The 44463-nt window shown below is 74.6% G+C and carries 44 protein-coding genes and 1 pseudogene; 24 read left to right on the top strand and 21 right to left on the bottom strand.

Annotated features, from left to right (window positions below):
- Positions 1-229 precede the first annotated feature (229 nt).
- A complete protein-coding gene (locus ACFVHB_RS25735) occupies positions 230-1009 on the bottom strand; it encodes a VOC family protein (RefSeq protein ID WP_380326782.1) in 780 nt (259 codons plus the stop codon).
- A 164-nt stretch (positions 1010-1173) separates the two neighbouring features.
- Positions 1174-1737 (bottom strand): DUF6328 family protein, encoded by a 564-nt coding sequence (locus tag ACFVHB_RS25730; protein ID WP_380326779.1) that lies wholly within the window; start codon positions 1735-1737, stop codon positions 1174-1176.
- Between the two features lie 43 nt (positions 1738-1780).
- Between ACFVHB_RS25730 and ACFVHB_RS25725 the strand changes: the two genes are divergently transcribed.
- The gene (locus ACFVHB_RS25725) at positions 1781-2077 is read left to right on the top strand and encodes a hypothetical protein (RefSeq protein ID WP_380326776.1); all 297 of its coding nucleotides are present in this window, start codon (positions 1781-1783) and stop codon (positions 2075-2077) included.
- Here the strand turns inward: ACFVHB_RS25725 and ACFVHB_RS25720 are convergent.
- Positions 2044-2544, bottom strand: a complete 501-nt coding sequence (locus ACFVHB_RS25720; RefSeq protein ID WP_380326773.1) for a dihydrofolate reductase — start codon at positions 2542-2544, stop codon at positions 2044-2046. The two genes, ACFVHB_RS25725 and ACFVHB_RS25720, sit on opposite strands and share 34 nt — an antisense overlap.
- Entirely contained in the window at positions 2541-3338 is a 798-nt protein-coding gene (locus tag ACFVHB_RS25715) for a thymidylate synthase (RefSeq protein WP_380326770.1), read from the bottom strand. Before ACFVHB_RS25715 ends, ACFVHB_RS25720 begins: the two co-directional genes overlap by 4 nt.
- Before the next feature lie 339 nt (positions 3339-3677).
- Here ACFVHB_RS25715 and ACFVHB_RS25710 point away from each other — a divergent pair, with 339 nt between their 5' ends.
- Complete coding sequence (locus ACFVHB_RS25710; RefSeq protein ID WP_380326767.1) at positions 3678-4760, top strand: Ku protein; 1083 nt, start codon at positions 3678-3680, stop codon at positions 4758-4760.
- A gap of 137 nt (positions 4761-4897) precedes the next feature.
- Entirely contained in the window at positions 4898-5965 is a 1068-nt protein-coding gene (locus ACFVHB_RS25705) for a hypothetical protein (protein WP_380326764.1), read from the top strand.
- Positions 5966-6140: 175 nt separating this feature from the next.
- On the opposite strand, the gene ACFVHB_RS25700 is transcribed toward ACFVHB_RS25705, so the two are convergent.
- Positions 6141-6296, bottom strand: a complete 156-nt coding sequence (locus tag ACFVHB_RS25700; protein ID WP_380326761.1) for a DUF6131 family protein — start codon at positions 6294-6296, stop codon at positions 6141-6143.
- Between the two features lie 467 nt (positions 6297-6763).
- On the opposite strand from ACFVHB_RS25700, the gene ACFVHB_RS25695 reads away from it, so the two are divergent.
- Positions 6764-7204 carry a hypothetical protein gene (locus ACFVHB_RS25695; RefSeq protein ID WP_380326759.1) on the top strand — a complete coding sequence of 147 codons (441 nt, stop codon included), beginning with the start codon at positions 6764-6766 and terminating at the stop codon, positions 7202-7204.
- Between the two features lie 59 nt (positions 7205-7263).
- Here ACFVHB_RS25695 and ACFVHB_RS25690 read toward each other — a convergent pair whose 3' ends face one another.
- Positions 7264-7863 (bottom strand): cysteine hydrolase family protein, encoded by a 600-nt coding sequence (locus tag ACFVHB_RS25690; RefSeq protein WP_380326756.1) that lies wholly within the window; start codon positions 7861-7863, stop codon positions 7264-7266.
- Positions 7864-8050: 187 nt separating this feature from the next.
- A complete protein-coding gene (locus ACFVHB_RS25685; protein WP_380326753.1) occupies positions 8051-9295 on the bottom strand; it encodes an MFS transporter in 1245 nt (414 codons plus the stop codon).
- A gap of 138 nt (positions 9296-9433) precedes the next feature.
- On the opposite strand from ACFVHB_RS25685, the gene ACFVHB_RS25680 reads away from it, so the two are divergent.
- The 4 genes from ACFVHB_RS25680 (at position 9434) to ACFVHB_RS25665 (ending at position 14425) form a co-directional block, all read left to right on the top strand.
- Positions 9434-10369, top strand: a complete 936-nt coding sequence (locus ACFVHB_RS25680; RefSeq protein ID WP_380326750.1) for a LysR family transcriptional regulator — start codon at positions 9434-9436, stop codon at positions 10367-10369.
- Between the two features lie 722 nt (positions 10370-11091).
- On the top strand, positions 11092-11787 hold the full coding sequence (locus ACFVHB_RS25675) for a DUF1062 domain-containing protein (RefSeq protein ID WP_380326747.1): 696 nt from the start codon (positions 11092-11094) through the stop codon (positions 11785-11787).
- 212 nt (positions 11788-11999) lie between these two features.
- The gene (locus ACFVHB_RS25670; RefSeq protein ID WP_380326744.1) at positions 12000-13145 is read left to right on the top strand and encodes a hypothetical protein; all 1146 of its coding nucleotides are present in this window, start codon (positions 12000-12002) and stop codon (positions 13143-13145) included.
- Positions 13146-13465: 320 nt separating this feature from the next.
- Positions 13466-14425 carry an FAD-dependent oxidoreductase gene (locus ACFVHB_RS25665; protein ID WP_380326741.1) on the top strand — a complete coding sequence of 320 codons (960 nt, stop codon included), beginning with the start codon at positions 13466-13468 and terminating at the stop codon, positions 14423-14425.
- A 236-nt stretch (positions 14426-14661) separates the two neighbouring features.
- Here ACFVHB_RS25665 and lpdA read toward each other — a convergent pair whose 3' ends face one another.
- Together lpdA and ACFVHB_RS25655 are read right to left on the bottom strand one after the other, a co-directional pair.
- Positions 14662-16074, bottom strand: a complete 1413-nt coding sequence (lpdA, locus tag ACFVHB_RS25660) for a dihydrolipoyl dehydrogenase (RefSeq protein ID WP_380326738.1) — start codon at positions 16072-16074, stop codon at positions 14662-14664.
- Between the two features lie 211 nt (positions 16075-16285).
- Positions 16286-17791, bottom strand: a complete 1506-nt coding sequence (locus tag ACFVHB_RS25655) for a M28 family metallopeptidase (protein ID WP_380326810.1) — start codon at positions 17789-17791, stop codon at positions 16286-16288.
- 229 nt (positions 17792-18020) lie between these two features.
- Between ACFVHB_RS25655 and ACFVHB_RS25650 the strand changes: the two genes are divergently transcribed.
- The 3 genes from ACFVHB_RS25650 (at position 18021) to ACFVHB_RS25640 (ending at position 20731) form a co-directional block, all read left to right on the top strand.
- Positions 18021-18197, top strand: coding sequence for an antitoxin (locus tag ACFVHB_RS25650; RefSeq protein ID WP_380326735.1), 177 nt, complete (start codon positions 18021-18023; stop codon positions 18195-18197).
- A 549-nt stretch (positions 18198-18746) separates the two neighbouring features.
- Positions 18747-19331 (top strand): TetR/AcrR family transcriptional regulator, encoded by a 585-nt coding sequence (locus tag ACFVHB_RS25645; RefSeq protein ID WP_380326733.1) that lies wholly within the window; start codon positions 18747-18749, stop codon positions 19329-19331.
- Between the two features lie 2 nt (positions 19332-19333).
- Positions 19334-20731 carry an MFS transporter gene (locus tag ACFVHB_RS25640; protein WP_380326808.1) on the top strand — a complete coding sequence of 466 codons (1398 nt, stop codon included), beginning with the start codon at positions 19334-19336 and terminating at the stop codon, positions 20729-20731.
- A gap of 106 nt (positions 20732-20837) precedes the next feature.
- On the opposite strand, the gene ACFVHB_RS25635 is transcribed toward ACFVHB_RS25640, so the two are convergent.
- Entirely contained in the window at positions 20838-22202 is a 1365-nt protein-coding gene (locus tag ACFVHB_RS25635) for an MATE family efflux transporter (protein ID WP_380326730.1), read from the bottom strand.
- Between the two features lie 167 nt (positions 22203-22369).
- Here ACFVHB_RS25635 and ACFVHB_RS25630 point away from each other — a divergent pair, with 167 nt between their 5' ends.
- The 7 genes from ACFVHB_RS25630 to ACFVHB_RS25600 all read left to right on the top strand — a co-directional run bounded on the left by ACFVHB_RS25630 (position 22370) and on the right by ACFVHB_RS25600 (position 28623).
- Complete coding sequence (locus ACFVHB_RS25630; protein ID WP_380326727.1) at positions 22370-22909, top strand: PadR family transcriptional regulator; 540 nt, start codon at positions 22370-22372, stop codon at positions 22907-22909.
- Between the two features lie 274 nt (positions 22910-23183).
- Complete coding sequence (locus ACFVHB_RS25625; RefSeq protein ID WP_380326724.1) at positions 23184-24086, top strand: class I SAM-dependent methyltransferase; 903 nt, start codon at positions 23184-23186, stop codon at positions 24084-24086.
- A 251-nt stretch (positions 24087-24337) separates the two neighbouring features.
- Positions 24338-24961, top strand: coding sequence for a phosphatase PAP2 family protein (locus ACFVHB_RS25620; RefSeq protein WP_380326722.1), 624 nt, complete (start codon positions 24338-24340; stop codon positions 24959-24961).
- An 87-nt stretch (positions 24962-25048) separates the two neighbouring features.
- Complete coding sequence (locus tag ACFVHB_RS25615; protein WP_380326719.1) at positions 25049-25993, top strand: acyltransferase domain-containing protein; 945 nt, start codon at positions 25049-25051, stop codon at positions 25991-25993.
- 223 nt (positions 25994-26216) lie between these two features.
- On the top strand, positions 26217-27101 hold the full coding sequence (locus ACFVHB_RS25610; RefSeq protein WP_380326716.1) for an oxaloacetate decarboxylase: 885 nt from the start codon (positions 26217-26219) through the stop codon (positions 27099-27101).
- Positions 27098-27418, top strand: coding sequence for a hypothetical protein (locus ACFVHB_RS25605; protein ID WP_380326713.1), 321 nt, complete (start codon positions 27098-27100; stop codon positions 27416-27418). The genes ACFVHB_RS25610 and ACFVHB_RS25605 overlap by 4 nt, the downstream gene beginning before the upstream one ends.
- The gene (locus ACFVHB_RS25600; RefSeq protein ID WP_380326710.1) at positions 27415-28623 is read left to right on the top strand and encodes a bile acid:sodium symporter family protein; all 1209 of its coding nucleotides are present in this window, start codon (positions 27415-27417) and stop codon (positions 28621-28623) included. The genes ACFVHB_RS25605 and ACFVHB_RS25600 overlap by 4 nt, the downstream gene beginning before the upstream one ends.
- An 85-nt stretch (positions 28624-28708) precedes the next feature.
- On the opposite strand, the gene ACFVHB_RS25595 is transcribed toward ACFVHB_RS25600, so the two are convergent.
- From ACFVHB_RS25595 to ACFVHB_RS25580, 4 genes are all read right to left on the bottom strand, one after another.
- Positions 28709-29059 (bottom strand): 5-carboxymethyl-2-hydroxymuconate Delta-isomerase, encoded by a 351-nt coding sequence (locus tag ACFVHB_RS25595; RefSeq protein ID WP_380326707.1) that lies wholly within the window; start codon positions 29057-29059, stop codon positions 28709-28711.
- A 164-nt stretch (positions 29060-29223) separates the two neighbouring features.
- The gene (locus tag ACFVHB_RS25590) at positions 29224-30375 is read right to left on the bottom strand and encodes a DUF6183 family protein (RefSeq protein ID WP_380326704.1); all 1152 of its coding nucleotides are present in this window, start codon (positions 30373-30375) and stop codon (positions 29224-29226) included.
- Between the two features lie 389 nt (positions 30376-30764).
- Positions 30765-31253: a hypothetical protein gene (locus ACFVHB_RS25585; RefSeq protein WP_380326701.1), complete on the bottom strand. Its 489-nt coding sequence runs from the start codon at positions 31251-31253 to the stop codon at positions 30765-30767.
- 277 nt (positions 31254-31530) lie between these two features.
- The gene (locus ACFVHB_RS25580) at positions 31531-32763 is read right to left on the bottom strand and encodes a PucR family transcriptional regulator (protein WP_380326698.1); all 1233 of its coding nucleotides are present in this window, start codon (positions 32761-32763) and stop codon (positions 31531-31533) included.
- 100 nt (positions 32764-32863) lie between these two features.
- Here ACFVHB_RS25580 and ACFVHB_RS25575 point away from each other — a divergent pair, with 100 nt between their 5' ends.
- Both ACFVHB_RS25575 and ACFVHB_RS25570 read left to right on the top strand, forming a co-directional pair.
- Positions 32864-34531, top strand: a complete 1668-nt coding sequence (locus tag ACFVHB_RS25575) for an FAD-binding dehydrogenase (protein ID WP_380326695.1) — start codon at positions 32864-32866, stop codon at positions 34529-34531.
- A 125-nt stretch (positions 34532-34656) separates the two neighbouring features.
- Entirely contained in the window at positions 34657-35475 is an 819-nt protein-coding gene (locus ACFVHB_RS25570) for a DUF4389 domain-containing protein (protein WP_380326692.1), read from the top strand.
- Between the two features lie 33 nt (positions 35476-35508).
- Here the strand turns inward: ACFVHB_RS25570 and ACFVHB_RS25565 are convergent, their stop codons facing one another.
- Complete coding sequence (locus ACFVHB_RS25565) at positions 35509-36633, bottom strand: CapA family protein (RefSeq protein WP_380326689.1); 1125 nt, start codon at positions 36631-36633, stop codon at positions 35509-35511.
- Positions 36634-36813: 180 nt separating this feature from the next.
- Positions 36814-37272 (bottom strand): SRPBCC family protein, encoded by a 459-nt coding sequence (locus ACFVHB_RS25560; RefSeq protein ID WP_380326686.1) that lies wholly within the window; start codon positions 37270-37272, stop codon positions 36814-36816.
- Positions 37273-37686: 414 nt separating this feature from the next.
- Here ACFVHB_RS25560 and ACFVHB_RS25555 point away from each other — a divergent pair, with 414 nt between their 5' ends.
- From ACFVHB_RS25555 to ACFVHB_RS25545, 3 genes and pseudogenes are all read left to right on the top strand, one after another.
- A complete protein-coding gene (locus ACFVHB_RS25555; RefSeq protein WP_380326683.1) occupies positions 37687-38790 on the top strand; it encodes a glycosyltransferase family 1 protein in 1104 nt (367 codons plus the stop codon).
- Between the two features lie 75 nt (positions 38791-38865).
- The gene (locus ACFVHB_RS25550) at positions 38866-39522 is read left to right on the top strand and encodes a HemK2/MTQ2 family protein methyltransferase (protein ID WP_380326680.1); all 657 of its coding nucleotides are present in this window, start codon (positions 38866-38868) and stop codon (positions 39520-39522) included.
- A pseudogene (locus tag ACFVHB_RS25545) lies at positions 39473-39679 on the top strand (CDGSH iron-sulfur domain-containing protein); the annotation flags it as partial. The gene ACFVHB_RS25550 and the pseudogene ACFVHB_RS25545, both read left to right, overlap by 50 nt.
- A 36-nt stretch (positions 39680-39715) precedes the next feature.
- Here the strand turns inward: ACFVHB_RS25545 and ACFVHB_RS25540 are convergent.
- The 5 genes from ACFVHB_RS25540 to ACFVHB_RS25520 all read right to left on the bottom strand — a co-directional run bounded on the left by ACFVHB_RS25540 (position 39716) and on the right by ACFVHB_RS25520 (position 43444).
- The gene (locus ACFVHB_RS25540; protein ID WP_380326677.1) at positions 39716-40831 is read right to left on the bottom strand and encodes an iron-containing redox enzyme family protein; all 1116 of its coding nucleotides are present in this window, start codon (positions 40829-40831) and stop codon (positions 39716-39718) included.
- Entirely contained in the window at positions 40828-41646 is an 819-nt protein-coding gene (locus ACFVHB_RS25535) for a metallophosphoesterase (RefSeq protein WP_380326674.1), read from the bottom strand. The genes ACFVHB_RS25540 and ACFVHB_RS25535 overlap by 4 nt, the downstream gene beginning before the upstream one ends.
- Positions 41643-41897 carry a hypothetical protein gene (locus ACFVHB_RS25530; RefSeq protein ID WP_380326672.1) on the bottom strand — a complete coding sequence of 85 codons (255 nt, stop codon included), beginning with the start codon at positions 41895-41897 and terminating at the stop codon, positions 41643-41645. The genes ACFVHB_RS25535 and ACFVHB_RS25530 overlap by 4 nt, the downstream gene beginning before the upstream one ends.
- Entirely contained in the window at positions 41894-42643 is a 750-nt protein-coding gene (locus ACFVHB_RS25525) for a nucleotidyltransferase family protein (protein WP_380326805.1), read from the bottom strand. Before ACFVHB_RS25525 ends, ACFVHB_RS25530 begins: the two co-directional genes overlap by 4 nt.
- Positions 42644-42769: 126 nt before the next feature.
- A complete protein-coding gene (locus tag ACFVHB_RS25520) occupies positions 42770-43444 on the bottom strand; it encodes an HAD family hydrolase (RefSeq protein ID WP_380326669.1) in 675 nt (224 codons plus the stop codon).
- 139 nt (positions 43445-43583) lie between these two features.
- Between ACFVHB_RS25520 and ACFVHB_RS25515 the strand changes: the two genes are divergently transcribed.
- A complete protein-coding gene (locus tag ACFVHB_RS25515; protein ID WP_380326666.1) occupies positions 43584-44363 on the top strand; it encodes an HAD-IIA family hydrolase in 780 nt (259 codons plus the stop codon).
- Positions 44364-44463: the final 100 nt, after the last annotated feature.

The raw sequence follows: 44463 nt of genomic DNA, 5'->3' as shown, positions 1-44463 counted from the left end.
GCCAGTCGACGCGGCGCTGCGGGTCGCGGCCGGCGGACTCGTCGCCGGGGGGGGCCCCGGCGGTGCGTGGGGCGGCCGGCCCACGGCGCGCACCGGCCGCCCTCACCTGCCACCCGGTTTCCGGGCGGAGGGGAGGGCGGCCGGTGTCCGCGCCGTACCGCCTACAGCGCTGTCCGGTCCACAGCGCCGTACCGCCTACAGCGCGGTCCGGTCTACAGCGCCGTACGGTCTACAGCGCGGTCGGCTTGATCATGGCGAACGGGGCGCCCTGGGGGTCGGCGACCACGGACATCCGGCCGGTCCCGACGACGACCGGCGGGGCCAGTACGCTGCCGCCGGCCTTGACGAGGGCGTCCAGCGTGGACTCCAGGTCGTCGACCGCGAAGTAGGTCAGCCAGTGCGCGGGGGTGCCGGGCGGGTCGTTGGCGAGCAGGGTGACGCCGCCGACCGCCCGGCCGCCGACCCGGAGCTCCCAGTAGGAGTCGGTGCCCTTCCGCGGCTCGATCTCGATGCCGAACGCCGCGCCGTAGAACGCGGTGGCGGCGGGCACGTCCGTGGTGTGCAGCTCGTTCCAGGTGAGCGCGCCCGTCTCGTTGAGCACCTGGGCGCCGAAGAACTCGCCGGGCTGCCAGACGCCGAACACCGCGCCCTGCGGGTCGGCGGCGATCAGCATCCGGCCCAGGTCGCCGACCGCCAGGACCGGGACGAGCAGGGTCCCGCCCGCGGCGACGATCGCGTCCTGGGTGGCGTCGGCGTCGGTGCTGGCCAGGTAGCTGGTCCAGACGGTCGGCGGCTCCGGTACGCCCTCGGGGGCCATCGCCGGGCCGATGCCGGCCACCGCCCTGCCGTTGAGCTCGCAGACCGCGTACCCGCCGAACTCGGCCGGTCCCGGCCGGCCGCTCCAACCGAGCAGGTCACGGTAGAAGTCCAGCGCGGCCTGCTGGTCCTTCGCCATCAGGTCGACCCAGCACGGCATCCCGGTGGTGTACGGAGTGGTGACTTCGGGCATTCTCGCTCCCTCGGATAAGAGACTCCGGTCACCCTCTCGTCGCCGACCGGAGTCGCCCGTCCGACACGCCAGCACGAAGGAGGGAAGCCGACGCCCGCCATTCGGCTCCGGCCGTCCCCGGGCCGGAGCCGGCCGTGCACCCGGATGGCCGCGGGCGGCACCGCTCACCGCGAGGAGCGGGTCGGGTGGCCGGTCGGCCGACGGGCGGGGGCTTGGCGGAGCACCACCAGGGGGAGGACCAGCCAGCACACGCAGAACCAGGCCAGGGCCGCGCCGGCCAGCACCCAGGCCGCCGCGGAGAGCTCGGTGGCCGTGCGCAGCAGGAGCAGCAGGGCCGCGGTGATGGTGAGGGCGAGCAGGACCAGCCCGGAGGAGATGAGCCGGCCGGCGACGCGGATGAGTTCGGGCTTCATCCCGTGGCCGGACAGGAAGCGGTGGAAGGCCACCGGGGCGATGAGGGTCCCGGTGGCGAGGGCGCCGAGGAAGACGGTGGCGACGTAGAGGTGCCGGTCGAACTCGGGCAGGGTGGTGAACCGCGGCGTGAAGACGACGCTGAGCAGGAAGCCGAAGAGGATCTGCGCACCCGTCTGGCAGACGCGGACCTCCTGCAGCATCTCGTTCCACAGGCGGTCCGCCCGTTCCTCGGGGGTCTCGTCCCGGCCGGGGGCGGAGGTCTCGTCCCGGGAGGTCTCGTCCCGGCCCGGGGCGGGGGTCTCGTCGTCGGTCATGGGCCCGGCTCCTGTGGCGGGAGGGACGCCACGGTGGGGCGGCGTGGCACGGTACGGGCTCGAAGGCCGGCGGTGCTCTGCCCAGTCTGCGGGCGGCGGAGGGAGCCCGCCACCGGCCGGCGCGGGGCGGGACTCCTCCCACCCCGGACCGGCCGCGCTCGTCGGACCGGCCGCACTCGTCGAGGCCGCACTCGTCGAGGCCGCGCTCGTCGAGGCCGCACTCGTCGAGGCCGCGCTCGTCGAGGCCGCGCTCGTCGAGGCCGCGCTCGTCCGACCGGCCGGACTCCCCGGACGATCGCCGCCCGGCTACCGGTCGCGCGTGTACATCCGGATGCGGTAGCGCAGCCCGGAGGCCGAGGACCGCCAGCCGCCGTCCTCGGTGATGCTCCACCCCGGGTCGAGGGTCGGGGCGTAGGTGTCGCCCGCCACCGACAGGTCGATCTCGGTCACCGACAGCGTCACGGCGTGTTCCATGGCGGCCCGGTAGACCTGGCCGCCGCCGATCACCCAGACCTCGGCCCCGGGCTGCGCCCCGGCCGCGCTTTCGAGGGCCTCGGCCACGGAGCCGGCGCGTTCGGCGCCGTCGGCCGTCCACCCCGGGTCGCGGGTCACCACGATGTTGCGCCGGCCGGGCAGCGGGCGGAACCGCGGCGGGAGCGACTCCCACGTCCTGCGGCCCATGACCACGGGGTGCCCCAGGGTGGTCGCCTTGAAGTGCTCCAGGTCCTCGGGCAGGTGCCACGGCATCCCGCCGTCCGCGCCGATCACGCCGTCGAGGGTCTGCGCCCAGATCAGCCCGACGTTCACACCGCCACCGGTGCCTTGATCGCCGGGTGGTGCTGGTAGCCGACCACCGAGACGTCGGAGTAGGCGTAGTCGAAGAGCGAGTCGGCCTGGCGCAGCTCCAGCGTCGGGAACTCGAACGGTGCGCGCGTGAGCTGCTCGGTCACCTGGTCGACGTGGTTGTCGTAGATGTGGCAGTCGCCGCCGGTCCAGATGAACTCGCCCGGCGTGAGACCGGTCTGCTGCGCCACCATGTGCGTGAGCAGGGCGTAGCTGGCGATGTTGAACGGGACGCCGAGGAACAGGTCCGCGCTGCGCTGGTACAGCTGGCAGGACAGCCTGCCCTCGGCGACGTAGAACTGGAAGAAGGCGTGGCACGGTGCGAGTGCCATCTTGTCCAGCTCGGCCACGTTCCAGGCGGAGACGATCATCCGGCGGGAGTCCGGGTCGGCGCGCAGGGTGTCGAGGACGCCGCTGATCTGGTCGATGTGCCGGCCGTCCGGGCTCGGCCAGCTGCGCCACTGCACGCCGTACACCGGGCCGAGGTCACCGTTCGGGTCGGCCCACTCGTCCCAGATGGTGACGCCGTGCTCCTGCAGCCAGCCCACGTTCGAGTCGCCGCGCAGGAACCAGAGCAGCTCGTAGACGACGGACTTGAGGTGCACCTTCTTGGTGGTGACCAGCGGGAATCCCCGGGAGAGGTCATAGCGCAGTTGGTGCCCGAAGACACTCCGGGTACCGGTGCCCGTCCGGTCGGCCTTGGCCGTCCCGGAGGTGAGCACGAGCTTCAACAGGTCTTCGTACTGGGTGTCCGCCACACCGGCGATTGTACTGATCGCCGACGCCGCACCACCGGCCGCCCGAGACCCCGTCGGATGCCCGCGGCGCAATGGTATGCGCGTCGCAAACATGCGCTCGGCGCGCCTCGGTGGCGGGCGGGCGCGAGCCGGCCGGAGGTTTGGCCCGGCGGCTGGTGGAGCAGGCGTCCGGTAGGGCGTCGTCGCCGCCTCCGAGCGGGGCCCAGCAGGGCGGCGGCGCCCGTCGGCCCAGCAGCGCGTGCGAAGCCGCGCTCGAACGGGGACGCTGGCCGTGCGGGCCCGCAGAGCTTGACCGGCGGGGCCGGTGGTGTCGCGGGGGTAGTCGGGACGGAGGCTCCCATGGCCAGACCTGTGTGGACCGGGGTACTCAGCTTCGGGCTGGTGACGGTGCCCGTCGCCCTGTACACCGCGACGCGCTCCCACGACGTCCGCTTCCACCAGTTGCAGCGCGGCACCTCGGACCGGGTCCGCAACAAGCGGGTCAACGAGCGGACGGGCCGCGAGGTCGACTTCGGCGACATCGTGAAGGGCTACGAGGTCACCGAGGGCGAGTACGTCATCGTCGAGCCGGACGAGCTGGAACAGATCTCCCCCGGCCGCTCGAAGACGATCGACATCGGCGGGTTCGTCGACCTCGCCGAGGTCGACCCGATCTTCTTCGACAAGACCTACTACCTCGGCCCGCGCGGGAAGGAGTACGCCAAGGTCTACGCCCTCCTCGTCGAGGCCCTTGAGCACGCGAACAAGGCCGGGCTGGCGATGTTCTCGATGCGCGGCAAGGAGTACCTCACCGCGGTGCGCTCCGAGGGCGGCCTGCTGGAGCTGCACACCATGCACTTCGCCGACGAGGTCCGCGATCCCCGCACCGAGGTCGACAACCTGCCCGAGAAGGTCGACCTGTCCGAGCAGGAGGTCAAGACCGCCGAGCAGCTCATCGGCGCGCTCGCCATCGACTGGGAGCCCGAGGACTGGCACGACACGTACGAGGAACAGGTCAGGAAGCTCATCGAGGACAAGCTCGCCGGCCGCGAGATCGCCGTCTCCGCCGGCCCCGAACCCGAGGCCACCAACGTCATCGACCTCATGGACGCCCTGCGCCGCAGCCTCGACACGGCCCGCGAGGGCAAGGCGGCCGAACGGGCGAAGAAGCCCTCCGGCCGGTCGGCGCCCGCGGCCGCCGCCCGGACGCCGAAGACGACCGGCGGGAAGAAGAGCACCTCCGCCAAGACCGCGACCGCCACCAGAGCCACCGGGAAGAAGCGGGCCAGCGCCACCGGCGCGCAGCAGCTCTCCCAGCTCACCAAGGCCGAGCTCTACAAGCGCGCCACCGACCTCGACATCCCCCACCGCTCCACCATGACCCGCGACCAACTCCAGGAAGCCCTGGAACAGGCCGGACGGCCCCGCCGCGCAGCGTCCTGACCCACTGGGCCGTTGGCCCGCCGACGTTGGCCGCCGGCCACTGCGCATCGGCACCGCGTTGACCGGGTGGACCGGGTGGACAGGGTGGACCGGGTGGACCGCGCCGACCGCGAGAACGCACCGTGGAGTCCGAGACGATGGCCAGCACGCCCGACTTCGACCGGCTCGCCGACGAGCTCTACGCCCTCGCCCCCGGCGACTTCACCGCCGCCCGCAACCACCGCGCCGACCAGCTCAAGAAGAGCGACCCCCAGCTCGCCAAACGACTCCGCACACTTCACCGCCCCACCCTGGCCGCCTGGGCCGCCAACCTGCTCGCGCACCGTCACGGCGGCCTGGTCGAGCGACTGCTGGACCTCGGTCAGGCGCTGCGGGACGCCCAGGAACACCTCGCCGGCGACGAGCTCCGCGCCCTCACCGAGCAACGCCGCCAACTGGTCCGGGCGTTGACCGGACAGGCCCGGCAGGAAGCCGCCGCGGCCGGTCACCCGCTGGGAGCCGACGCCGTCGCCGACCTGGAGCGCACGCTGAGCGCCGCGCTCGCGGACCCCGATGCCGCTCACACGCTGGCCCGGGGCCGGCTGACCGCCCCGCTGGAACCGGTGCTCTGGCCCGGCGCCGCGCCCGGCGGGCCGGAGGCCGAAGCGGCCGCGGTGCCGGGGGCCGCGGGCGAGGGGAAGAGAGCCAGGCCGGGACGGCGCGGAGCGAGGCCGGAACCGAGCCGTCCGCCGTCGCCTTCCACGGTCGGTGAACCGGGCGGCGAACCGGTCGGCGAACCGGTCGGTGCGAGGAAGCGGGCCGAGAGCGCGAAGCAGCGGCAGCGGCGACAGCAGCAGCGCGAACGGGAACAGGCGCACGAGCGCGCACTGGAACGGGCCCGCCGGGCGGTGGCCGAGGCGGAGGCGGCCGCTCGCGAGGCGGCCGGACGCCGCGATGCGGCCGCGGGTGCACGCGGCGACGCCGAGTCCGCCCGGCAGCGTGCCGAGGACGAGGCCGAGCGGGCGCGGGCGGCGCTCGCCGAGGCGCGGGAACGCGACGCGCGGGCACAGGAGGAGCTCACCCGGGCCGAGGAGCAGCTCCAGGCCGCCGGGGACGCGGCGGACGTGGCCCGCGACCAGGCGGCCCGGGCGCGGCAGGCCCTCCGGGCCGCGGTCGAGCACCTGCGCGAGCTGGAGTCCGCCGGCCCCGTCGACGACGGGAACTGAACGGCCCCGCGGCCACTCCCCCGCCTTTCCCCCCGGTGAGCCGAACGGAGACGCCGTCAGCGCCCGGGCCGGCGCGCCCTGGTGGAGCCGTCCGCGAACAGTGGTGTTCACGGACGGCTCCGCCGAGGGGCGTCGGCCCGGTGGCCGGACGGGTCAGTATGGGGTCAGTAGGAGGTCAGTAGTAGTGCCGGCGTCCGCCGACTGCGTGCCCGAGGGCACCGGCGACCCACAGGATGAGACCGACGGCGACGAGAACGATGCCGATGGTCCACAGGATCCCGATGCCGGTGAGCAAACCGATGATGAGCAGAATGACTCCGAGGACGATCACGAAAGCCTCCGGTGGGTGCGGGCGGACGGGTTCGCGGAAGCCGTGTGACCTGCGGCTTTCCGGCCGGGCCCATGCGCTGCGTCTACCACGCCTTCAGCCGGCCAAACCCTCCGTTCCGCGACCGTGCGGCCCGGGGGGCGGGCACGGCGTTCGGGCTCGGTCCGCACGCGGGTCATCCGGTACCGGCCTCCGTGGGCGCCACCGGTCGGACCGGCAGGCCGCGACCCCCTGCCCGTTGGCCCAACCCCGCGTGCGCGCGCCGGGCACGGCGGCGACGCTGGCGGTGCGCCGTCCGTACCACCGGGCGGCGGGCCGGCCGTACAGCCGAGGACTGGGGAGGACACCATGGCCCGACCCGCGCGGACCGTCGTGCCCGCCGTCAGCCCGGTCGCCGGGCCGCTCGTCCTCCCCGCCGCGAGGGGGACCCGTTCTCCCGGCCGGGCGGCCAGCTCCCGGCCATACCGGCCGTGCCCGCCCCGCCGGCCGTGCCGCCCGCGTCCCGCGTCCTGTCCCGGCACCACCACCGGCACGGCACCATGACCTTCCGGCATCCGTCCGAACGCAGCCGTGCGGGGCGGGGGCGGTTCGAGCGGTCCGCCGAGGCCGCGTCCAACCTCACCAGTTCCCCGGTCTTCTACGCGGCCTGCCTGCTGCTGGTCGCCACCTTCGTGACGGTCCACATCATCGGCCTCTCCCAGGAATGGAAGATCCTGGTCGGGGACATCATGACCGCGCTCAACCTGCTGCTCCTGGCCCTGCTCAAGAACGCCGAACGCCGCGCCGAGCACGCCGTCCAGCGCAAGCTCGACGCGATCGCCGTCGCCCTCCTGCGGCAGATCGACGGAGAGGACCCCCAGCAGGCCCGCAGGGCACTCGAGGAGGCCATCGGCATGGAGGAGGAGGTCTGACCGAGCCCGCCCGGGCGCGGCCGGCCCGCCCGCCCGCCGGAGTCCGGCGAGTAGCTGGGTCAGTCGCCCCGGAGCAGGTCGTGCAGCTCGGCGGTGTCGACGATGTGGGCCCGGGACGGGAGCACCCGGTGGAGCAGGACGTCGTGGACTTCCGCGTCCGGGTCGGCGACCCCGTCGGACAGCACGTAGAGCCGGTAGTCGCGGTCGGCCGCGTCGATGACGGTGGACAGGACGGCGCCGCTGGTACTGACGCCGGAGACGACCAGCGTGGTGATGCCGCGCTCGCGCAGCTGCTGGTCGAGGTCGGTGGTGCACATGCCGCCGTGGCGGACCTTGCGCACGACGAGGTCGCCGTCCCGGGGAGCGAGGCGCTCGTGGACGGCGGCGGCAGGGTCCTCGTGGTGCATGACACGGTGTCGGGCCAGCGGGCCGAAGGACCTGTTGTCGGCCGGGATCGCGTCCCAGTCCGCCTCGGTGAAGCCGACGCGCGCGTAGGCGACGGTGCCGCCCTTGGCACGGACGTCGGCGATGGCCTCTCCCACCCGGTCGAGCAGGGCCTCGCGGTCCGCGCCTTCGGGCAGTGCGGCCAGGATCGCGGGCTGGCAGTCCATGACGAGGAGAGCGGTGTGCGCGGGGTCGAGAACTGGGGCCGTGGTCATGTGGGTGTCCTCCGTGGTGGTGGTGCGCCTGGTCGACGCGGACGTGCGGGGGCGGATCAGCGGCGGCCTGCGCGCGTCGCCGACGAGTTCGTCAGCGGGTCGCGGCGGTGCGGCGCGGCAGGGCGTGGCGGCAGCGGGTTCTGGCAGTGGGTTCTGGCAGTGGGTTGCGGCAGCGGGCTGCGGTGCGTCATGCGGGGCTCCGGGACGGTTCCGGCTCGGGCTGCGACGTCCGGTCGCGTCGCGGAAGCAGGAGCGGGGTGCCGAGGATGAGCAGCCCCGCGGCCGCGAGCGCGGTGCGCGGGCCGGTGACGTCGGCGAGCAGCCCGCCGAGTGCGGTGAGGACGGCGATGGACACCTGCTGGCCGATCGACCAGGCCGCCAACGTGCGGGCGACGAGCCGGTCGGGCGTGCGTTCGAGCCGGTAGGTGGCGAGCACCGGGGAGTGGAGGCTCATGTTGACGATGATCGCCAGCTCGACGGCCATGACGGTGACGAGGCCGACGACGCCCGGCCGGACGAAGGCCAGGCCGATCAGCCAGACGGCACGCAGGGTGCCGGCGGTCCGGAGGACCTGGTGCCGGCCGTGGCGGGCCACGACCCGGCCGGCCAGCCGGGAGCCGACGAGTCCGCCGAGGCAGGGAGCGGCGAAGGCGAGGCCGTACTGCCAGGGGGCGAAGTCGAGTTGGCGAAGCAGGAGGATCGCCAGCAGCGGCTCGGTGGCCATGATCAGACCGGAGACCAGCAGGTTGTTCAGGTAGAGCGCCCGCAACCCGGGATCGCCCGCGATGTGTCGCCAGCCGTCGAGCACCGCGCCCGCCCGGACCGGGCCCCTGCCGCTGGGTTGCGGCGCGTCCTCCCGGCCCCGGATCGCGGTGATGCCCAGCGCGGAGAGCAGGTAGCTGAGCGCGTCGGCCACCACGGTGGTCACCGGTCCGAACACGCCGATCGCCGCCCCGCCGAGCGGTGGCCCGACCGCGATGGAGCTCCAGTTCGTGGACTCGAACCGCGCGTTCGCCACGAGCAGGTCGTCCGGCCGGACGAGGGCCTTGAGGTAGGCGCCGCCGGCCGCGGTGGCCGCGATCCTGGCCGCGGCGACCACGGCCGAGATCACGAACAGCTGGACGAAGCCGAGCGTGCCGAGGGCGTAGGCGACCGGGATCGTCGCCATGGCCGCGAACCGGACCAGGTCCATCGCGATCATGACCGGCCGCTTGCGCCGGAACTCCACCCACGGCGCGAGCGGCACCGCGATCAGCGCGCCCACCGCGGGCCCCACCGCGGACAGCGCCGACACCTCGGCGGGGCCGGCCCGCAACACCAGCACGGCGATCAACGGCAGGGCCCCGAACCCCAGCGCGGACCCGTAGGCGCTCACGGCGTACGCCGACCACAACCAGCCGAACCGCCGGCCCAACGACCTCCTGCCCAGCATGCTCTGCGCGCTCCTTCTCGTCCCACCCGAACAAACCGACGTTGACCGAGGAGAGCCAAGCGGGCCGGACAATCGCAGGTCAAACAACCACCCGACGGCCCTGACACAACCATTCGTTGTTCACTAAGGTGAATCGGCATGGACCTCGAAGCCGTACGCACCTTCGCCGCCGTCGCGGAAGCGGGCCAGTTCCAGCTGGCCGCCGCCGATCTGGCGATCACCCAGCAGGCCGTCTCCAAGCGGATCGCCGCGCTGGAGCGCGACCTCGGCGTGCGGCTGTTCACCCGAACGCCCCGCGGCGCCGAACTCACCATCGACGGGCAGGCGTTCCTGCCCCACGCGCGCGAGCTGCTCCGCGTCGCCGAGCGCGCGGCCGCGTCCGTCCGCACCGGCCGCCGCCCCCTGCGCGTCGACGTGATCAACTCGCGCGGCGCGGCGTCGGGACTGATGCGCGACTTCCACCGCGCGAACCCCGACGTCGACCTGGACGTCCTGATGCTGTTCGAGATCGAGAACGCCGTCGCCGCCATCCGGTCCGGCGCGATCGACGCGTCCTTCCGCGCCGTCGCCATGCCCGGCCGGCACCTTCCCGAGGACATCGAGTCCGTCCGGGTGGTCGACGAGCCCCTCCAGCTCCTCACCGGCCCCGCCCACGCGCTGGCGGGCGCCCGGTCGGTGACGCTCGCCCAGCTCGTCGGGCACCGGATCTGGATGCCCGGCGTCGTGCCCGGCACCGAGTGGGGCGCCTACTACGACGACCTCGTCGCCGAGTTCGGCCTCACCATCGAGGCGACCGGCCCCAACTTCGGCTCCGACGCACTCCTCGACACCATCGCCGACACCCCGGCCCTGGCGACCTTCATGGGCGGGCACACCCGCCTCGTCTGGCCCGCCGACCACGGCCTGCGCCGCATCCCGGTGACCGACCCGACGCCCGTCTACCCGCACTCGCTGCTCTGGCACCGCGACAACCCCCACCCGGCGCTGGCCACCCTGCGCGCCCACCTCACCGCGACGGCGGCCGGCCACGACGCCCCCGGCACCTGGCGGCCGGGCTGGGTGCGTCCTCACTGAACGACGCCACGTCCTCCACGACCACCCGCGCCGGCTCGCGTCCGGAGCCGGCCGTCTCCCTCGCTCAGCGGGCGCGCCAGCGGACGGCTGAAGACCGCCACCCGCACTTCAACGAGCTCAGCGCCCACCTCCCGCCGCCCGCCGTCAGCCCGGACGTCGCGGCGATCCGCAGCGTCCACCGCACCCCGCCGCAGGCCTGAGCGGTCAGCGCCGCATCGGCATGGCCTGCCACCGCGTCACCACAGGAGCGTTGAGCACCACCGCAGCGCCGCCCCGGCCTCACATCCGCCGCACATGATGCCAGGGCGCACCGACACCGGCGCCACCGATATCGGCGCGGCCCGGGGGACCGCGAGGGGCGCGGTGAGCTGCGGAGGCTCGGCCTCCGGGCGACCAGGGCCGGCCGGCGGGGCGGGCGGACGACGGGCCGGGAGGGGCGCAGCAGGCGGCGGGCGGCGGGTCTGGAGGGGCGGCGGGCCGACAGGCGGGCGGCGGAAAATGAGTTGCCGGCGGGCCGTGGCCTCGACCACGATCGTCCGCATGGACTTCTGACGGCTGCCACGTAGCGACAACCGACCCGTCGCGAGATCGACCTCTGCGCCTGAGCACTCGGCCCCGAGGCGATGACTCGCGCCGCCCTCGTGTGCATCCGTCAGATGACAGGAGCCGCGGCCCTGCCTGCCAGAGCCGGCTCCTGCTGAGTCCTGAAAGCAACCATCTCCATGAATACCCACCGCAAGGCCCGTTGGGCCGTGCGTCAGTCCGCCCTGCCCGCCGTCGTCCGCCCCTGCCCGGACTGCCCCGGCACGCGGCACCGCCCCTCGGGCAAGATCCGCGTCAACGCGAGCGGCAAGCTGCTCGACGTCTGGCTGCTGCTGAGCTGTGCGACGTGCGACCGGACCTCGAAGGTGCCCGTCCACGAACGCGTCCACGTCTCGTCGCTGGAGCCCGCCCGTCTGGTGGCCTACGAGAACAACGATCCGGGAGTGGTGCGGGAGCTGACGATGAGTGCGTCACTCGCCACGAAGAACGGGTACCGCCTCGACTGGACCGGTACCTGGGCGCTGGAGACCCGCACGCCCCTCTACGCGCTCGACGACCCGACGCCCCTCGGGGTCGTGGTCGGCTTCGAACTGCCCGCGCCGGTCCGCGTCGAACGGCTGCTCATGCTCGGCCTCGGTCTCAGCCGCACCGCGGTGCGACGCATGGTCGGGGACGGGCGCATCCAGCTGCCGCCGGGGCTGGGCGCCAAGGCGCACCGGGACTTCGAGCTCACCCTCCACGACCGCGGCGCCGTCGACGCCGCGAAACACCCGGAGCTCCCCGGCGCTCCGGCCGAGGTGCGCACCGACCTGAGCCACCTCGGGTCACCCGGCACGCCGCCGCGATCCTCGCGCCCGGCGGCAGCGGGAGCGTAGCGGCGGGGCGGCGGGGCCTCCCGACAGCCTTCGAGCTGCCGGGAGGCCCCGCTCCGCGCGACACCCGCCACGGTCAGCCGGTCGGGACCGACCGAGGCGGCCCTCCCGGTTCCTTCGGCGAACCACCCGGTGCGCAGCCGCGACGTCCGCACTGGTCACCTCGTCTAGAGTGATCGACTCGCACAGGACCAGCCGATCGAACAAGGAGTGACATGCCGTCACCGAAGCTCTCCCGACGTCGTCTGATGCTCGCCGGGGCAGGCGTCGCCGCCGCCACGGCGGCGCCCGTGGCCCTGAACGGAACCGCGCAGGCGGACACCGCCGTGAACCCGGCGAACGTGCCCGACGGGGCTCCGCTGATCAAGGTGGAGAACGGGTCGACCCGGTGGGGCAGCGGCGGCATCGTCAACCAGGACACCTCGACCACGCTGCAGGGCATCGCCTTCGACTCGGTCAACGGTCACCTCTACACCCTCCAGATAGCCGGGGCGAGCCAGGTCGCCTACCTCAAGTCGGGCAGCCAGGTCGCCGTCACCGCGGCCGTCACCGGCGACGACCACGCCGCCTCCGGCGACATGTGCCTCACCAAGCACGACCTGAACGGCAACGTCCTCGGCTCCATGTACCTGCTCGGCTTCGGGCACGGCGTCTCCCTCGGCATCGAACCGGCGAGCGGCAGCACCCCTGCCTACGTCTGGACGGAGGCCAACGCGGCCAGGAGCGGCTACGGCCAGGAGATCGTGCGCTTCCCGTTCGCGGACCGGACCCTGCTGTGGACCAGCCACCCCGCCGTCCAGCGGGTGGCGTCCCCGGACCCGGCCGCGACCTCGATGACGCCCTACGTCGACGCGGCCAACGGCATCCTCCTGCTGCGCTACGTGCTCAACGGCGCCCACTGGTTCGCCGCCTACGCCCTGGCCGCGGCGCGGACGGCCGCGGTCGGCGGCACCGCCCTGCCGGCCCCGCTCGCGCGCATCCAGCAGCCGTTCCTGCCCAAGGCCGACGCCAACGGCGATCCCACGGCCGAGGAGGCGGTGTTCCAGGGTTTCGCCTCGCACGGCCGGTACGTCTACCTGCTGGACGGCGAGGCCCGGAAGAACACCGACACCTCGCAGCCGCTCTCCGCCGAGGACAAGTGGACCATCCACACCACGTCGTTCGACCTCAACGGCGTCCTGAACGACCCGGTCACCGGCTACATCAGGCGCACCCACTCGGAGGCGGACGCGGGCGCCAACCCCCGTGAGCCCGAGGGCATGGCCGTGTACACCGGCTCCCAGGGGCTGCGCCTCTGCTTCGGCATCACCAACAACTCGCCGACCGGAACGCGCCAGTTCGACCTGTACTACAAGGCCTGAGCCCGACCCGGTGGCCGCGGGAGCGCTCCCCGCGGCCACCGGCCCGCCGTCGGCGAGCTCCGCACCGTCACCGCCCGGCATGCTGGGGCGAGTTCGAGGTCCTGCTCCCGACCGTCATCGGCTTCCCGCTTCCGGCGCGTACCGTTCCCAGGTGTCGGGCCCACCGCGTGCGGCCGCGCCACCTTCGGCGTCGGCGAGGCCGCCGGGTGTCGTCGTGGCTTGGAGCGGCCGACCCCGCTGTCGCCCCGGCCGCCGCACGTCTTCCCGGTCTCGTGGGCGATGGCCGGCGCCAGGGCCCGGAGGCGGCCGACAATGGCCGCATGAAGGTCAGAGTTGTCGGCGCGGGCATCGTCGGGCTCGCCTGCGCGCTTCGCCTGCGAGAGGCCGGGCACGAGGTTTCGCTGGTTGCCGCCGATCGGCCCGAGAACACCACGTCGGCCGTGGCGGCGGCGCTGTGGTACCCCTACCGGGCGTTACCCGAGCAGGCCGTCACCCGCTGGGCCGCTCGCACGTACGACGTGCTGACCGGCATGGTGGACCGGCCGGGCACCGGGGTGAAGCTCCGGACCGGACGTGAGCTGTTCCGCCTGCCCACCGGGGACCCGTGGTGGGCGGGCGCGGTGCCGGCGCTGAAGCGGGTCCCGCCCGCCGGGCTCCCCCCGGGCCACGCGGACGGCCTGGAGTTCCCCGCCCCCGTCGTGGACATGCGGGTGCACCTCGCCTGGCTGTTCGATCGCGTGCACGCCCTGGGCGTCGACATCACCTGGGGGAGGGTCCAGCACCTGGCGGACGCGGCCGCCGACGTCGACGCCGTCGTCAACTGCACCGGACTGGGTGCCCGCGAACTCGTCCACGACCTCACCCTGACGCCGGTCCGCGGCCAGGTGGTCATCGTGGAACAGACCGGACTCGACGGGTGGACGCTCGACCAGAGCGACCCGCGGCAGCTGACCTACGTCGTTCCCCGGACCGACACGATCGTCCTCGGCGGGACCGCCGAGGAGAGCGATGAGGACCGCGCCGTCCGGCCGGCCACCGCGTCGGCCATCCTGCGGCGCTGTTCGGCCCTCGTGCCGCAGGTCGCCGGCGCCCGGATCCTCGGCCACCGCGTCGGGCTGCGCCCGGCCCGGCCGACCGTGCGGCTGGAGGCCGAGGAGCACGCCGGCCGTGGCGTCGTCGTCCACTGCTACGGCCACGGAGGGGCCGGCGTGACCCTGTCGTACGGCTGCGCCGACGATGTCGTGCGCCTGGTGTCGGAGCGCGCCTCCAGCGGGCGGTGACCGTTCCGGGGCGTGCCGGGCCGGGGCCGCGTACCGGTCGGCGGACGCTGGAACCGGCCGCGAAGTCCGTTTCGTCCGCGGAGACGTAGACGTAGGGGGCCAGGAGCAGGCGCTCGGTGCGCGGCGTCGGAGCCACGGTCGGTGCCGCTACCCACCCGACTCCGGGGCCGGCGAGCCGGTTCCGGCCGGCGAGGGCGCGGGGCCCTCGCCGGCCGGGTCCGGTCCGGGAGCCGTGATCACATGTTGATCATGTGGCCGGCCAGGCCGTGGATGGCCTCCTTGACGGCCTCGCCCAGGGTGGGGTGGGCATGGACGTTGCGGGCGACCTCGTGGACGGTGAGGTCCCACTGCTGGGCGAGGGTCAGCTCGGGGAGCAGCTCGGTGACCTCGGGGCCGATCAGGTGGGCGCCGAGCAGCTCGCCGTACTTGTCGTCGCTGATGACCTTGACGAAGCCGATCGGGTGGCCGAGCCCGTGCGCCTTGCCGTTGGCGGTGAAGGGGAACTTGGCGACCTTGACGTCGTAACCCAGCTCGCGGGCCTGCGCCTCGGTGTAGCCGAAGCTGGCGATCTGCGGCTGGCAGTAGGTGGCGCGCGGGATCATCGCGAAGTCGAGCTCCATGGTCTCGGCCCCGCCGATGGTCTCGGCGGCGATGACGCCCATCGACTCGGCCGCGTGGGCGAGCATCAGCTTGGCGGTGACGTCGCCGATGGCGAAGATGTGCTCGACGTTGGTGCGGCCGCGGCCGTCGACGGCGATGGCGCCGCGCTCGGTGAGCTTCACGCCGGTGTTCTCCAGGCCGTAGCCGTGGACGCGCGGCACGAAGCCGATGGCCTGGAGGACCTTGTCGGCCTCGAGGACCTTCTGCTGGCCGTCCGTGGTGGTCACGGTGACGCGGACGGGGGCGGCCGGGTCCTTGTCGTCGATCGAGTCGACGCGGGTCGAGGTGAGCACCTCGATGCCGAGCTTGCGGTACTGCTTGGCCAGCTCGGCGGAGACGTCGGCGTCCTCCAGCGGGACCATCCGGTCGAGGAACTCGACGATGGTGACCTTGACGCCGTAGTTGTGCAGCACGTACGCGAACTCGACGCCGATCGCGCCGGCGCCCGCGATGATGATGCTGCCGGGCAGCTCCTCGGTGAGGATCTGCTCCTCGTAGGTGACCACGCGGTCGCTGAGGCTGGTGCCGGGGAGCAGACGGGTGGTGGCGCCGGCGGCGATGACGCAGTGGTCGAAGGTGACCATCTCGAAGCCGCCGGCGGTGAGCGCGACCTGCAGGGTGCGGTCGTCGACGAAGGTGCCGCGGCCGTCGTACTCGGTGATGCCGTTCTTCTTCATCAGGTAGTGGACGCCCTTGACCCGGCCGTCGGCGACCGAGCGGCTGCGGCGGAACGCCTCGCCGAAGTCGAAGGTGACCTGGCCCTCGACCTTGATGCCGAAGGTCTTGGCCTCCTTGGTGAAGATGTGCGCCAGCTCGGCGTTGCGCAGCAGCGCCTTGGAGGGGATGCAGCCGACGTTCAGGCAGACGCCGCCCCAGTACTTGGCCTCGATGACGGCGGTGCGCAGGCCCAGCTGGGCGGCGCGGACGGCGGCGGTGTAGCCGCCGGGGCCGGCTCCGAGGACGACGACGTCGTAGTGGGTGCTGCTCATGGTGCTGACTCCTCCGAGGGTGTCACGGTGACGTGATCTCGGTGCCATGGTGTCAGGCGCCCGCGCTGTGCACCCACCGGACCCCGGAGGTCGCACCTCCGACCGGGTTGCCGGCGGGCCCGCTGGGGGCCCGCCGGCCCGTTTCGTCCCGGAAGGCGTCACGTTCCGTGGCGACGGGGAGGGCTGGGAGAGCCGGCGGAGCCGGGAGGGATCAGGCCGCGACCTCGTGGGCGTGGCCGCCCCCGAGACCGCCGCCGCTGCCGGCCTGGCCGTCGGTGTGCTGGGGCGGCACCGGGGCGTGCAGGCCGGAGAGGTCCCAGGCGTAGGTGCCCACGGAGTCGGCGATGACGTCGATGTTGACGTCGAAGGCCGCCATGTCCAGGTTGTCCACGGTGTCGCAGGCCTTGTGGTAGCACTTGTCGAAGGCGACCCCGGCGGTGCCGCCGTAGCGGGTGGCCTGGGCGGCGGACTTGATGACCTCGGCGCCGGTGTCGGTGCCGCCGGCCGGGATGCCGGCGTCGATGAACGGGCCGTAGTCGGAGCGGCCGGTGAAGTCGGTGCCCTCGTGCGGGACTCCCATCCCGTCGAGGAAGTCGGTGATGTGCCGTTCCAGCTGCGCCGAGCCGTCCGGGCCGGGGCCGGAGCCGACGTGGTCGGAGTCGTCGCCGTCGTAGACGAACTGGGCGGAGTTGGGCGAGGCGATCATGTCGAAGTTCAGGTAGAGCTTGATCTTCTTCTGCTCGGCCTCGGGGAGCGCCTTCACGTAGGCCTCGGAGCCCTTGAGGCCGAACTCCTCGGCGGACCACCAGGCGAACCTGAGCTTGTTCTTGACGGGCCGCTTGGCGACGTTCCGGGCGACCTCGAGGATGCCCGCCGAGCCGGAGCCGTTGTCGTTGATGCCCGGTCCGGCGGCCACGGAGTCCAGGTGGGCGCCGATCATCACGGTGTTGTTCTCGTCGCCGCCGCGGGTCTCGGCGATGACGTTCCAGGTCTTGCGCTTCTCCATGAAGGTGCGGAGGTCGAGGTTGACGGTGACCGGGCCGGCGGCGGCCCCGGCCGCCAGGGCCTCACCGGCGGCCTTGCCGATGCCGCCGGTCGGGATGCGGCCCGAGCCCGGCTCCCCGAGGGTTCCGTTGAGGTCGCCGTCGGTGTTGTTGTAGACGATCGCGCCGACCGCGCCGGCGTCCGCCGCGGCCGCCTGCTTGACGGCGAAGCTGCAGCCGCCGCGCTTGATCAGGGCGACCTTGCCGGTGAACGCGCCGGCCGCGTAGTCGGTGGCCTCGCACCCGGTGGTGGCGTCCACGGGGACGACCGCCAGTTCGGCGTTCAGGCCCGCCGCCGGGCCGCTCGCGGAGTAGGTCATGGCGATCACCGGCACCTGCTCGGCCTGCGGCGACACCACGGCCAGCCGCTCCGAGAGGGCCTCGAAGAACGTGTACTCGAATTCCTGCTTCGACACCTTCAGCCCGGCCCGGCGGGCCTGCTCGTAGACGTAGGCGGCCGATTCCTCGTGGCCGCGCGAGCCCGCCACCCGGGTGCCGCCGTTGCGGTCGGCGATCCGCTGCAGGACCTCCAGGGTGTCGTAGGCGTCGTCCGCACTGCTCTCCTCGACCAGCTTCGCGGCGAGCTTCTCCCCCTTGCGGGCCGGGTCCGGATCGGCCGCCGCGCTCCCGGCGCCGACCAGCAGCAGCGGGGTCACCAGGCCGGCGACCGCCAGCGCGGCGCCCGCCCCCCGGCGCACGGCGGCGGCGGACGGGAGGGGTGAGGCGGCCGGTCGACGGGTCCGAGCGTTCAAGGCGAGATCCTTCCGACGGTTCGTGGGAACCTTGATTTGACATGCTCGGCGCCACGTTGCCAACCCCGCCGCGCGAGCTGACCGGATGCGGACACCGGGCACCGCGGTGATCCTGGAGGGGTGGGGCCGTCTCATCCGGGAGTGTGACCGAATGTCCATGATGGATAAGCTCAAGCAGATGCTGAGGGGCCATGAGGACCAGGCCGAGAAGGCCGTCGACAAGGCGGGCGACGCCGTCGACGAACGGACCCAGGGCAGGTACGGCGATCATGTCGACACCGCGCAGGAGAAGGCCAAGGAGCAGTTCCGCGACCAGCCGCCCCAGTAGCGCCGCTCAGTAGCCCCGCCGGCGCGGCCCGGCCACCCCGTGGCCGGCTCCGTCGCCCCGGTTCGGGCCGGCACCCCGGTCCGGCAGGTGCCGTCGCACGTGCCGGACCGGGGTGCGCGCGGGTCAGGGCCCCTCGTCGGCCGTGCTCCCCGTGCCGCCCGTGCCATCCGTAGCGCCCGTGGCACGGTCGCCGTCCGTGGCACCGTCGACGCCCGTGCTGTCCGTGCCGTCCGTGCCGTCCGTGCCACCTGCGCCGTCCGCGCCGCCCGTGCCGTCCGCGCCGCTTTCGCCGGCCGCCCGCGCCCCGCAGCGCTCACAGGCTCCCGGGCCGGGCCGCTCGCGCAGCCGGCCGCACTCCTCGCACACCCGGTCCAGCCAGCAGGCCGGCTCGCCGCCGTCGCTCACGCCGCCCTCCGCTTCTCCGCTTCTCCGCTCCCGCCGTGCGGTCACCCGCGCCTTCGTGGCCCTCGGCCGTGCCTTCGATTGTGGCGCGGGGTGCCGCACGACAGCGAGTAGACATTGTCTACGGGGGCCTGGTAGACAGTGTCCATGAACGATCAGAAGCCGGGCCTGCGCGCCCGTCTGGTGACGGCCGGCGTCGAGCTGGTGACCGGGGAGGGCGTCCACGCGCTCACCCTGCGCGAGATCGCCCGCCAGGCCGGCGTCTCGCACGGCGCACCCCGCCGCTACTTCGCCACCCACGCCGAGCTGCTGGCGGCCATCGCCCGGCACGGCTTCGAGGAGCTGGCAGCCGCGCTGGCCACCGCCGACGGCACGGCCGCCGGCAGCCCGCGCACCCGGCTCGCCGCGCAGTGCCGCGGCTACCTCGACTACGCGGCCGCCAACCCCGGCATGTTCGACCTGATGTTCCGTCACGACATCCTCGAAGGCAGCGGAACCGGCCTGCGGCAGACCACGCTGCCGCTGTTCGAGACCTTCACCCGGCTGGTCGCCGAGGTGCGGCCGCCCTCCGGCGCCGCGCCGGCGGCCGTCGCCGCCGCCCTCTGGGCCAACCTGCACGGCCTCGCCCAACTCCGGTCCTGGGGAAGCCTCCGGCTCGCCACCGGCACCGACGACATCGGCCCGCTGCTGGACGTCGCCCTGACCGCCCACCTCGGGTCGGAGGCCCGGTGAACGTGACCGTCCGCCGGCGGCTGACGCTCGCCGGGAGCATCACGGGAGCCGGCATCGTCGCCCTGGACGGGACCGTCCTCACCGTCGCCCAGCCCCGGATGCAGCGCGACCTGCACGCCTCCTTCGCGGCGGTGCAGTGGACCAGCACCGCCTACCTGATCGCGGTGGCGAGCCTGCTCGTCTTCGCCGGGCGGCTCGGTGACCGCTACGGTCACCAACGGGTCTTCGCCATCGGCGTGTTGGGGTTCGCCGCGACCTCGGCCGGGATCGCCGCAGCACCCGGCATCGGCTGGGTCGTCGCCCTGCGCGCCCTCCAGGGCGTGGCGGGCGCGCTGCTGCAACCCGCCACCCTGGGCATGCTGCGCGCCGCGTACCCGGCCGACGAGTTGGCCATGCCGATCGCGCTGCGCACCAGCGCGATCGGGCTGGCCGCCGCGGCCGGGCCGGTGGTCGGCGGCGCGCTGACCACTCACCTCGGCTGGCGGGCCGTCTTCCTCCTGACCGTCGTGCCCGCCGCCGTGGCCGGCCTGCTCGCGCTGGTCGTCCGCCTGCCGCAGCCGCCCGGTGACCGCGCCGCCGGCCTCGACCTGCCCGGTGCGGGGCTGCTCGCGGCGGCCCTGGTGTGCCTGGTGCACACCCTGGTCGGCCTCCCGGAGCACGGCCCGACGGCGGTGACGGCGGTCGGGCTGCTCGCCGCCGGGCTGTTCGGCACCGCCTTCGTCCGGCACGAGCGGCGCACCGCCCGCCCGTTGCTGCCGCCGCGCGTGCTCGGTTCGGCCACCGTGGCGTCCGCGCTCGGCGTGCTGCTGACGGCGTCCGCGGCGATCTTCGGCACGCTGTTCCTCGGCACGTACTTCCTGCAGGACGTGCTGGCCCTGGACCCGCTCGGGAGCGGGCTCCGGGCGCTACCGCTCGCCGTGACGATGGTGCTGGCCGCTCCGGCCTCCGCCGTCCTGCTGCGCCGTCACGGCGCCCGCCGCACGGTGACGTCGGGCATGGCGCTGATCGCGGCGGGCGCGCTGCTGGCGTCCCGGTTCGACCAGTCCTCGGGGGCGCTCGCGATCGGGGGGACGTTCCTGCTGCTGGGCGCCGGGTTCGGGACGGTGATGGTCACCGCGACCGCCGTCATCGTCCGCGACGCCTCGGTCGCCGACGCCGGGGTGGCGGGAGGGCTGCAGCAGACCGCGATGAACGTCGGGCCGACGGTGGGCGTCGCCGCCGCCACCACGCTGACGGCCGGGCGGCCCCTGGCGGACGCGATGGGCCCGGCCGTGCTGGTGTTCGCGGCGACGGCGGGGGCCGGTCTGCTGCTGGCCGGACGGCTCCCGGGCCGGCCGTCGACGGTCACCACGGAGGCGGCGGCGGAGGCGTTGGCGGAGGCAGCGCCGGGGGAGCGGTAGCGGTGGCGGAGCGGTGGCGGAGCGGTGGCGGAGCGGTGGCGGAGCGGTAGCGGTGGCGGAGCGGTAGCGGTGGCGGACGTCCTGCGGGCAAGCTGCCGGGCGGCCGTCACGCCACCCGCGTGAGGACGCGCCGCTCCTCGGCGGCCTCTCCGTCCTCCGCGTCCTGCGAGTCCTCCGCGGCCTGATCGGCCACCGACCGCCGGCCGATCAGCAGCCGCATCAGCCCGAGCTGCACGACCGCCCCCACCGTCATGCCGGCCCACAGGCCGTTCACCCCGAGCGGGCCGGACAGCGCGGCACCGGCGGCGAGTTGGGCGGTGAGACCGAGCAGGACGGCCGCCACCAGCGGGCGGCCGGCGCCGGTGGCCTGGTGGACGCCGCCGAGGGCGACGACCAGCGCGTACGGGAGCAGGTAGAGGCCGGCCATCCGCAGGAACCCGACCGAGTGGGCGGCGACCGCCTGGTCCGCGGTGAACAGAGCCGTGACCGGCTGCGCCAGCGCGGCGCAGAGGACCGCGGCGCCCGCACCGAGCGCGCCGGCCAGCCGGGCGGCGTCCCGTCCGAGGGTGCGCAGCGACGCGGTGTCGCCCGCGCCGCCGAGGCGGGCGGCCTCGATGGCGGCGGCCTGCCGGACGGCGTAGAAGGCCATGGTGACGATCAGCAGGACGCGGTAGCCGACGCCGTAGCCCGCGACCGCCGGGACGCCGAAGGCGGCGACCAGGCCGAGTTGCGCGGTGCCGACGCCCATCCGGGCGGTGAAGTCGAGCCCGAACGGGGCTCCGGCGGCGAGGATCCGGCGGGCGCTCGCGCCGAGGCCGCCGGCCGGGGCGGGCAGCCGGTGGCGGCGGCGGAGCAGCAGCGTCACGGCGAGGGCGACGGCGCGCGAGAGGGTCAGGGCGAGGGCGGCACCGGTCACGCCGAGGGCGGGGAAGGGGCCGGGGCCCAGGATGAGCAGCGGGTCGAGGACGAGCAGCAGGGCGTTGGAGAGCAGGGCGATCCGCATGGGCGTGCGGGTGTCGCCGGTGCCCTTGAAGAGTTCGTCGGCGACGCGCTGGGCGAAGAAGAGTCCGAACGCGGGGAAGGCCACCGCGAAGTAGCCGGCGGCGAGCCGGGCGGCCTCGCCGTCGAGGAAGGCGCCGGCGACCTGTTCGCGGAGCAGGAGGCCGGGGACGGCGAGGGCGAGGCTGCCGACGAGGCAGAGCCGCCAGGCGGCCCGCGCGGTGCGGCCGGCCGCCGCCCGGTCGTCGGCGCCGAGGGCGTGCGAGAGCCGGACGGTGGTGCCGGAGGAGACCACCAGGACGAGGCCGAGCAGCAGGTTCTCCACGGTGCCCGCGAGGGTGACGGCGGCGACGGCCGCTCCGCCGAGCCCGGCCACCCAGAAGGTGCCGATGACCGAGGCGATCACCCCGGAGAGCAGCTCCCCGTAGACCGGTCCGGCCAGTGCGATCAGCTTCGCCCGGTGTCCTGGCATGTCGTGTCCCCCTCCACTCCGGACCGGCGCGGTGCGCCCGTCCACCTCGGGCCCCGAAGGTCTCGGCCACCCGCTTGCCTCGAATAGAGATACATCTAATCGAGGCACCTCTGCAAGAGGTACCATGGCGCGGCAATGGAGCGCGCGCCGACGGAAAGGCTTCGACTGTGCTGACCCTCGCGATCCTCGGCTTCCTGCACGACGAACCGCTGCACGGCTACGAGTTGAAGGCCCGGATCACCGGCCTGACCGGCCACGTCCGACCAGTGAGCGACGGTGCGCTCTACCCTGCGATCACCCGCCTGGAGAAGGCCGGGCTGCTGGTCCGGCGCACCGAGCCGGGCAGCGGCGCCGTGCCGCGGCAGGTGCTGGAACTGACCGCCGAGGGCCGTGCGGAGCTGGCCCGCCGGCTGGCCGACCCGGCCGAGGTGGAGATCTCCGACCAGATCCGCTTCTTCACCGTCGTGACCTTCCTCGACCGCCTCTCCGATCCGGCCGAGCAGGCCGCCGTCCTGCGGCGCCGACTGGCGTTCCTGGACGCCCCGAGCAGCTTCTTCTACGACGCCGAGGGCCGGCCGGTCACCGCCGAGCAGGAGCCGAGCCCGTTCCGGCGCGGCATGCTGCTCGTCGCGCGCGCCTCCACGGCGGCCGAACGGGCCTGGCTGACCGAGACCATCGCCGAGTTGGAGTCCGGCGGCGCGTCCTGAGCCGGCGCCGCGTCCTGCGCGGGCCGCACGTCCTGAGTCGGCGTCGCGTCCTGGGCCTGCCGCGCGTCCTGGGCCGACGGCGCGCCCTGCGCGGGTGGGGCGCCCGGAGCCGGCCGCGCGCTCCGAGCCGGTGTGCGCGGACCGGTGTGCGCGGTCCGCACACGCGGTCGAATCACCTCCCTCCGGACCTGGTCCAATCGGGCCGCGCCGTGGCTATGATGATCCGCCTCACACCACGGCGCACCGCCGCGGGGTGGACCGTACGCGCCGGGCCATGCCCGCACCCCTGGAGGCCGCCGTGCCCGTTGCCGACACCGAAACCGCCCGCCCCGCGCGCCTGACCCGCGACGGCATCCCCGGCTGGTTCTTCAAGGTCGACCAGGAGGCCTTCGGGCACTTCCTCACCGCCCAGAGCGCGGGCGGCCGCACCGGCGACATCCTCGAACTGGGCACCTACCTCGGCCGCAGCGCCGTCCTCCTCGGCGACCACCTCCGGCCGGGCGAACAGCTCACCGTCTGCGACCTGTTCGACTCCGAGGCCGGCGACGCCGACAACGCCGCCGAGATGGCGATGTCCTACCGCAAGACGCTCACCCGGACCGCGTTCGAGGCCAACTACCTGACCTTCCACGACGAGTTGCCGGTCATCGTGCAGGCGCCCACCTCGGTGCTGGCCGACGGGCGGATCCCCGCCGGCAGCTGCCGCTTCGTCCACATCGACGCCTCCCACCTGTACGAACACGTGGCCGGGGACATCGAGGTGGCCCGGGCGGCGCTCGCCGAGGACGGGCTGGTCGCCCTCGACGACTACCGCTCGGAGCACACCCCGGGGGTCTCTGCGGCGGTCTGGCAGGCGGTCTTCACCGGCGGGCTGCGGCCGGTCCTGCTCACCCCGATGAAGTTCTACGGGACGTGGGGGGACGCCGAGGCGGCCCAGCGGGTGCTGCTCTCCCGGGACTGGCGGGCCGAGGGCTTCACGGTGGACGAGGACACCATCGCGGGTGCGCGGGTGGTGCGGCTGAACAAGGCGAAGCCCGCCCCGGCGGCGCAGCGCCGCTCGGCCCCGCGGCGGCTCGCGCTGGACCTGCTGCCGCCGGTCGCCACCCGCGCGGCCCGGCGGGTGCTGCGGGAGCTGCGCGGGCGCCGTGCCGGGCAGCAGGTGCGGGCGACGGGCTGAGAGCCCTGCCGGGCGCGGCCATGCGCGGCCATGCGCGGCCGCGTGGTGGTACCTGGTCGACGGCCCCGGTCGGCCCGCCTCGCCGGCGGGTCGCCGGCGGGTCGCCACCGGCTTGGTCGACCGCCCGGGAGGCGGGCGCGGGTGGCTCGGTAGGCTGTCGCGGTGAACCGTACGACCGTGCCTCCGGCCGCCCCGCTCGCCCCGCTCGCCCCGGCCGTTCCGGCCCCGTCGACCCGCTCGGGGCTGCGCGGATGAGCGCGTTCGTCCCGCCCGAGCCACCGGACTACGCCACCGCCTCGCCGCGCGAACGGGGCGCGCGGGTCGTCACCGAGGTGCTGGCGCCGGCCAACCTGGTCATCGGCCTGCTCCTGGTGGTCGGCGCGCACAGCACCGCGGGCTGGTCGGGGGCGGGCTGGGGCCTGCTGGCGGCACTGTTCTGCGGGGTGGTGCCGATCGGCCTGATCGCACTCGGCGTGCGGCGCGGCGCGCTCACCGACAAGCACATCCGGATCCGCCGCCAGCGCGTGGTGCCGATGGCCGCGAGCCTGCTGTCGGTGGTGGCGGGGCTGGCGCTGTTGCGCGTGCTGCACGCCCCGGCGGAGGTCGGCGCGCTGGTGGTGGCGATGCTCGCCGGTCTGCTCTCGGCGCTCGCCGTGACGGTGTGGTGGCAGATCTCGCTGCACAACGCGGTGGCGGGCGGGACCGCGATGATCCTGCTGCTGGTCTTCGGTCCGGCGGTCCTCCCGCTGGCGGCGGCGTTGCCGGTGGGGGTGGGCTGGTCGCGGCTGGTGCTGAAGGCCCACACGCCGGCGCAGCTGCTCGCCGGGACGGCGCTCGGCGGCGTCTGCGCGCTGGTGTTCACCCTGCTGCGCTGAGCCGCGCGCCGGCCGGGCCGTTCCGCCGTGCGGCGGGCCCGGGTAGGGTCACCGCGTCGGGGGCGATCCGGGCGCGGAGGTGGGGCGGTGGAGTCGTCGGCACGACGGGACGCGTCACCGGCACCGGACGCGTCGGCACCACCGGACGGCGAGCAGTTGCCCGACGCGCTGCTCGAACTCGCCGTCCCGTTCGAGGACGTCGACGGTCTGCTCGCCGCGCACCGCCGCCTGGCCCGGGACCACGGGCTGCGCGCCGAGTTCGAGGAGACCCTGGACGCGCAGGTGGCGGCGATCGGCACGGTCGGGCGCCCGTCCGGGCTGCGGGGCGGTTGGCCGAAGGGCTCCGACGGCGCCGACCACCTCTCGGCGCTGCTGTTCGTGGCGCTCGCGCCGCACACCCGCGCCTACCACCGCTCCCTCGGCGTTCCCCCCGAGGTGACCCGGGCGACGCTCGCCGACCTCGGCCGCCATCTCGCCCTGAGCCGTCGGCGCGCCCGCACCGGCGGCCTGCGCAACCCCTCCTGGCTGACCCTGCACTTCCGGGGCGAGCTGTACCAGCTCGGCCGGCTCCAGTTCCAGCGCAGGCGGCTCACCGGGCCGGCCGCCGCCGAGGCCTCGGCCGCCGGGTTCGGCGAGTGGTGCCTCGACCTGCACGTCCCCGACTACTGCGGGCCGCTCTCCCCCGGGGCCTGCGACCGTTCGCTCGCCCTGGCCCGCGCCTTCTTCGCCCGGCACTTCCCCGCCGAGCCGTACCGGACCGTCCGGATCGGCTCCTGGCTGTTGGACCCTCAACTCGCGCACCACCTCCCGGCGGACTCCAACATCGTCCGGTTCCAGCGGCGCTTCACCCCGCTCGGCGAACCCGGCGATCCCGGCGAACCCGCGGACGACAACCCCCTGGGCTTCGTCTTCGGTGACACCGGCCGCCCGCTGGCGAGCCTGCCGCGCGACACCGCCCTGCAACGCGCCCTGGTCGACCACCTCCGCGCGGGCGGTCACTGGTACGTGGTCGGCGGGTGGATGCGCCTCTGAGCGGGCCCTTCGGACCGGGACCGGTGGCGGGGTGACGGGCACCCCGCCACCGGTCTTTCGTATGGCCATCCGATCAATACGTCCGCATGTCACTCGCACGAGGGAACTTCCTTTAAAGATTTGCCCACGGAACATTAAAGGTCGCATAGTGAGAACGCCTCAGTTGGCCCTAGTAATCGCCAAGTCCAGGCAAAGTGACACCCTTTCACGGGAGGAGTAAGCAGTGCTTCACGGGTACCCGGCACCGGGCCACGGGCAGCGGCTCCGCGAGGAGATCGCAGCCCCGGGGACGACCCCGCTCATCGGCGTCTACGACATGTACTCCGCCTCCATCGCGGCCGAGCACTACAACGGGATGTTCGTCTCGGGCTTCGGCTTCGCCGCCTCCTACTACGGCCTGCCCGACATCGGCTTCATCGCCTGGCCGGACATGGTGGCCTTCGCCGAGCGGCTGCGCGGTGCCTTCCCGCAGCACCACCTGCTGGTCGACATCGACGACGGCTACGTCGATCCCGAGGTGGCGTGCCACGTGGTGCGCAGGCTGGAGCGGATCGGCGCCTCCGGCGTCATCCTGGAGGACCAGAAGCGCCCGCGCCGCTGCGGCCACGCCGACGGCAAGCAGGTGCTGCCGCTCGGCGAGTACCTGGAGAAGCTGGAGCAGGTGCTCGCCAACCGCACCGACCTCGTGGTCGTCGCCCGGACGGACGCCACCGAGGAGGACGACATCCTGCGCCGCGCCGAGGCGCTCGCCGCCACCGACGCGGACGTCGTCCTGGTCGACGGGGTGCGCAGCGAGGAGTGGATCCGGCGGATCCGCAGGGTCGTCGGGGACAAACCGCTGCTGTTCAACCAGATCGCCGGCGGCAAGTCCCCCCGGCTGTCGCTGTCGGAGCTGGCCGGCCTCGGGGTGGACGTCGCGATCTACAGCACGCCCTGTCTGTTCGCGGCGCACCGGGCGATGGACGAGGCGCTGGCGGGGCTCAAGGTGGCCGACGGCCGGCTGCCGGCCGCCGCCGGGGAGAGCCGCCAGATCGGTGTCCGCGAGTCCACCGAGCTGCTCGAGCGGAACATCGCCCACCCGCGGCTTCGCGAGGCGGTGCGGGCATGAGGTCGACCCGCAGCGTGGCCCGTCGGCGGGCGGTCGTCGCACTGCTCGCCGGGGCCTGGGTGGTGTTCGGTGGCGCCGTCTTGCCCGCAGCGGCGGGCGGTCTGGTGCCGGTGCTCGACGCCTCGCACCTGACCCCGCTGATCCAGGCCGACTCGGTGCTGGAGATCGACCGGACGGCCAATCTGCAGTTCGGCGGTGACAACGAGGGTGGCGACGCCTCACCGGTGGGCAACCTGCCGAGGGCCGACCCAACCGGCCCGCCCGCCCCGGCTAGCCCGCAGCGCCCGGCTAGCCCTGCCACGGGCAGCGGCGGATGAGCGGCGGGCTTCGGCACCGGGCCCCTCCGTCACCGCCGCCGTCACCGTCACCGTCACCGTCACCGCCGCCGCCGACGGCGACAACGGGGGCCGACGGTGGCAGCACGGGCGGACGGTGCGAGGCAGGGCGGTCCCGACTCGGGAGCTGGCTGCGCGGCCTCGATCCGTACACGGCGGCGCTGCTCGGCACCGTCCTGCTCGCCGCGCTGCTGCCGACCACCGGTGGAGCGGCCCGGGTGGCGGAGCACGCCTGCGACCTGGCGGTCGGGCTGCTGTTCTTCCTCTACGGCGCCCGGCTCTCCACCCGTGAGACGCTGGCCGGCCTCCGGCACGTCCGCCTGCACGGGCTGGTGCTCGCGTGCACGTTCGTCCTCTTCCCCCTGCTCGGGCTCGCCACCGCCGCACTGACGCCCGTTCCGCTCACCGAGCAGCTGCGGACCGGCCTGCTGTTCCTCTGCCTGGTCCCGTCGACGGTGCAGTCCTCGGTGGCGCTCACCGGCGCCGCCCGGGGCAATGTGCCGGCCGCGATCTGCGCGGGGACGTACTCGAGCCTGGCCGGTCTGGTCCTCACACCGCTGCTGGCCGCCTGGCTGCTCGGTGCGCGGGCCGCCCTCTCCCCCGACGGCCTGACCCGGATCGGCCTGCAGCTGCTGGCGCCGTTCCTCGCCGGCCAGCTGCTGCGACCGCGGCTCGCCGGGTTCCTGGCCCGGCACAAGCGGCTGCTCACTCCGGTGGACCGCGGCTCGATCCTGCTGGTCGTCCACACCGCCTTCAGCGCGGCGGTGGCGCAGGGCGTCTGGAGCAGGACGACGCCCACCGCACTGCTCGGCCTGCTGGCCGTCCTGCTCGCCCTGCTCGCCGCCGCACTCGCCTTCGCCCGGCTCGGCGCCCGGTTCCTGGGCCTGGACCGGGAGTCCGGAATCGCGGCCGTGCTCTGCGGCTCGCAGAAGAGCCTGGCGAACGGCCTGCCCATGGCCACCGTGCTGTTCGGGCCGGAAGCCGGCTTGTTGGTGCTGCCGCTGATGGCCTACCACCAGCTCCAGCTGATCGCCGGCACGCTCCTGGCCGGCCGTTGGTCCCGCGCCCCTGACGGTCGGCAGCAGCCCCCGACCGCCGGGGACCGGCCGGACGCGGTGCACGACGAGGCGCTGGTTGCGGTGTCCCCGGACGCCGGTGACCGGCGGGGCGGGCGCTCGGAGGGGTGAGGGCCCCCCGGCCCGGTGGGGATCGCTCCACCTCGACCGAGTTCAGGAGGCCGTCGCGCCCCGCCGTACTGGCGGCCGAGCGCGCTTACCTGCCGGGGTGGTGGACGAAGCGGTAGGTCGCCCGCTCCAGCTCGGTGACCTCGACACCGATCGCGGCGGGCACGGTGAGGTACGACTCCAGCAGGGCGAGCACCCGGGAGGTCAGTTCGGCGCGCTGTTCGAGGCTGCGGCCGGCCAGGATCTTGATCTCCACCAGCATCACCGCCTGTCCCGTCGTCCCGTCGCCGACCGTGTACTGCGCGGCCGGGCGGAAGACGGTCTTGCATTCCGCCACGGTGGTGTCGATCACCTCGGTGATCAGCTGGTGGATCTCCTTGACGAGGCCGGCACGGTCGAAGTCGAGATCGGCCGAGTGGTCGACCAGGATCTGCGGCACGGGAACCTCCAGAAACAGGGCCCACCGGGCCCGGCGGGCGGCGTCCGCGACACTATCGCGCCCGCGCCTCGGCCGTGCGGGCGACCCCGGCCGGGCGAGGCGACGTGGCATCACGGACGAGTCCGGGGAGCGGTCCGGCGGGATACGCCTCGGGGCCCGCCCGGTCAGCCGCCGTCGTAGTCCGTGGCGGCCAGTACGGCCAGCCGGCGACGGTCGGGGGCGAGCGTCAGGATGCCGAGGTCCATCGTGTCCCGGTTGAACCAGTCGGTGGCCGCCGCGAAGCCGTACCAGGCGCACTCCTCGGCCCACCGCGTCACCTCGGCGGCCGACGCCCCGTCAGGCGCGCCGGACAGCGCCGCCAGCGAGCGCCAGGCGGCCAGCCGGCCGTACGCGCCGTAGCACCACCGGTCGTCGCGGCCACCGCCGATGGACGCCGCGTCGAAGAGCAGGCTCCACGCCCCTCCCGGCGAGCCCGGGACGACGACGAGGTGCTCGGGGACGGCCAGTCCGGCCAGGCAGTCGAGCGGCAGCGAGGCCAGCAGCGGGTGCAGGACGGCAGGGTCGAGCGGCCGCTCCGCGACGTGGACCGCCGACTCGACCCGCCCGTTGAAGCGCCGGGCCCAGCGCTCGACGGCAGGGGTGAGGTCGGCCCCGGCGTTGATCCGACGGACGGGCGGGGGCGGGACGGCCCCCGGGCCGCCGCCCGGCGGCAGCCGGTCCCCCTCCGGGAGGCCGTACCGCACGCCGTACGCGGCCCCGCCGCGGAAGTAGCGCGGCAGGTCCGGCCGGCCCTCCAGCGGGGCGAGCGACCAGGGCAGCCAGGCGAGCGGGTGCCCGGCCCAGAACGGCGACCGCGCCGCCCAGTCCACCACCGCCGACTGCTCCGCGACCGGTGCGCCGCGGAGCACCAGCTCGTGGATCAGGCAGGCCCGCAGCTCGTCCGGCGCGTCGTCGTACGCCGGGCCCGGGGCGAACAGCACGGCCAGGTCCGCCACCGGGTGCTCGGCGGCCAGCACCGCCGCCGCCCGGCGCACCGGCCGTCCGCTGCGCGACCGGGTGGCCAGACCGAGTCGCAGCGCGTGCGCGATGTTCTCGCGGCCGGGCGTGGTGACGACGTCCCAGAGGATCCGGTCGAAGAGGTACTGGTGCTCGGCGCCCTTCTCGCCGGAGCCGAAGCGGGCGTGCAGGGCGGCGCCGAAGGCCGCCAGATATGCCGTGTCTCCCCGCTCCAGGTGCTCGTCGAGGAGACGGCACACGTCGCCCACGAATTCCTGGCCGGCCAACTGGTCCACGAACCGCTCGATCCCCTCCGCCATGCGGGTGAGCCTACGACCTCGTCCGGCCGGTGATCACCAGGGGCGGTCCGGGTGGGGGCGGCCGTTCCCGGCGGGGTTGGATCGTCAGTGGTCCTGTCCACGGGCTCGGGGCATGTCCAACGAGTGGTCCTTCCCCGACGACCTCATACGGCTTCGACGGGAGTACAACGCCGCCAGGCGGGCGATGTGGGCGGATGCCATCGAGTCACCCGAGCCTCGCCGTGCACAACCGGAGATCCGGGAGCGCATCTCGGCCCACCCCTTCGGGGATTCCGTGCCCGAAGAACAGCGGCACCTCGCCGGCCGGGTGCTCGAACAGGCCAGTCTCACGAGGCCCCTGAAACCCTGGCGGCCGGAAATCCCGGGGCTCGCGGAACCGCGGGATCAGGTCAGGTCGCCGGGCGGGCCGCCAGCACGCGGGTGAGGCCTCGGCGCAGCCGGGTCGAGGCACCCGGCAGCTTCCCGAGCGCCTCGACCCGGTGTGCGGGCAGGTCGGTGCGGGCGGCCAGGGCGAGGACCGCCGCGTACGGCCGGTGACCGGCCGCCAGCCGTCGCGCCACCGCGTCGACCACCCCGTCCAGGCCGGCGCCGGCGGTGGCGGGGTGTTCGGCGAGCAGCCTCAGCAGCAGGTTGTCGTTGTGGTCGGAGTGCCGGCGGTCGGCGAGTGCGGCGAGGACGTCGGCGGGTGCGGCCGGGTTCTCCGCGACCGCGTGCCAGACGAACGGGTAGTCGCAGCGGGCGAGTTCGCGGAGCACGGTGGGGTCGGTGGTCCGTTCGGCGAGCCGCTGGTAGTCCCCGCCGTGGTGCAGGCCGCCCCGTGCGCCTGGTCCCGCCCCGGCGGCGGCGTCCGTGGGGGCGCGATCGGCGGTCGTGGTCACAGTCGGCCACCGTACCGGCCCGGCCGGCCGGTGCCCACTCCGTTCCACCGGCGCCCCAGCAGAACCCACCGGCGCCCCACCGGCGGCCGCCGGCGCGCGGACACGCCGCCACGGCCACCCGGCCCCTGGAGACCGGTGGGTACCCCGCCCGGCTCAGCCTGGTCGCCCGGGGCCGAACCCGCCGCCGCTGACGCGCCGGCGCCGGGAACACGCCGGCGCCGGAATCGCCCCACCCCCCGCGCCCCACCCCCGCGGCCCACCCCCTGCGGCCCGCCCACTACGGCCGGGCGGCAGCCAGGAGAGCCGTCTGGAACACGAACCGGTTCCACGGCGTCCGCGCGTCCCGGCCGGTGACGGCGGCGAGGCGGCGGAGGCGGTAGCGGACGGTCTGGTCGTGGACGTGGAGGCGGGCGGCCGCCCCGGTGGCGCCGCCGGAGTACAGGACGGCGTCGAGCGTGCGCAGGGTGCCGTCGTCCCGCGCGAGGCGCCCCAGCACGGCTTCGGTCACCCGCGCGGGATCGGCGTCCGGATGCCCGGTGACCAGGGCCACGACCTCCAGGTCGCCGCGGTCGAGAACGCGGCGCTCGCTCCACACGAGCGGCGGGGCGTGGCGGACGCCGTGGACGGCGATCCGGTGGTCGCGCGGCGCGGTGGCGGCGGTGGCCCCGGTGAGCAGGGCGCCGGTGAGCCGGTGCCGGTCCGTCAAGCGGGCCAGCGCCCCCGGGTCGACCGCCTTGATCAGCACAACCCCGACGCCGTCCACGGTGGTGTGGACCGACGTGAGTTCGAGGTCCGCGGCCTCGCCCGCCGCTCGCGCGTCCAGGGCGGCGGTCACCGTCGACGCCGCCTGCTCCACGTCGTTGGCCGTGGTCGACGGGACGACCACCACCAGGTCGAACGTCGACGGCAGGTGCGCGTCGAGCTCGCGCAGGCGCGCGCGGAGGGTGCCGGCGTGGCTCTGCCGCCCGAGCAGGAGGTCGGTGAAGAGCCCCCGGAGGGCTCGCTCGCGGTCCGCGCCGAGGACGCGCCCGGCCGATTCGTAGCCGTCGAAGATCGCCTCGGAGGACTGGTCGAGCACCTCCAGCCACACCCGGGCGAGCGCGGCGACGTCGCGCGCGGGGACGGAATCGGCGAACTCCTCGCCGATCCGGTCGAAGAACGCCAGCGCGGCCACCCGGTACGCGCGCAGCACGGCCGCGAGCGGGCGGGCGTCACGGGCGCGGACCGCGCCGACCCCGCGGAACATCCGGACGTCGTCGGCCCCCAGCGTCCCGTCCACGGCCCAGAGTTCCAGCACCCGGCGCAGCGTCCACACGACGATGGACCGGACCTCGTCGAGCTGGCGGGCGTCGAGGTTCGCGTAGGCGGGGATCTCCCGCGCGATGACGTCCATGAACGAGTCGACGACGGCCGTCTCGTCCTTGAGGATCCGCGCCGCGGCGGCCCGCCGGTCCCCGGTCCCGGCGGGTGGCTCCCCGCCTTGTGCCGAGGGGACAGTCTTGTTTGTCATCACCTGACAAGACTAGTACCGGCGACGAAGGGGTACGCGTGACGATCGGACCGCGTAGTCGTCGCGACCGGGTGACGGCGATCCCCCGATGGAGAGCTGAATGTCGTTCCAGCCCGATGTCGTCGTGGTCGGTGCCGGACTCGCCGGGCTGGTGGCGGTCCACGAGCTGGCGAAGGCCGGCAGGCGGGTGCTGGTCGTCGAGCAGGAGAACCGGAAGAACCTCGGCGGGCAGGCGTTCTGGTCCCTCGGCGGCCTCTTCTTCGTCGACAGCCCCGAACAGCGCCGTGCCGGGATCAAGGACTCGCTGGAGCTGGCCAGGCAGGACTGGTTCGGATCGGCGGCCTTCGACCGGCTCGACGACGAGGACGTCTGGGGGCGTCGATGGGCCGAGGCGTACCTCGCGTGGGCGGCCGGCGGCAAGCGCCGGTACCTGCGCGACCTCGGCCACCGGGTGGTGCCGATGGTCGGCTGGGCCGAGCGCGGGGACGGTTCGGCCACCGGCCACGGCAACTCGGTGCCGCGCTTCCACATCACCTGGGGCACCGGCCCCGGGGTGGTGGAGGCGTTCGCCCGTCCGGTGCTCCGGGCGGAGCGGGACGGGCTGGTCCGGTTCGCCTTCCGCCACCGGGTGGACGGGCTGCTGACCGAGGACGGCGCCGTGGTCGGCGTGCGGGGGGCCGTCCTGGCGCCGGACGACTCCGGGCGCGGGGTGAAGTCCTCGCGCGAGGTGGTCGGGCAGTTCGAGGAGCGGGCGGCGGCGGTCGTGGTGACCTCCGGCGGCATCGGGCACAACCACGGACTGATGCGCGCGAACTGGCCCGCCGACCGCATCGGCCCGGCCCCGCGGCACCTGATCTCCGGCGTCCCCGCCCACGTCGACGGCCGCATGCTGGCGATCACCGAGCAGGCGGGCGGCCGCGTCGTCAACCGCGACCGCATGTGGGCCTACACGGAGGGGATCCACAACTGGGACCCGGTCTGGCCGGACCACGCCATCCGGATCCTGCCGGGGCCCTCGTCGATGTGGTTCGACGCGAACGGGCGCCGGCTGACCGGCATGTCCGGGGTGCCGGGCGCGGACTCGATCGGCGCGATGAAGCAGATCCTGGCCACCGGCCACGACTACTCGTGGTTCGTCCTGACCCAGTCGATCATCGAGAAGGAGTTCGCGCTCTCCGGATCGGAGCAGAACCCCGACCTGACCGGCCGTGACCTCCGGTTCGTGCTCAAGAGCCGCCTCGCCAAGGGCGCACCCGGACCGGTGGAGAGGTTCAAGCGGAACGGGGAGGACTTCGTCGTCGCCCGGACCCTCCCCGAGCTGGTCATGGCCATGAACGGGATCGCCCGCGGGCCGCAGCTGGACGCCGCCGACCTCGAACGGCAGATCGCCGCCCGCGACCGCGAGTTGACGAACGCGTTCAGCAAGGACGTGCAGGTGATGGCGATCCGCAACGCACGCAGGTCCCTGACCGACCGGCTCGTCCGGGTCGCCGCGCCCCACCGGATCCTCGATCCCGCGCACGGTCCGCTCATCGGCGTGCGCCTCAACATCCTGTCCCGCAAGACGCTCGGCGGCCTGCAGACCGACCTGGACTCCCGGGTCCTCGGCGCCGACGGGAGTCCGGTCCCCGGCCTCTACGCCGCCGGGGAGGTCGCGGGCTTCGGCGGCGGCGGCGTCCACGGGTACAACGCGCTGGAGGGCACGTTCCTCGGCGGCTGCGTCTTCTCGGGGCGGGCCGCGGGGCTCGCCTTGGCCCGGGACTTGTGAGCCCTCAGGCGTGGAGGCTCCCCCGGGCGGCGCAGCGCAGCGCGCGGCGGCGGCGGTCGGCTGCGACCTTCGGAGCAGGCGGCCGGTCCACCCCGTCCGTCCGACGCCGAGACCTGGAGGCCCGGATGTGGCAGGCTCCCCCCGCAGCCGCACCGTTCGAGACCGAGTGGCTGCCGGTGCTGGACATGCCCGCGCCCGGGGAGCAGAACCGGCTCACCGTCCTGGTGCGCATCATCCTGCTGATCCCGCAGTTCGTGGTGGTCTGGGTGCTGTCGGTCGTGGCGTTCTTCGTCGCCGTGATCGGCTGGTTCGGTGCGCTGTTCCTGGGCCGGCTGCCGGTCTTCGCCGCCGACTACCTGGGTGGCTACGTGCCGTACGAGACCCGGGTGAACGCCTATCTGCTGCTGACCCACGACCGGTACCCGCCGTTCGGGTTCCGCGCCCCCGACCACCCCGTCCAGGTCGAGCTGCGGCCCGGTGAGCTGAACCGCCTCGCGGTGTTCTTCCGGCTCGTGCTGGCGATCCCGGCGATGATCGTGCAGGGCCTGGTGTACGCCGGGTGGTGGACGGTGGCGGTCATCAGCTGGCTGGTGGTGCTGATCCTCGGCCGGATGCCGCAGCCGCTGTTCGAGGCGACCGCGGCGATCCTGCGCTACCGGATGCGGTACCTGGCGTACCTGCTCATGCTGACCTCCGCCTACCCCAAGCGTCTCTTCGGCGACGAACCGGACTCGGTGCCGGGCGGCCCGGTCTCGGCCACCCGCCCCCTGGTGCTGGGCGGGGGCGGGCGCGGGCTGCTGGTCGCGTTCATCCTGCTCGGGCTGATCTCCTGGGGCACCGGCTCGCTCACCTCGACGTTCACCTCGGACGACGACGACGGCTACGGCCCGACCGAGCACTTCGTGGCTCCGCTGGTCCCCGGGCCGAACGGCCTGTCGGGCTGACGAACGGCCTGCCGGGCCGGGCCCTGCGACGGGTCAGGCCCGGTTCCGCGCGGGCCGGAGCACGAGCGTGCCGTCCGGCCCGGGGTCGACCCGCACGCCGAAGCCGTGGCTGACCCGGTCGAGGACGTCCCGCAGGTACTGCGCGTCCTCGGCGGAGGCGTGCCGGAGGCGCAGCTGCCGCGTCTGCACGGGCGCCGCCCACGCGTCCGCCAGCTCCCCGCTGCCGGGATCCACCGAGACGAAGTACAGCAGCCGCAGGTCGTCCCGGTACTGCTCGTGGCCGGTGATGCCCTCGTAGTCGTCGATGAAGTCGCCGCAGCCGTAGAGGATGATCCTGCCCCGGTAGACCTCGACGGGGCGGGGGTGGTGCGAGGAGTGCCCGTGGACCACGTCGACACCGCCGTCGATCAGCGCGTGCGCGAAGCGCACCTGCTCCCGGGGGATCCGGTAGCCCCAGTTGGAGCCCCAGTGCACCGAGGCGACCACGATGTCGCCCGGTTGCTTCGCCCGCCGCACCCGGTCGACCACCGCCGCCGCGTCGGCGCTCGACGCCTCGGAGACGAAGTCGACGCCGGGCACGGCGTCGGCCGCGGCCCACGTCCACGAGATGCCGCTGGAGGCCGTCCCGAACGAGAACACCAGCACCCGGCGGTCGCCGCCGACCTCGACGACCGCGGGCCGCCGGGCCTCCTGCGCGTCCCACCCCGCTCCCACCGCCGTCAGCCGCGCGTCCGCCAGGGCGGCCAGCGTCTCCTGGAGGCCGCGGACGCCGAAGTCCAGCACGTGGTTGTTGGCCAGCGCGCAGACGTCGGGCCGGGCCTCGGCCAGACAGGGGAGGTTGGCCGGATCCATCCGGTAGTGCACCTCCTTCCCGGGCGCGAAGTCGTCGCTCCGGGTGACGCTGGTCTCCAGGTTCAGCACCCGCACATCGGGCGCGGCCCGGTCCAGCAGCGCCAGGGCGTCGCCCCACGGCCACGCGTACGGGACGGGCCGGGGGATCGGGCCGCCGACCGCCTCCGCCGCCTCGACGTAGTCCCGCGCGTCCCGCAGGTACGGCTCCCGCAGCGTCGGATCGCCCGGGTGCGGCAGGATCTGGTCCACCCCGCGGCCGAGCATCACGTCGCCGCAGAGGAACAAGGTCACCGGGTCGGTCCCCATGTCTCCACGCTACTGAACCCGATCGCGCGCGTCCGGGCGACCGCCCGGCGGCCGACCCCGGCTCCGCCGCACCGGCGACCGCACGGACCGGCCGGGGAGACCGCGTCGACCGTGAAGCGGCCCCGGTCACCAGGACCGGGGCCGCCGGACTGCCGTTCGGCCGGACTGCGCGCGTGGTGCTCAACCGGGGCTGATCCGGCCCCGCCAGCCGCCCTCCTCGCGGCCGCGCTCCTCGATGAAGTCCTTGAAGCGCCGCAGGTCCCCCTTCACCCTCCGGTCGACCATGCCCATCATGTCGCCGGCCCGCTCCGCCATGCCCGTGGGACGGAAGTCGATGGCCATGTTGATGCGCGTGTGCCGGTCGTCCAGGCGCTCGAAGGTGACGACGCCCTTCTGGTTCACGTCGCCGTCCAGGGTCCGCCAGGCGATCCGCTCGTCGGGCAGTTGGTCGACGATCTCGGTGTCGAACTCGCGGGTGACGCCGCCGATGCTGGTCCGCCAGTGGTTGTGTCGGTCGTCCAGCTGGGTCACCGATTCGACGCCCTCCATGAAGCGCGGGAACTCCTCGAACTGGGTCCACTGGTTGTAGGCGGTGTGCAGCGGCACGTCGACGTCGACCGACTCCTTCACCATGCTCATCTGGGGGCCTCCTCGTCGATCCCGGCCGGGACGTTCCCGACCGCGCCAGCGCGCCTGCCCGCTCCGCGCCGCCGTAACCGTCCCGGCACCCTCCCGGAACCGTCCCGTCCGGCGCCGGCCGGTCGCGGCCGGTAGCCGGCCGGACAGCAGGCGGACGCCAGGCCGACGTGCGGCGGGACGGGCGGCCCGGCATCGCCGTCACCCATCGCCGCGCGGTTACCCCGAACCCCACCGCCCACACGCCGGCCCGGCCCCCGGGCTCCGTACCCGGGTCCACCCCGACGCCCCGCCGACGCCGGCCGGCCGACCGGCCGACGCGGCCTGACCGGCCGTCACGCCCCGGGTTTCGCCCTCGCGCCCACGGGCAGCCGCCCGGTGGGTCCCGTACCCGGTCCCGCACCCGAGGAGGCAGGCATGACCGCCGTCGTTCCCGGTCTCCCGGCCGGCCGCACCGCGCCGGAGCGCCCCGGCCGTGCCGGGATCCGGGTCGCGGCCGTCCCCGCCGGGCACGTCTACGTCCGGCACCTGGCCTCGCTGACCGCGTACGACCCGGTGCGGCTGCTCCCGGACCCGTGCCCGCGCGGCACCCCCCGCAGCCGGTGGGGCTGGTGGCCCCCGGCGATGCTGGATCCGGAGTGGGTCCGGCGCCACCACGACGAGTTCGACGTGTTCCACCTGCACCAGGGCTACGAGAGCGCCACCCCCGCCCGGCTCACCGAACTGGTGTGGCTGCTGCGCCGGCTCGGCAAGCCGCTGGTGTTCACCGTGCACGACCTGGAGAACCCGTACGAGCCCTCGCCGTCCGGCCACCTCGCCCGGCTGGACGTCCTGGTGCCCGCCGCCCAGCAGCTCATCACCCTCACCCCCGGCGCCGCCGCCGCGATCGACGCCCGCTGGGGGCGCCGGCCGCTGGTGCTGCCGCACCCGCACGTGGTGGAGCCGCACCTGCTGGTGCACCCGCGCCCGCCGCGCGACTGGTTCACGGTCGGGGTGCACCTGAAGAACCTCCCCGCGAACGTCGCACCACTCCCCCTGGTGACCGTCCTGGCGCGGACGGTCGCCGAGCTGCCGGACGCGCGGCTGCGGATCGACCTGCACGCGGACGCCCCGGACGGCGAGGTGCTCCGCCGGGTGACCGCCCTGGCCGGGCGGCCACGGGTCGACGTGCGGCGTCTGCCGTACCGGGACGGCTCCCGCTGGGCGCGCTCCCTGCTCGGGCTGGACCTCGCCGTCCTGCCGTACCGCTTCGGCACGCACTCGGGCCGGCTGGAGGCCTGCTACGACCTCGGCACCGCGGTGCTCGCGCCGGGCTGCGGCCACTTCGCCGAACAGCAGCCCTGCCTGACCTACCGGCTCGACCGGGCGGGGCTCGACCCGGACTCGCTGGCCGGAGCCGTCCGGGCCGCGCACGCCGCCCGCCCGGCCCACCGCGCCGGACTGGTCCGGCGGGCCGCGGAGCGCCAGTGGCTCGCGATGTGCCACCGCGGCATCTACCGGGCGCTGCTCGCCCGAGCGTGACGGACGGGGTCAGCCGTGAGTGGCACACGACGTCACGCGACGTGTGAGCCGCGCCGGTCCGGGCAGCCGCCGGGCATGCTGCTGATCAGGGCGCCGGGCGTGTACACGCCCCAGGGCGACACGGAGTTGCTGGCCTCCTGCGTGCGCCGCGAAGTGCTGGACGGCTCCTCCCGGGTGCTCGACCTCTGCACCGGGACGGGCGCCGTCGCGCTCGTGGCCGCGCGGACCGGAGCGCGGGTCACGGCGGTGGACCTCTCCGCCCGTGCGGTCGCCACGGCCTGGCTCAACGCCCGCCTGCACCGCGGCCGGATCCGGCTGCGCCGGGGCGACCTGCTGGCCCCGGTGACCGGGCTGCGCTTCGACCTGATCACCGCCAACCCGCCGTACGTCCCCACCGGTTCCGGCACCGGCCTGCCGGGCCGCGGCGCAGCACTGGCCTGGGACGCCGGGGCGGACGGGCGGCTGGTCCTGGACCGGATCTGCCGGGAGGCCCCGCGCCGGCTGTCCCGCGGCGGCGTGCTGCTGATCGTGCAGTCCTCGCTCGCGGGCCTGCCGGTCACGCTGACGGCGCTGCGGGCGGCCGGGTTGCGCACCACGGTGGCGGCGCGGCGGCGGCAGGCCTTCGGGCCGGTGATGACGGCGCACGCCGCCGTGTTCGAGCGGCTGGGGCTGATCCGGCCGGGTGAACGCGAGGAAGAGCTGGCGGTGGTGCGCGGTGTCCGGGAACGCTGAGCGGGCCGCGACCCGGGTGGTCGTCGTGCCGGGCGGACCACTGCTGGTCGAGGGACCGGTGGAGGTGGTTTTGCCGGACGGCACGGTCCGGGTCTCCGAGCGCCCGGTGGTGGCGCTGTGCGCCTGCCGCCGGAGCCGGGCCTATCCGTTCTGCGACACCAGCCACCGGCGGCACGCCCGACCGGGGCGCGGCTCAGTCCGGACCGTGGGGCCGGACACCCCCGGGCGGGACGCCATCGGGGAGGACGCCGCCGGGCAGGACGTCGTCGGGGAGGACGCCGCCGGGCAGGACGTCGTCGGGGAGGACGCCGCCGGGCAGGACGTCGTCGGGCAGGGGTGAGCGCAGCGACGTCCGTCCGGTGCGCCAGCGGCCGAGCAGGTGGTCCGCGAAGCGGGCGTCCAGCAGCTCGGCGGCCGCGATGCCGAACGCGATGTCGGACTTCAACTCCGGTTCGGCGTCCACCAGTTCCTCGATGACCCCGCGGCGGACGAGCTGCTCGTGGACGGCGTCCGCCTCGACGTGCTCGCGGTAGAACAGGGTGCCGTCGGGCCCGCCGCCGAGGCGCTCCAGGGCGGCGGCCAGGCGGGCGGCCCCGGGCGAGGAGGTGATCTCGATGGTGGCGAACTGTCCGACGGCCGCGCCGCGCAACGCCCGGTGCAGGCCGAAGAGCGTCATCAGGTTGACCACCGCCAGGGACGGCGCCGGGACCAGGTCCAGGTAGTGGCCGTAGCCGGGGTCGAGGCCGAAGGCGGCCATCATCCGGGCGAACAGCAGGGCGTGGGCCCGCTCCGGGCGCCCGGCCCCGTACTCGTCGTACGCGACGGCCATCAGGACCGCCTGGGCGGGCCCGTGGATCCTCGGCAGCACCCACAGCTGCGGGTCCGCCTCCTTGAGGTGGTAGACCGAACGGTGCACCAGGTACTCGCGGGCGTGCCGGCGCTCGCCCTCGGCCAGCAGGAAGTACGAGGGCCCGGCGCCGTCGGGCGGCACCACCAGCAGCCGCTCCAGGGCCTCGGGCAGCGGGGGGACGGGCTCCGCCGCGGCGCGCACCGCGGCGAGGAAGGACCGCTCCAACGCCCGTCGCAGTGCCAGCAGTTCGGGATCCCATTCCCAGCCGGGGTGCACGCCGGGCAGACCCCGGTCGTGGAGCTCGTAGCAGAGGTGCAGGGCGAGCTGGTGGTCCTCCCCCCACGGATCGGTGAGCGGGCCGGGTGGCGCGAGCAGCCGTCCGGCACCGGGCGGTCCGGCGGTGACCAGGCCGAGCACCGCCTCCGACAGCGGCCCGCGCGGGCCGGGGCGGGCGCTCACCGCCCGCTCCCGCGCGGCGCCCGCCCGTTCGCGGGGCGGTCCTCCCGCCCGTCGGCGGGGCGGTCCCCCGGCCCGTCGGCGGGGCCAGCCCCCGGTACGTGCAGCCGGTAGACCGCGAAGGCCCGGCCGATGACCGGCTGAGCCACGTTCCGCACCCGCACGCCGCAGGCGGTGCGGCCGCGCTCGGTGCCGAGGTGGGCGTGGCCGTGGACGGCGAGGTCCGCGCCGGCCGCGTCGATCGCCTCGGCGAGCAGGTAGCTGCCCAGGAACGGATAGATCTCGGGCGGCTCCCCGGCCAGGGTGTCCGGCACCGGGGCGAAGTGCGTCAGCGCGATCCGCAGCTCGCAGCGCTCGGCGGCCAGGTGGTCGAGCGCTGCCCGCAGCCCCTCCGCACACGCACGGGTGTGCCGGATGAAGTCCTTCATCTCGGGCTCTCCGAACTCACCGCCGCTGCGGCCGGCGAACCCGCCGCCGAAGCCCTTCGTGCCGGCCACGCCGACGAGCTGCCCGTCCACCCGGACGGTGGTCGACGACCGTTCCAGCACGCGGACGCCGTACGTGGTCAGGATCCGCGTGACCTCGTCCGGCCGGTCGGCGTCGTAGTCGTGGTTGCCGAGGACGGCGATCACCGGGACGGCCAGACCGGCGACCTCCTCCCCCACCACCGCCGCCTCCTCCGGCGTGCCGTGCCGGGTGAGGTCGCCGGCGAGCAGCAGCAGGTCCGCCCGGTCGGCGAGGGTGGCGAAGGCGGGCCGCAGCAGGCCCCGGCTGTCCGGGCCGAGATGGATGTCCCCGACGGCGGCGGCCCGGATCACGGCAGGTCCTCCGCCCCGGACGGGGGCCGGCCATCGGCGAGGGCGATGTCGGTGTACACGACCAGGCCCGCCAGGGACTCGGCGACGATGCGCTCGACGGCCGCCCGGCGCTGCGCCGTCGGCACGGTGCCGCGCACGGTGACGTGCGCGCCGTGCAGCTCGATCCGCAGGCCGAGCTCGCCGACCTCGTCGTCGGCGAGGCGGTCGCGCAGGTGGGCGAGCCGGTACTCGGTGTCGTCGGTGCCGGTCATCGGCGGGCCTCCTCGGGTTCGGCGGGTTCGGCGGAATCGGCGGGCTCAGCGGAATCGGCGGAATCGGCGCCCTCGGCGGGCTCAGCGGACAGCTCGACGGAATCGGGCTCGATCACCTGGAGCCGTTCCAGGAGGTACAGGAACGCGGCGGCCATCGGGGCATCGCCGCGCTCGGCGCGCACCCGGCGCCAGTCGATCTTCTCCCGCAGCGGCCGCACCACGGCCAGCACCGCCCCGAAGTCGCAGTGGTGCTCGGAGAAGGCGGCGAGCAGGCTGCTGACCATGTCGGTGGCGGCGAGCACCGGCATGTGCACCGAGTCGACCGGAAGCACCTCGGCGCGGTCCAGCAGCTCCGACGTGACCGGCCGCTTGGCGAGTTCCAGGATCAGGTCGACGTCCTGGCCCAGGCACCGGGCCTTGATCAGCCAGTCCTCGGGCGGCAGGAACACCTGGAGGCCGGCCTCGCGCAGGGTACGGGTGACGGCGTCCGCGTCCTCCCGGCGGATGCAGAAGTCGGCGTCGTGCTGGAGCCGGACGACGGCGCCGTGCGCGTACGCGGCGACTCCGCCGGCCAGCGCGAACGGGTGACCCCTGGCCTTGAGCAGCGAACCGATCCGCTTCGCCGCCTCCAGGATGGCCTGGGTCCGGTCGGGCGGCAGCCGTCCGGCCGGCTCGCCGGGCGGCCGGTCGTCGATCTCCGGGTGCAGCAGCAGGGGCGGGTCGGGGTGTTCGGCGGGCTGTTCCATCGCGTCCATCACGGCCTCCTGGCCCATGACGGCCTCCTCGGACGGGCGGTCCCGGTGGGGATGCCGCAGCGGGTACCCGGGCAGCCGGGGTTCACGCCGCACGGGAGCGGCCCGGCGGCGGGCCGCTCAGTGCGGCGGCCGGGCGAGCAGGCTGCCGTCGAGGGCGGCCAGCAGCTCGGCGGAGTCGCGGTGGATCTCGGCGGCTCCGCAGCCGAGCAGTTCCTGCGCGGCGAAGCCGCCGCTCTCCACCGCCACGCAGGGGACGTGGGCCCGGCCGGCGGCGGCGACGTCCCAGACGGTGTCGCCGACGAACACCGCGTGCTCGGGCTCCGCGCCCGCCCGGTCCAGGGCGGCCCGGACGAGGTCCGGCGCGGGCTTGGTGGCGGCCACGTCATCGGCGGTGGTGACGGCGGCGATCACCTCGTCGGCGTCGAGCACGCGGCGCAGCACGGCGAGTTCGCGCTCGGAGGCGGAGCTGGCCAGGACGATCCGCCAGCCCCGCCCGGCGCAGGCGCGGAGGAGCCCGGCGGCGTCCGGCAGGGGCTCGATCGCCGGCCAGTGGCGGGCGTAGAGGGCGTCGTGGGCGGCGGTGATCGCCTCGTCGGCGTCGTGGTCGCGGTCCTCGCCGAGCAGGTGGTCGAGCAGTTGGTCGGCGCCCATGCCGACGGCGCGGTGCACCCGGGCGGCGGGAACCGTCCGGTCGTACTGTCGCAGGGCCTCCCACCAGGACAGCGTGTGGAAGTAGGTGGTATCGAGCAGGGTTCCGTCGACGTCGAAGAGTGCTGCCGCGGTCGTCGTCATCGGCCCGTCCTTTCCCTCGGCCCCTCGGGGTGTCGTAGCGCGGCTATCCGCTGCGGCGGGCCGGAAACGCCCGCTTCGGCCGCTGCGACGGAAGCGCCGCTTCGGCCGCTTCGCCGCCGGTTGCCGTTATGGTCGGGGCATGGAACGGGGTGCAGCGGTGCTGCTCGACATCGACGGCGTGCTCACGGTCGACTGGGCGCCGATCCCGGGTGCCGTGGCGGCCGTGCGGGAGCTCCGGGACGGCGGGGTGCCGTTCGTGCTGCTGACCAACACCACCTCGCGCACCCGGGGTTCGATCGCCGGGGCGCTCGCGGAGGCGGGGTTCCCGGTCGGGGTCGAGTCCGTGCTGACCGCGCCCGCCGCGACGGCCGAGCGGCTCGCGGGCCTGCGGTGCCTGCTGCTCAACAGCGGCGACATCCGGGCCGACCTCGCCGGGCTGGAGCTGGTCGAGGATCCGGACCGGGCCGAGGTGGTGCTGATCGGCGGGGCGGGGCCCGAGTTCGGGTACCGGGAGCTCGACCGGGCCTTCGCCGCGCTGCGGGGCGGGGCCCGGCTCGTCGCGATGCACCGCAACGCCTACTGGCGGACGGCGGAGGGGCTGCGGCTGGACAGCGGCGCCTTCGTCGCGGGGCTGGAGTACGCGGCCGGCGTGGAGGCCGAGGTGCTCGGCAAGCCGGCCGAGGCGTTCTTCACCGGCGCGCTCGCGCACCTGGGCGTCACCGCGGCGGAGGCGGTGATGGTCGGCGACGACATCGAGTCGGACGTGCTCGCCGCGCAGCGGTACGGGATCACCGGCGTGCTGGTGCGCACCGGCAAGGCGGCGCCGGGCGCGCCGGGGCGGGCGAGCGGCGAGCCGGACCACGTGCTCGACTCGGTGGCGGCCCTGCCGGAGTTGCTGGCGCGGCTGCGGCACGGCTGAGCCCGCCGTCGCCCCCCCCCCCCCCCCCCCCGGCAGGCGAGGGGGGTCGCAGCGGGGGGGCGCGCCGGCGGGGGGGGCCGGGGTGGAGGGAGGGCGGGAG

This window comes from Kitasatospora sp. NPDC127111, from assembly GCF_042677465.1.
Classification (GTDB): Bacteria; Actinomycetota; Actinomycetes; order Streptomycetales; family Streptomycetaceae; genus Kitasatospora.
The sequence above is the reverse complement of the archived record's forward strand: the minus strand, read 5'-3'. Positions and strand labels throughout refer to the sequence as shown.

Coding starts and splice junctions, on each gene's coding strand:
- ACFVHB_RS25735 (WP_380326782.1), bottom strand. CDS start 1,009: ATGCCCGAAGTCACCACTCCGTACACCACCGGGATGCCGTGCTGGGTC.
- ACFVHB_RS25730 (WP_380326779.1), bottom strand. CDS start 1,737: ATGACCGACGACGAGACCCCCGCCCCGGGCCGGGACGAGACCTCCCGG.
- ACFVHB_RS25710 (WP_380326767.1), top strand. CDS start 3,678: ATGGCCAGACCTGTGTGGACCGGGGTACTCAGCTTCGGGCTGGTGACG.
- ACFVHB_RS25705 (WP_380326764.1), top strand. CDS start 4,898: ATGGCCAGCACGCCCGACTTCGACCGGCTCGCCGACGAGCTCTACGCC.
- ACFVHB_RS25690 (WP_380326756.1), bottom strand. CDS start 7,863: ATGACCACGGCCCCAGTTCTCGACCCCGCGCACACCGCTCTCCTCGTC.
- ACFVHB_RS25685 (WP_380326753.1), bottom strand. CDS start 9,295: ATGCTGGGCAGGAGGTCGTTGGGCCGGCGGTTCGGCTGGTTGTGGTCG.
- ACFVHB_RS25680 (WP_380326750.1), top strand. CDS start 9,434: ATGGACCTCGAAGCCGTACGCACCTTCGCCGCCGTCGCGGAAGCGGGC.
- ACFVHB_RS25675 (WP_380326747.1), top strand. CDS start 11,092: ATGAATACCCACCGCAAGGCCCGTTGGGCCGTGCGTCAGTCCGCCCTG.
- ACFVHB_RS25670 (WP_380326744.1), top strand. CDS start 12,000: ATGCCGTCACCGAAGCTCTCCCGACGTCGTCTGATGCTCGCCGGGGCA.
- ACFVHB_RS25665 (WP_380326741.1), top strand. CDS start 13,466: ATGAAGGTCAGAGTTGTCGGCGCGGGCATCGTCGGGCTCGCCTGCGCG.
- lpdA (WP_380326738.1), bottom strand. CDS start 16,074: ATGAGCAGCACCCACTACGACGTCGTCGTCCTCGGAGCCGGCCCCGGC.
- ACFVHB_RS25650 (WP_380326735.1), top strand. CDS start 18,021: ATGTCCATGATGGATAAGCTCAAGCAGATGCTGAGGGGCCATGAGGAC.
- ACFVHB_RS25645 (WP_380326733.1), top strand. CDS start 18,747: ATGAACGATCAGAAGCCGGGCCTGCGCGCCCGTCTGGTGACGGCCGGC.
- ACFVHB_RS25635 (WP_380326730.1), bottom strand. CDS start 22,202: ATGCCAGGACACCGGGCGAAGCTGATCGCACTGGCCGGACCGGTCTAC.
- ACFVHB_RS25625 (WP_380326724.1), top strand. CDS start 23,184: ATGCCCGCACCCCTGGAGGCCGCCGTGCCCGTTGCCGACACCGAAACC.
- ACFVHB_RS25620 (WP_380326722.1), top strand. CDS start 24,338: ATGAGCGCGTTCGTCCCGCCCGAGCCACCGGACTACGCCACCGCCTCG.
- ACFVHB_RS25605 (WP_380326713.1), top strand. CDS start 27,098: ATGAGGTCGACCCGCAGCGTGGCCCGTCGGCGGGCGGTCGTCGCACTG.
- ACFVHB_RS25600 (WP_380326710.1), top strand. CDS start 27,415: ATGAGCGGCGGGCTTCGGCACCGGGCCCCTCCGTCACCGCCGCCGTCA.
- ACFVHB_RS25590 (WP_380326704.1), bottom strand. CDS start 30,375: ATGGCGGAGGGGATCGAGCGGTTCGTGGACCAGTTGGCCGGCCAGGAA.
- ACFVHB_RS25580 (WP_380326698.1), bottom strand. CDS start 32,763: ATGACAAACAAGACTGTCCCCTCGGCACAAGGCGGGGAGCCACCCGCC.
- ACFVHB_RS25575 (WP_380326695.1), top strand. CDS start 32,864: ATGTCGTTCCAGCCCGATGTCGTCGTGGTCGGTGCCGGACTCGCCGGG.
- ACFVHB_RS25570 (WP_380326692.1), top strand. CDS start 34,657: ATGTGGCAGGCTCCCCCCGCAGCCGCACCGTTCGAGACCGAGTGGCTG.
- ACFVHB_RS25565 (WP_380326689.1), bottom strand. CDS start 36,633: ATGGGGACCGACCCGGTGACCTTGTTCCTCTGCGGCGACGTGATGCTC.
- ACFVHB_RS25560 (WP_380326686.1), bottom strand. CDS start 37,272: ATGAGCATGGTGAAGGAGTCGGTCGACGTCGACGTGCCGCTGCACACC.
- ACFVHB_RS25555 (WP_380326683.1), top strand. CDS start 37,687: ATGACCGCCGTCGTTCCCGGTCTCCCGGCCGGCCGCACCGCGCCGGAG.
- ACFVHB_RS25550 (WP_380326680.1), top strand. CDS start 38,866: ATGCTGCTGATCAGGGCGCCGGGCGTGTACACGCCCCAGGGCGACACG.
- ACFVHB_RS25530 (WP_380326672.1), bottom strand. CDS start 41,897: ATGACCGGCACCGACGACACCGAGTACCGGCTCGCCCACCTGCGCGAC.
- ACFVHB_RS25525 (WP_380326805.1), bottom strand. CDS start 42,643: ATGGAACAGCCCGCCGAACACCCCGACCCGCCCCTGCTGCTGCACCCG.
- ACFVHB_RS25520 (WP_380326669.1), bottom strand. CDS start 43,444: ATGACGACGACCGCGGCAGCACTCTTCGACGTCGACGGAACCCTGCTC.
- ACFVHB_RS25515 (WP_380326666.1), top strand. CDS start 43,584: ATGGAACGGGGTGCAGCGGTGCTGCTCGACATCGACGGCGTGCTCACG.